General features: G+C 57.6%; 55 protein-coding genes and 1 pseudogene (2 of these 56 cut by a window edge). 21 read left to right on the top strand and 35 right to left on the bottom strand.

Going from position 1 to position 57,671, the window contains the following annotated elements; all coding sequences use genetic code 11:
* Positions 1-59 carry the start of a signal recognition particle protein gene (gene ffh, locus RGV06_RS09485; RefSeq protein WP_019822075.1) on the bottom strand. It extends 1,318 nt beyond the left edge of the window, so only the first 59 of its 1,377 coding nucleotides appear in the window; its start codon is at positions 57-59; its stop codon lies off the left edge, out of view.
* A 208-nt stretch (positions 60-267) separates the two neighbouring features.
* Between ffh and RGV06_RS09490 the strand changes: the two genes are divergently transcribed.
* The 3 genes and pseudogenes from RGV06_RS09490 (at position 268) to RGV06_RS09500 (ending at position 3,546) form a co-directional block, all read left to right on the top strand.
* A complete protein-coding gene (locus RGV06_RS09490; protein ID WP_019822073.1) occupies positions 268-1,080 on the top strand; it encodes a cytochrome C assembly family protein in 813 nt (270 codons plus the stop codon).
* 186 nt (positions 1,081-1,266) lie between these two features.
* Positions 1,267-1,971, top strand: a pseudogene (locus tag RGV06_RS09495) (transporter associated domain-containing protein); the annotation flags it as partial.
* A 258-nt stretch (positions 1,972-2,229) separates the two neighbouring features.
* Positions 2,230-3,546: an MFS transporter gene (locus RGV06_RS09500; RefSeq protein WP_019822069.1), complete on the top strand. Its 1,317-nt coding sequence runs from the start codon at positions 2,230-2,232 to the stop codon at positions 3,544-3,546.
* A gap of 109 nt (positions 3,547-3,655) precedes the next feature.
* Here RGV06_RS09500 and purT read toward each other — a convergent pair whose 3' ends face one another.
* From purT to RGV06_RS09525, 5 genes are all read right to left on the bottom strand, one after another.
* The gene (gene purT / locus RGV06_RS09505) at positions 3,656-4,837 is read right to left on the bottom strand and encodes a formate-dependent phosphoribosylglycinamide formyltransferase (protein ID WP_019822067.1); all 1,182 of its coding nucleotides are present in this window, start codon (positions 4,835-4,837) and stop codon (positions 3,656-3,658) included.
* Between the two features lie 83 nt (positions 4,838-4,920).
* Positions 4,921-5,382 carry a VUT family protein gene (locus RGV06_RS09510; RefSeq protein WP_019822065.1) on the bottom strand — a complete coding sequence of 154 codons (462 nt, stop codon included), beginning with the start codon at positions 5,380-5,382 and terminating at the stop codon, positions 4,921-4,923.
* A 115-nt stretch (positions 5,383-5,497) separates the two neighbouring features.
* Complete coding sequence (locus tag RGV06_RS09515) at positions 5,498-5,695, bottom strand: DUF1289 domain-containing protein (protein WP_322149876.1); 198 nt, start codon at positions 5,693-5,695, stop codon at positions 5,498-5,500.
* Positions 5,692-6,216, bottom strand: coding sequence for a gamma carbonic anhydrase family protein (locus tag RGV06_RS09520; protein WP_019822062.1), 525 nt, complete (start codon positions 6,214-6,216; stop codon positions 5,692-5,694). The genes RGV06_RS09515 and RGV06_RS09520 overlap by 4 nt, the downstream gene beginning before the upstream one ends.
* Positions 6,217-6,257: 41 nt before the next feature.
* Positions 6,258-6,860, bottom strand: a complete 603-nt coding sequence (locus tag RGV06_RS09525) for a CoA pyrophosphatase (RefSeq protein WP_019822060.1) — start codon at positions 6,858-6,860, stop codon at positions 6,258-6,260.
* 146 nt (positions 6,861-7,006) lie between these two features.
* On the opposite strand from RGV06_RS09525, the gene RGV06_RS09530 reads away from it, so the two are divergent.
* Positions 7,007-7,564, top strand: a complete 558-nt coding sequence (locus RGV06_RS09530) for an NUDIX hydrolase (RefSeq protein ID WP_046809613.1) — start codon at positions 7,007-7,009, stop codon at positions 7,562-7,564.
* 35 nt (positions 7,565-7,599) lie between these two features.
* Positions 7,600-8,166: a L,D-transpeptidase family protein gene (locus RGV06_RS09535; protein ID WP_019822056.1), complete on the top strand. Its 567-nt coding sequence runs from the start codon at positions 7,600-7,602 to the stop codon at positions 8,164-8,166.
* Positions 8,167-8,236: 70 nt separating this feature from the next.
* On the opposite strand, the gene RGV06_RS09540 is transcribed toward RGV06_RS09535, so the two are convergent.
* Both RGV06_RS09540 and purL read right to left on the bottom strand, forming a co-directional pair.
* On the bottom strand, positions 8,237-8,548 hold the full coding sequence (locus RGV06_RS09540; RefSeq protein WP_046809614.1) for a YqfO family protein: 312 nt from the start codon (positions 8,546-8,548) through the stop codon (positions 8,237-8,239).
* A 20-nt stretch (positions 8,549-8,568) separates the two neighbouring features.
* A complete protein-coding gene (gene purL, locus RGV06_RS09545; protein WP_322149880.1) occupies positions 8,569-12,465 on the bottom strand; it encodes a phosphoribosylformylglycinamidine synthase in 3,897 nt (1,298 codons plus the stop codon).
* Between the two features lie 285 nt (positions 12,466-12,750).
* On the opposite strand from purL, the gene mltF reads away from it, so the two are divergent.
* On the top strand, positions 12,751-14,208 hold the full coding sequence (gene mltF, locus RGV06_RS09550; RefSeq protein ID WP_198821875.1) for a membrane-bound lytic murein transglycosylase MltF: 1,458 nt from the start codon (positions 12,751-12,753) through the stop codon (positions 14,206-14,208).
* Positions 14,209-14,301: 93 nt separating this feature from the next.
* On the opposite strand, the gene pdxJ is transcribed toward mltF, so the two are convergent.
* The 8 genes from pdxJ to lptF form a co-directional block, all read right to left on the bottom strand.
* Positions 14,302-15,045 carry a pyridoxine 5'-phosphate synthase gene (gene pdxJ, locus RGV06_RS09555; protein ID WP_019822049.1) on the bottom strand — a complete coding sequence of 248 codons (744 nt, stop codon included), beginning with the start codon at positions 15,043-15,045 and terminating at the stop codon, positions 14,302-14,304.
* Positions 15,046-15,095: 50 nt separating this feature from the next.
* Entirely contained in the window at positions 15,096-15,785 is a 690-nt protein-coding gene (recO, locus tag RGV06_RS09560; RefSeq protein WP_046810056.1) for a DNA repair protein RecO, read from the bottom strand.
* 142 nt (positions 15,786-15,927) lie between these two features.
* Complete coding sequence (gene era, locus RGV06_RS09565) at positions 15,928-16,830, bottom strand: GTPase Era (RefSeq protein ID WP_019822047.1); 903 nt, start codon at positions 16,828-16,830, stop codon at positions 15,928-15,930.
* Entirely contained in the window at positions 16,823-17,512 is a 690-nt protein-coding gene (rnc, locus tag RGV06_RS09570) for a ribonuclease III (RefSeq protein ID WP_019822045.1), read from the bottom strand. Before rnc ends, era begins: the two co-directional genes overlap by 8 nt.
* Before the next feature lie 218 nt (positions 17,513-17,730).
* Positions 17,731-18,585 carry a signal peptidase I gene (gene lepB / locus RGV06_RS09575; protein ID WP_019822043.1) on the bottom strand — a complete coding sequence of 285 codons (855 nt, stop codon included), beginning with the start codon at positions 18,583-18,585 and terminating at the stop codon, positions 17,731-17,733.
* Between the two features lie 5 nt (positions 18,586-18,590).
* A complete protein-coding gene (lepA, locus tag RGV06_RS09580; RefSeq protein ID WP_019822041.1) occupies positions 18,591-20,390 on the bottom strand; it encodes a translation elongation factor 4 in 1,800 nt (599 codons plus the stop codon).
* Positions 20,391-20,551: 161 nt separating this feature from the next.
* Positions 20,552-21,613, bottom strand: a complete 1,062-nt coding sequence (gene lptG, locus RGV06_RS09585; RefSeq protein WP_019822039.1) for an LPS export ABC transporter permease LptG — start codon at positions 21,611-21,613, stop codon at positions 20,552-20,554.
* Positions 21,606-22,724: an LPS export ABC transporter permease LptF gene (lptF, locus tag RGV06_RS09590; protein WP_019822037.1), complete on the bottom strand. Its 1,119-nt coding sequence runs from the start codon at positions 22,722-22,724 to the stop codon at positions 21,606-21,608. Before lptF ends, lptG begins: the two co-directional genes overlap by 8 nt.
* A 309-nt stretch (positions 22,725-23,033) precedes the next feature.
* Between lptF and RGV06_RS09595 the strand changes: the two genes are divergently transcribed.
* The 5 genes from RGV06_RS09595 (at position 23,034) to rlmF (ending at position 29,639) form a co-directional block, all read left to right on the top strand.
* Positions 23,034-24,524: a leucyl aminopeptidase gene (locus RGV06_RS09595; protein ID WP_019822034.1), complete on the top strand. Its 1,491-nt coding sequence runs from the start codon at positions 23,034-23,036 to the stop codon at positions 24,522-24,524.
* Positions 24,525-24,607: 83 nt separating this feature from the next.
* Positions 24,608-25,036, top strand: a complete 429-nt coding sequence (locus RGV06_RS09600) for a DNA polymerase III subunit chi (RefSeq protein ID WP_019822033.1) — start codon at positions 24,608-24,610, stop codon at positions 25,034-25,036.
* Between the two features lie 7 nt (positions 25,037-25,043).
* Positions 25,044-25,433 (top strand): DNA polymerase III subunit chi, encoded by a 390-nt coding sequence (locus RGV06_RS09605; protein WP_322149883.1) that lies wholly within the window; start codon positions 25,044-25,046, stop codon positions 25,431-25,433.
* Positions 25,434-25,677: 244 nt separating this feature from the next.
* Positions 25,678-28,524, top strand: a complete 2,847-nt coding sequence (locus RGV06_RS09610) for a valine--tRNA ligase (protein WP_019822030.1) — start codon at positions 25,678-25,680, stop codon at positions 28,522-28,524.
* Between the two features lie 98 nt (positions 28,525-28,622).
* Positions 28,623-29,639 carry a 23S rRNA (adenine(1618)-N(6))-methyltransferase RlmF gene (gene rlmF / locus RGV06_RS09615; protein ID WP_019822028.1) on the top strand — a complete coding sequence of 339 codons (1,017 nt, stop codon included), beginning with the start codon at positions 28,623-28,625 and terminating at the stop codon, positions 29,637-29,639.
* Between the two features lie 123 nt (positions 29,640-29,762).
* Here rlmF and RGV06_RS09620 read toward each other — a convergent pair whose 3' ends face one another.
* A complete protein-coding gene (locus RGV06_RS09620) occupies positions 29,763-30,044 on the bottom strand; it encodes an HU family DNA-binding protein (protein WP_003440137.1) in 282 nt (93 codons plus the stop codon).
* Positions 30,045-30,430: 386 nt separating this feature from the next.
* Between RGV06_RS09620 and yejK the strand changes: the two genes are divergently transcribed.
* Positions 30,431-31,435, top strand: coding sequence for a nucleoid-associated protein YejK (gene yejK / locus RGV06_RS09625; RefSeq protein WP_019822022.1), 1,005 nt, complete (start codon positions 30,431-30,433; stop codon positions 31,433-31,435).
* Positions 31,435-31,785, top strand: coding sequence for a glutaredoxin family protein (locus RGV06_RS09630; protein ID WP_019822021.1), 351 nt, complete (start codon positions 31,435-31,437; stop codon positions 31,783-31,785). Before yejK ends, RGV06_RS09630 begins: the two co-directional genes overlap by 1 nt.
* Here the strand turns inward: RGV06_RS09630 and RGV06_RS09635 are convergent.
* The 4 genes from RGV06_RS09635 to RGV06_RS09650 form a co-directional block, all read right to left on the bottom strand.
* Entirely contained in the window at positions 31,751-32,047 is a 297-nt protein-coding gene (locus tag RGV06_RS09635) for a GIY-YIG nuclease family protein (protein ID WP_416194557.1), read from the bottom strand. The two genes, RGV06_RS09630 and RGV06_RS09635, sit on opposite strands and share 35 nt — an antisense overlap.
* Before the next feature lie 2 nt (positions 32,048-32,049).
* Positions 32,050-32,520 (bottom strand): nuclear transport factor 2 family protein, encoded by a 471-nt coding sequence (locus RGV06_RS09640; RefSeq protein ID WP_046810059.1) that lies wholly within the window; start codon positions 32,518-32,520, stop codon positions 32,050-32,052.
* A gap of 66 nt (positions 32,521-32,586) precedes the next feature.
* A complete protein-coding gene (locus RGV06_RS09645; RefSeq protein ID WP_019822015.1) occupies positions 32,587-33,906 on the bottom strand; it encodes a CynX/NimT family MFS transporter in 1,320 nt (439 codons plus the stop codon).
* A complete protein-coding gene (locus RGV06_RS09650; protein WP_019822014.1) occupies positions 33,896-34,555 on the bottom strand; it encodes a FadR/GntR family transcriptional regulator in 660 nt (219 codons plus the stop codon). The genes RGV06_RS09645 and RGV06_RS09650 overlap by 11 nt, the downstream gene beginning before the upstream one ends.
* A 165-nt stretch (positions 34,556-34,720) precedes the next feature.
* Between RGV06_RS09650 and RGV06_RS09655 the strand changes: the two genes are divergently transcribed.
* Together RGV06_RS09655 and RGV06_RS09660 are read left to right on the top strand one after the other, a co-directional pair.
* Positions 34,721-35,032 carry a type II toxin-antitoxin system MqsR family toxin gene (locus RGV06_RS09655; RefSeq protein WP_322149886.1) on the top strand — a complete coding sequence of 104 codons (312 nt, stop codon included), beginning with the start codon at positions 34,721-34,723 and terminating at the stop codon, positions 35,030-35,032.
* The gene (locus RGV06_RS09660; protein WP_019822010.1) at positions 35,029-35,499 is read left to right on the top strand and encodes a type II toxin-antitoxin system MqsA family antitoxin; all 471 of its coding nucleotides are present in this window, start codon (positions 35,029-35,031) and stop codon (positions 35,497-35,499) included. The genes RGV06_RS09655 and RGV06_RS09660 overlap by 4 nt, the downstream gene beginning before the upstream one ends.
* A gap of 40 nt (positions 35,500-35,539) precedes the next feature.
* On the opposite strand, the gene RGV06_RS09665 is transcribed toward RGV06_RS09660, so the two are convergent.
* From RGV06_RS09665 to RGV06_RS09680, 4 genes are all read right to left on the bottom strand, one after another.
* Complete coding sequence (locus tag RGV06_RS09665) at positions 35,540-36,304, bottom strand: amino acid ABC transporter ATP-binding protein (protein WP_019822008.1); 765 nt, start codon at positions 36,302-36,304, stop codon at positions 35,540-35,542.
* A gap of 13 nt (positions 36,305-36,317) precedes the next feature.
* A complete protein-coding gene (locus tag RGV06_RS09670) occupies positions 36,318-37,415 on the bottom strand; it encodes an amino acid ABC transporter permease (protein WP_046810060.1) in 1,098 nt (365 codons plus the stop codon).
* A gap of 10 nt (positions 37,416-37,425) precedes the next feature.
* Positions 37,426-38,607, bottom strand: coding sequence for an amino acid ABC transporter permease (locus RGV06_RS09675; protein WP_019822006.1), 1,182 nt, complete (start codon positions 38,605-38,607; stop codon positions 37,426-37,428).
* Positions 38,608-38,672: 65 nt separating this feature from the next.
* Positions 38,673-39,704 carry an amino acid ABC transporter substrate-binding protein gene (locus RGV06_RS09680; RefSeq protein ID WP_322149887.1) on the bottom strand — a complete coding sequence of 344 codons (1,032 nt, stop codon included), beginning with the start codon at positions 39,702-39,704 and terminating at the stop codon, positions 38,673-38,675.
* A 420-nt stretch (positions 39,705-40,124) separates the two neighbouring features.
* Between RGV06_RS09680 and RGV06_RS09685 the strand changes: the two genes are divergently transcribed.
* From RGV06_RS09685 to RGV06_RS09695, 3 genes are all read left to right on the top strand, one after another.
* Positions 40,125-40,781, top strand: a complete 657-nt coding sequence (locus RGV06_RS09685; protein WP_322149888.1) for an alpha/beta hydrolase — start codon at positions 40,125-40,127, stop codon at positions 40,779-40,781.
* An 84-nt stretch (positions 40,782-40,865) separates the two neighbouring features.
* Positions 40,866-42,368 (top strand): ATP-dependent RNA helicase RhlB, encoded by a 1,503-nt coding sequence (gene rhlB, locus RGV06_RS09690; protein ID WP_019822003.1) that lies wholly within the window; start codon positions 40,866-40,868, stop codon positions 42,366-42,368.
* A gap of 313 nt (positions 42,369-42,681) precedes the next feature.
* Positions 42,682-43,107, top strand: a complete 426-nt coding sequence (locus RGV06_RS09695) for a hypothetical protein (protein WP_322149890.1) — start codon at positions 42,682-42,684, stop codon at positions 43,105-43,107.
* Between the two features lie 363 nt (positions 43,108-43,470).
* Here the strand turns inward: RGV06_RS09695 and moaE are convergent, their stop codons facing one another.
* Genes moaE through moaC form a run of 3 tightly spaced genes read right to left on the bottom strand, consistent with a single transcriptional unit; the run spans position 43,471 to position 44,638 of the window.
* Positions 43,471-43,920 (bottom strand): molybdopterin synthase catalytic subunit MoaE, encoded by a 450-nt coding sequence (gene moaE / locus RGV06_RS09700; RefSeq protein ID WP_046810065.1) that lies wholly within the window; start codon positions 43,918-43,920, stop codon positions 43,471-43,473.
* Between the two features lie 2 nt (positions 43,921-43,922).
* Entirely contained in the window at positions 43,923-44,168 is a 246-nt protein-coding gene (gene moaD, locus RGV06_RS09705; RefSeq protein WP_322149891.1) for a molybdopterin converting factor subunit 1, read from the bottom strand.
* Positions 44,165-44,638, bottom strand: a complete 474-nt coding sequence (gene moaC / locus RGV06_RS09710) for a cyclic pyranopterin monophosphate synthase MoaC (RefSeq protein WP_019821998.1) — start codon at positions 44,636-44,638, stop codon at positions 44,165-44,167. The genes moaD and moaC overlap by 4 nt, the downstream gene beginning before the upstream one ends.
* 145 nt (positions 44,639-44,783) lie before the next feature.
* On the opposite strand from moaC, the gene RGV06_RS09715 reads away from it, so the two are divergent.
* A complete protein-coding gene (locus RGV06_RS09715) occupies positions 44,784-45,230 on the top strand; it encodes a DMT family transporter (protein ID WP_019821997.1) in 447 nt (148 codons plus the stop codon).
* On the opposite strand, the gene RGV06_RS09720 is transcribed toward RGV06_RS09715, so the two are convergent.
* Positions 45,219-46,130: a LysR family transcriptional regulator gene (locus tag RGV06_RS09720; protein ID WP_019821996.1), complete on the bottom strand. Its 912-nt coding sequence runs from the start codon at positions 46,128-46,130 to the stop codon at positions 45,219-45,221. The genes RGV06_RS09715 and RGV06_RS09720 overlap by 12 nt on opposite strands.
* 40 nt (positions 46,131-46,170) lie before the next feature.
* On the opposite strand from RGV06_RS09720, the gene RGV06_RS09725 reads away from it, so the two are divergent.
* Both RGV06_RS09725 and RGV06_RS09730 read left to right on the top strand, forming a co-directional pair.
* Positions 46,171-47,304, top strand: coding sequence for an efflux RND transporter periplasmic adaptor subunit (locus tag RGV06_RS09725; RefSeq protein ID WP_322149894.1), 1,134 nt, complete (start codon positions 46,171-46,173; stop codon positions 47,302-47,304).
* Positions 47,301-50,357: a MexW/MexI family multidrug efflux RND transporter permease subunit gene (locus RGV06_RS09730; protein ID WP_322149895.1), complete on the top strand. Its 3,057-nt coding sequence runs from the start codon at positions 47,301-47,303 to the stop codon at positions 50,355-50,357. Before RGV06_RS09725 ends, RGV06_RS09730 begins: the two co-directional genes overlap by 4 nt.
* 117 nt (positions 50,358-50,474) lie before the next feature.
* On the opposite strand, the gene RGV06_RS09735 is transcribed toward RGV06_RS09730, so the two are convergent.
* The 6 genes in view from RGV06_RS09735 to RGV06_RS09760 are tightly spaced (at most 11 nt apart) and all read right to left on the bottom strand, a layout consistent with a single transcriptional unit that may run on beyond the window.
* Positions 50,475-51,401 carry a hypothetical protein gene (locus RGV06_RS09735; protein ID WP_322149896.1) on the bottom strand — a complete coding sequence of 309 codons (927 nt, stop codon included), beginning with the start codon at positions 51,399-51,401 and terminating at the stop codon, positions 50,475-50,477.
* Positions 51,398-51,649, bottom strand: a complete 252-nt coding sequence (locus RGV06_RS09740) for a hypothetical protein (RefSeq protein ID WP_322149897.1) — start codon at positions 51,647-51,649, stop codon at positions 51,398-51,400. The genes RGV06_RS09735 and RGV06_RS09740 overlap by 4 nt, the downstream gene beginning before the upstream one ends.
* Entirely contained in the window at positions 51,646-52,593 is a 948-nt protein-coding gene (locus RGV06_RS09745) for a hypothetical protein (protein WP_322149898.1), read from the bottom strand. The genes RGV06_RS09740 and RGV06_RS09745 overlap by 4 nt, the downstream gene beginning before the upstream one ends.
* A complete protein-coding gene (locus tag RGV06_RS09750) occupies positions 52,590-55,862 on the bottom strand; it encodes a toxin VasX (protein ID WP_322149899.1) in 3,273 nt (1,090 codons plus the stop codon). Before RGV06_RS09750 ends, RGV06_RS09745 begins: the two co-directional genes overlap by 4 nt.
* A gap of 11 nt (positions 55,863-55,873) precedes the next feature.
* Complete coding sequence (locus tag RGV06_RS09755) at positions 55,874-56,692, bottom strand: DUF4123 domain-containing protein (protein ID WP_322149900.1); 819 nt, start codon at positions 56,690-56,692, stop codon at positions 55,874-55,876.
* Positions 56,689-57,671: the 3' end of a type VI secretion system tip protein VgrG gene (locus RGV06_RS09760; protein ID WP_322149901.1), read on the bottom strand. The gene runs 1,087 nt beyond the window's last position; the window shows 983 of its 2,070 coding nt (coding positions 1,088-2,070); its start codon lies beyond the right edge, outside the window; the stop codon is at positions 56,689-56,691. The genes RGV06_RS09755 and RGV06_RS09760 overlap by 4 nt, the downstream gene beginning before the upstream one ends.

Consider the following 57,671-nt stretch of genomic DNA (forward strand, 5'->3'; position numbering starts at 1 on the left):
GCCTTGCCGGTGACATGGCGCAGCGTCTGCGAGAGACGATCGGTTAAATTTTCAAACATGCGCGATCCTTTCAGGCCCAAAGTAGACCGGGGTTATTGCGGCCCAGCCCGTGTAAAACTGATGCTCGGCGAGCCTGTGGCGTGGGCAGGTCGCGGATTATAGCGAAGACTGGCCGTGTCCGACACCTTGCCGTCGGCTTATGTGGTCTTTCGTGTACAGGCGGTTGTATGCCAAACTCAGTCCTTTCGGGCTTGCCTAACAGGATTTATGCTCCCCTTGTCACCCAGCATGCTACCCAGCCTCGCCGCCGCCTGCTTATATGCCGCTGCGACCTTCTATCAAGGCTCTTGCCTGCGCCAAGGCGCAATGGCAAACAAACGCCTGTTGGTGACGCTCGGCATTCTTGCCGTCCTCGCCCACGCTGCCAGCCTGTACACCCACCTGATGACCCCGGCGGGCCTTGAACTGGACTTTTTCAGTGCTGCCAGCCTGATTGCCGCGGCCGTGATCACGGTGACCTTGGTTGCCTGCGCCCGGATACCGGTTGAAAACCTGCTGCTGCTTTTATATCCGCTGGGCATGCTGACGGTGCTGCTGTCCGAGTTCGCGCCGCCAGGTACGGTCCAGGTCATTAATGAAGAGCCCGGCATACTCGCGCATATTCTGCTGTCGATCCTTGCCTATGGGATGTTCACCATTGCGGTGTTCCAGGCATTGCTGCTGTCGCTGCAAAACTATCAGCTCAAGCACAAGCACCCCAAGGGCCTGATCAAGAACTTCCCGCCGCTGCAAACCATGGAAAGCCTCCTGTTCGGCTTCTTGTGGGCAGGCTGGTCACTGCTTTCGATGTCTCTGATTTCCGGCTGGTTGTTTTTGGGCAACCTGTTCGCCCAGCATCTGGTGCACAAAACCTTGCTGGCCTGCCTGGCCTGGATTGTATTCAGCGTGCTGCTGCTGGGCCGTTACCACCTAGGCTGGCGCGGCCATAAAGCCATCCGATGGACGTTTGCCGGTTTCTGCCTGCTGATGCTTGCCTACTTTGGCAGCAAGCTGGTTCGTGAATACATTCTGCATATCTGACGGGCGATAATTATGGATAGCTTGCCCCCCGGGTCGATTCTGACGGCCTCGGCACTGTTGATCGCAGGAGCCGGGATACTTGTCGGCTACTTTCTAGGCAAGACCGGCGCAGCGGCCAAGCGTGCAGAAGCCCTGCAACCGCGAGAAGAAACGCCCCAGCAACAGGACGAGCAGGCCAACAGCCGCCCGCACCTGCTTTCCGGCATCCATGCGCTGGACAACATCACGGTCAACGACATCCTGATCCCGCGCAGTGAAGTCGAAGGCCTCAACCTCGACGATCCGATCGAAGACCTGATTGAGCAACTGCGCCAGACCACACGCACGCGCCTGCCGGTGTTTCATAACGACATCAATCAGGTCGAAGCCATCCTCAACACCCGTCATATTCAACATATGCTGCCTGATGCCAGCCTGACCAAAGAGGCATTGCTGGCCGTTTGCCACGAGCCTTACTTCATCCCCGAAAGCACCCCACTGCAACTGCAGCTGCTGAACTTTCACAAGCAACAGCGCAGGCTGGGCGTGGTGGTCGATGAATACGGCGAAGTGCTCGGCATCGTCACACTTGAAGACATCCTCGAGGAAATCGTAGGTGAGTTCGAGGATGAGCAAAACGTCGACAACCCGCATATCGATCCCCTGCCTGACGGACGCTATGTGGTTGATGGTGCAGCCTCCATCCGCGAGCTGAACAAAGCCCTGGGCTGGCACCTGCCCTGCGACGGCCCCAAAACCCTCAACGGTCTTGTCACCGAAGCGCTGGAAACCATCCCGGAAACCACGGTATGCCTGAAAATCGGCGGCTATCGCCTGGAGATACTCCAGACCGAAGACAACCGCGTCAGCCGCGTCCTGATCTGGCACAACAGCGTCAAGCCCGCGGCTTAATCACCGTGCAAGGTCTTGTTACATTTGAACAGGCCTCCCTATAATCTTCCTCGCTTACCCAAGCCTCGCCGACACGCGTGCTACCCGCACTCAGCGCTGTCGGCGCGTTGCTTTACGCAGTACCTGCGTACGTTCCCATCCTGAACTGCGCTTGCACCCTGTTATCCCTCAGGGCAAACGACCATAAAAATTGCTCGCCCCATCACGCCGCAAAGGCTGATATCGGCCAATGAGCTCATAACTGTCAGGGATATACGTATGACCTCCAGCACCACTTACAGCGAAGCCTCGCCCGACAAGCCGGCCAACTCGGCAACCCGGGTTGCCACCGCCAGCTTCATTGGCACCGCCATCGAGTTCTACGACTTTTATGTGTATGCCACTGCGGCAGCGCTGGTCATCGGCCCGGTGTTTTTCCCGCAGACCTCTGGCACGGCGCAAATGCTGTCCGCGTTCCTGACGTTCGGCATCGCCTTTCTGGCCCGCCCGCTGGGCTCATTCCTGTTTGGCCACTTTGGTGACCGGGTTGGACGCAAATCCACGCTGGTCGCCTCCCTCCTCCTGATGGGCGTATGCACCACGCTGATCGGCGTGCTGCCGGGCTATGCAACGATCGGGGCCTGGGCGCCGATCCTGCTTTGCGTCCTGCGCTTCGGCCAAGGGCTCGGACTCGGTGGCGAATGGGGTGGCGCCGCACTGCTGGCCACTGAGAACGCCCCCAAAGGCAAGCGCGCGTGGTACGGCATGTTCCCGCAACTAGGCCCCTCAATCGGCTTTCTGGCAGCCAACGGCCTGTTCCTGATTCTGGCCATGAGCCTGAGCGATGAGCAGTTCCGCTCATGGGGCTGGCGTATTCCGTTCCTGCTTAGCGCAGCACTGGTAATGGTCGGCCTGTATGTGCGCCTCAAACTGGAAGAAACCCCGGTGTTTGCCAAAGCTGTCGCGCAACACGAGCGGGTGAAAATGCCCATCGTTGAACTCTTCAGCCAATACTGGGCACCGATGCTGCTGGGCGCCGCCTCGATGGTCGTGTGCTATGCACTGTTCTATATCTCGACCGTGTTTTCGCTGAGTTATGGCGTGTCCACGCTGGGCTACACCCGCGAAACCTTCCTCGGCCTGCTGTGTTTTGCCGTGTTGTTCATGGCCGCGGCAACGCCGCTTTCAGCCTGGGCCAGTGATAGATATGGGCGCAAGCCGGTGCTGATTGTCGGTGGAGTGCTGGCGATCTTGTCCGGATTCCTGATGGAGCCCCTGCTCACTCACGGTTCAACCTGGGGCGTGGCGCTGTTCCTGTGCATCGAACTTTTTTTGATGGGCGTGACCTTTGCCCCGATGGGCGCCCTGCTGCCCGAACTGTTCCCGACCCGCGTACGCTATACCGGCGCATCGGCTGCGTACAACCTGGGCGGGATTGTGGGCGCATCGGCCGCACCCTTCTTCGCCCAGAAACTGGTGAGCATGGGCGGTTTGAGCTGGGTGGGCGGGTATGTTTCGGGTGCAGCAGTGCTCAGCCTGATCGCTGTGCTGTGCTTGAAAGAAACGAAAGAGGCTGACCTGAACAAGGTGGCCTGAAGAAACACTCAACCTGTGGGAGCGGGCTTGCTCGCGACTCAGACAACTCGGAGCATCGGATGTACCGAGGCGCTGCAATCGCGAGCAAGCCCGCTCCTACAAGGTGTTATTACAGCTCGACCACTACGGCCTTGGCTGAACGGGTCGCCTTGGCGCGTGCAGCTTCAATCGACTCATCCCGCGCCAGGGCCACGCCCATGCGGCGCTGACCATTGACCTCTGGCTTGCCGAACAGGCGCAAGGCCGTATCCGGCTCGCTCAAGGCCGCACCCAGGTTGGAGAACGCGGTCTGGGTGGACTGCCCTTCCACCAAAATCACCGCAGAGGCCGAAGGCCCGAACTGACGGATGAGCGGAATCGGCAAACCGAGAATCGCCCGCGCGTGCAGCGCGAACTGCGACAAATCCTGAGAGATCAGCGTTACCAGACCAGTGTCATGGGGGCGCGGCGAGACTTCGCTGAACCACACCTGATCGCCTTTAATGAACAGCTCAACGCCAAACAGACCGCGGCCGCCCAGCGCCTCGGTCACGGCTTTGGCAACACGCTCGGACTCGGCCAGAGCAATCGGGCTCATGGCCTGCGGCTGCCAGGACTCCTGGTAGTCGCCCTTCTCCTGACGGTGACCAACCGGCGCGCAGAACGTGGTGCCACCGATGTGGCGTACGGTCAGCAGGGTGATTTCGTAGTCGAAGTCGATAAAGCCTTCGACAATGACCCGCCCCTTGCCCGCACGACCGCCTTCTTGTGCGTAGTCCCAGGCTGCCTTCACATCATCAGCGCTGCGCAGCAGGCTCTGGCCCTTGCCCGACGAGCTCATCACCGGCTTGACCACACACGGGAAGCCCAGATCCAGTACGGCGGCGCTGTAATCTTCGAAGGTATCGGCAAAGTGATACGGCGAGGTTGGCAGGTCCAGTTCTTCTGCCGCCAGACGTCGAATGCCTTCGCGGTTCATGGTCAGCGAAGTGGCGCGGGCGGTCGGAATGACGGTAAAGCCTTCGGCTTCCAGCTCAACCAGGGTCGCGGTGGCAATGGCTTCGATTTCAGGAACGATGAAGTGCGGCTTTTCTGCTTCGATCACTGCACGCAAGGCAGCGCCATCAAGCATGTTGATGACGTGGCTGCGATGGGCAACCTGCATGGCGGGTGCATTGGCATAGCGATCGACGGCAATCACTTCGACCCCCAGACGCTGCAATTCGATGACAACTTCTTTGCCCAGCTCGCCGCAGCCACACAGCAATACGCGGGTCGCGGTCGGCGACAGTGGGGTTCCGATACGGGTCATTTCAGGTCCTCAAGGAAACAAATCATCGAAGGCGCGCACAAAACCTGCGCCTGCAGGGGGAGAAAGGCCGGCATTTTACATGACTACACAGCGGCTTTGCGCAATCGCCAGGCCATTGCCAGCCATACACAGGTGACACCGGCGAATTTCGACGCCATGGCGATCAGGATCACGCCCGGAGTAAACGCATCGATCATGCCGAAAAAGATAAAGGTATCAATCGGGATACTCAGCGCAGAGCTGATCCACAAACGGTCATGCAAGGGCCGCTTGGTGATGCTGAACACCAGCCAGTCGATGCATTCGGAGACGGCGAACGCGGTGGCGCTGGCCAGGGCAATCGAGGGATCAGAAGTAATGTATGACAACACCAGTGCCGCGAGCATGGCCAACAACGCACCGTGGCCAAAACGGGTTTGCACCATATCGCGCAATACAAACACCAACCCGCCCCAGGCCGACCAGATAATGTCCAGGTGCGGCGCCGTTGAGAACGCGAAGTTGATCAGCACGACGCTGGCGATATAAGCGATAAGAAACAGCATGGGAGCGGGCGACACCTCTGAATAAGGCGCACAGGGTACTTGAGGCCGTGCGTTCGGCCAAGAGCCCCTCACCCCAGCCCTCTCGCGGAGGGAGAGGGTTAGGGTGAGGTCGCTTTTAAGACATCCACAACAGGCCACTGGACTTGGCCCGATCATGGCACAGCGCTAGCACCTCACGACGCTCAGGATTGGTCATGCGGCTCCAACGGGTGATTTCAGCCACGGTGCGCTGGCAACCACTGCACACATCGTCGTCATCCAATGCGCAAATGTTCACACAGGGAGAGGCGACCGGGCGCTCCACCTCACTCATTGCTCCTGCACCTTTAAATCACGGGCATAACGCTGACCGTTCTTCACGTAGTGCGCTGCACTGGCCTCCAGCAGCTTTTTCTGTTCGTCGGTCAGGTCACGCACCACCTTGCCCGGCGACCCCATGACCAGCGAACCGTCCGGGATTTCCTTGCCTTCGCCAATCAGCGAGTTGGCGCCAATGATGCAGTGCTTGCCGATTCTGGCCCCATTGAGGATGACCGCATTGATCCCGATCAGGCTGTAGTCGCCCACCGTGCAGCCATGGAGCATGGCGTTATGGCCAATGGTCACGCCCGTGCCCAGCGTCAGCGGATACCCCATGTCGGTATGCATCACCGCGCCGTCTTGCACGTTGCTGTGTTTGCCAATCAGGATCAGCTCGTTATCACCGCGCAACACCGCGTTAAACCACACACTGGCACCCTCCTCCAGCCGCACCTTGCCGATCAGGGTGGCATTGGGAGCCGTCCAGCTCTCTGGATGGGTTTCGACGAGCGAGTCGCCCAGGCTGTATTTCATGCTGATGTCCTCAAGGCAGGCGTGGCTGTCTGCTGACAGCTCTATATGGGGATGGAACGTTCAGGCGGGGTATGCAGGTTGATATTGAAGTCGTCGTACAGCAGGTTCATCAATTCAACGATCATGATTGCCGTGAGCCCCCAGATTTTATAAACCCCGAAACGATAGCTCGGCACATACCAACTGCGCCCCTGATAATCAATGCGATGGGTATGCTCACGCGGGTCCTGGCGAAAAAACTCCAGCGGCACGCTGAAGACTGCCGCAATTTCGGCGTCGTTGGCCAAATATTCAACATAGTCCGGGACCACGCCCACGTAGGGCGTTACACGGATGCCGTGCAACGAAATCAAGGGGCTGAGCGGCCCGATAACTTCAACCAGCCCGGGTGGCAGGCCGATCTCTTCTTCGGCCTCACGCAGGGCTGTAAACACAAGGTCCGGGTCTTCTGGATCGCGACGTCCCCCGGGGAAAGCCACTTCACCGCCGTGGGTCGACAGTCCGCTGGCACGCAGGGTCAGAATCAGTTCGGGCTCAGCACTGCGCGTCACAGGCAACAGCACGGCAGCCTCCGGGAAATTCCGTTCCGTTTCCAGCGTGCGGGGGGTGTAGCGGCTTACACGGCCAAGCAGCTCGTCCAGCATAGGTCATCTCGATCCGTCACTTATCGGGCATCATGCACCAAATCGTACGGAGCACCCAAGCCCCACAGTGTCGCAGCCCGCCATATCGCACTTGCCGCGAAGCCGTATCAGCCCCCAAGATAGGCGCCAGAGCCAGAGACCACAGCATGAAATTTTGCAGCCAGTGCGGCCACTCCGTCAGCCAACACATCCCCCAAGGTGATTCACGCTTGCGGTATGTGTGCGACCACTGCCAGACCATTCACTATCAAAACCCGAATATCGTTGCCGGCTGCCTGCCGACCTGGGGCACGCAAGTGCTGCTGTGCCGTCGCGCCATCGAGCCGCGTAAAGGCTACTGGACGCTGCCCGCAGGCTTTATGGAAAACGGCGAGACGGTCGAACACGCGGCCCGACGCGAAACCCTTGAAGAAGCCTGCGCCGCCGTTCAAAACCTGAATATCTACACCCTGATCGACGTACCGCACATTAATCAGGTGCACATTTTTTATCGCGCCGAGCTGCAAAGCCCCGATTTTTCAGCGGGGGAAGAGAGCCTTGAAGTCCGACTCTTTGACGAAGCTGACATCCCTTGGTCAGAGCTGGCTTTCCGCACGGTCAGCCGTACCCTAGAATGCTTTTTCGCTGACCGCCCGGGCAACACTTACCCCGTGCGCAGCGAGGCTGTAGAGCCTTTGGCCAGCCTGATCAAACCCCAACAATAATGCTGTTTGCCTTGCACCTCAGGAATATCCCTCTAATGCGTTGGTTGCTCGCTGCTCTTTGCCTTTCGTTTGCCGTTACCTGCCAAGCTTCTGTTGTCATAACCGTAAACGGCAAACCCGTCGATAAAAATCAGGTACTCCAGTCAACCCCATCGGCACAACCTCTGCGCGCCGGGCAAAGCATCGACAAGATCCTTGTGCTCAAGTCTGCCCGCAGGCTGCAACTGATCAGCGATGGCAAACCGATCAAGACTTACCGCATTTCATTGGGCAAACAACCCAAGGGGCCAAAAATGCGCGAGGGCGACAAACGCACCCCTGAAGGGCTGTACTGGGTCGACTGGCGCAAAAAAAGCGACAAGTTCAACCTCGCCATGCACATCAACTACCCCAATATCAGTGACGCGGCCACAGCCCGACGTGAAGGTGTAAACCCGGGGTCGATGATCATGATCCACGGCACCCCGGACAGCGAAGAGAACCCCGAAGAGCTGTTCCACACCCTGGACTGGACCGATGGCTGCATCGCAATGAAGAACTACGAAATGCGCGAAGTCTGGAACCTGGTCAAAGACGGCACGATGGTTGAAATCCGCCCTTGAGCGCACGCCACGCATAACAAAAAACCCGCTGACCGTTACCGGTTCAGCGGGTTTTTTATGTGGCCAGAGGTTAGAAATCTGCCAATTGCCACACTTCATAGGCGGGCGTTTCATACGGGTGGCTGTGCTTGAGCGCAGCCACCACGGCATGAATCAGATCATCGGCGACGACCAGTTCAACTTTCCACTCCCCGACATACTCGACCTGACCGGTCTGCCCGATAAACGGCTGACTGCCGTCCAGCGCGCGAAACTGGCCTTGGCCCAAGGTCTGCCAGGCGCAGTGGTCATAATTGCCGATTCGTCCGCCACCGGCGGCGAATACGGCATTTTTGACCACGTCCACGTGGCTTGGGGGAACGAAGAAGCTGAGCTTGTACATGCTTTTAATCGACCCAGCCTTTAATTGACCCAAGCACGAGCGTTACGGAACATGCGCAACCACGGCGCATCTTCGTTCCACTCTTCTGGTCGCCACGAGTTCTGCACAGCGCGGAACACACGCTCCGGGTGCGGCATCATGATCGTTACACGACCGTCAGCGCTGGTCAGACCCGTAATCCCGCGCGGCGAGCCGTTCGGGTTAGCCGGGTAGTTTTCAGTGACCTTGCCGTGGTTGTCGACGAAGCGCAGTGCCACTGAACCGGACAGATCCGCTTGCAACATGGCTTCTTCGCTGGCGAACTCGGCATGACCTTCGCCGTGAGCGATAGCGATTGGCATGCGCGAACCGGCCATGCCCTGCAGGAAGATCGAGTTCGACTCCTGCACTTGTACCATCGCCACGCGGGCTTCGAACTGCTCGGAGCGGTTGCGCACAAAATGCGGCCAAAGCTCGCTGCCCGGAATCAATTCGCTCAGGTTGGACATCATCTGGCAACCGTTGCACACGCCCAGAGAGAAGCTGTCGGTACGCTCAAAGAAGCTCTGGAACGCATCACGGGCACGGGCATTGAACAGAGCCGACTTGGCCCAGCCTTCACCGGCACCCAGCACGTCGCCGTAGGAGAAACCACCGCAGGCAACCAGACCCTTGAACTCGTTCAGGTCGACACGGCCGGCCAGAATGTCGCTCATGTGGACGTCGATTGCGTTGAAGCCAGCGCGATCAAACGCCGCCGCCATTTCAACCTGACCGTTTACACCCTGCTCACGCAGAACAGCCACTTGAGGGCGGATGCCTTTCTTGATGTACGGCGCGCTGATGTTCTCGTTGACATCAAAGCTCAGCTTGACGCTCAGGCCCGGATTGTCTTCTTCCATCAACACGGCGAACTCTTGCTCGGCGCACTCGGCGTTGTCACGCATACGCTGGATCTGGTAGCTGGTTTCAGCCCACTGACGTTGCAGCAGACGGCGCTGACCTTCAAACACGGTCTCGCCATTGAACTCGATGCTTACATCGTCACAGTTGCGCGGCTGGCCAATAACCGACACGCAGTCGCCCAAACCGGCAGCGCTGAACTGGGCAAGGATGTCTGGCATGGAATCCTGACGAACCTGGATTACCGCACCCAACTCTTCGTTGAACAGGATCGCAGGAATGTCAGCGGCAGTTTCAGCCAGGCCGTCGAGTACCAGGTTGACACCACAGTGACCGGCAAACGCCATTTCCATCACGCTGGTCAGCAAACCACCGTCGGAACGGTCGTGGTAAGCCAGCAGATGGCCGTCGGCATTCAAGCCCTGGATCACGGCGAAGAAAGCCTTGAGGTCTTCTGCGTCATCAACGTCGGGAGCCTGTTTACCCAGCTTGCCGTAGGTTTGAGCCAGGATCGAGGCACCCATACGGTTTTGGCCGCGACCCAGATCGATCAGGACCAGATCGGTCAGGCCCTTGTCCATACGCAGTACGGGGGTAAGGGTCTGGCGAACATCCAGCACCGGAGCAAAACCGGTCACCACCAGCGACAGCGGCGAGGTAACCGTCTTGTCTGTGCCGTCTTCGTTCCAGCGGGTTTGCATCGACATCGAGTCTTTGCCCACTGGAATGGTGATGCCCAGCTCAGGGCACAGCTCCATGCCGACTGCTTTCACGGTGTCGTACAGGCGGGCATCTTCACCCGGGTGACCAGCAGCGGACATCCAGTTGGCAGACAGCTTGATGTCACTGATCTTGCCAATACGCGAAGCCGCGATGTTGGTCAGGGTTTCACCGATGGCCATGCGGCCCGATGCCGGGGCATCCAGCAGTGCCAGCGGAGTACGTTCGCCCATGGCCATGGCTTCACCGGTGTAGACGTCGAAGCTGGTGGCGGTGACGGCAACGTCAGCCACAGGCACCTGCCACGGACCCACCATCTGGTCGCGAGCAACCAGGCCGGTGATGGTACGGTCGCCGATGGTGATCAGGAAGCTCTTGCTCGCAACAGCCGGGTGATGCAGAACGCGTTCAACACATTCGCCGATGTTCAGCGCTGCCGGGTCGAAATCATCGCCCAGCTCTGCTTCACGCACTGCTGAACGGTGCATGCGCGGCGCCTTGCCCAGCAACACTTCCAGTGGCATGTCCACCGGGTTGTTACCGAAGTGGCTGTCGGTGACGGTCAGTTGCGGCTCGGCAGTGGCTTCGCCGACGACGGCAAACGGGCAACGCTCGCGTTCGCAAATCGCCTGGAAGCGGTCGAAATCTTCGACGCCCACGGCCAGCACGTAACGTTCCTGGGATTCGTTGCTCCAGATTTCGTGCGGGGCCATGCCCGGCTCGTCGTTTGGAATATTGCGCAGTTCAAAACGACCGCCACGCTCACCGTCGTTCACCAACTCGGGGAAAGCGTTGGACAGACCGCCCGCACCCACGTCGTGGATGAAGCTGATCGGGTTTTTGTCACCCAGCTGCCAGCAACGGTCGATCACTTCCTGGCAACGACGTTCCATTTCCGGGTTTTCGCGCTGAACCGAAGCGAAGTCCAGGTCAGCCGAGCTTGCGCCGGTGGCCATCGAGGAAGCCGCGCCGCCGCCCAGGCCGATCAACATCGCCGGGCCACCGAGCACGATCAGCTTGGAGCCAACCGTGATTTCGGCTTTCTGTACGTGTTCGGCGCGGATGTTGCCCATGCCGCCAGCCAGCATGATGGGCTTGTGGTAACCACGGACTTCTTCGCCGCGGGGAGTCGTGATGGACTGCTCGAAGGTACGGAAGTAACCGGTCAGGGCCGGACGACCGAATTCGTTGTTGAACGCAGCACCGCCCAGAGGGCCTTCGATCATGATGTCCAGCGCGGTCACGATGCGCTCAGGCTTGCCGTACGGCACTTCCCACGGCTGTACAAAGCCTGGGATCTGCAGGTTGGATACGGTAAAGCCGGTCAGGCCAGCCTTGGGCTTGGCACCGCGACCGGTTGCGCCTTCGTCACGAATCTCGCCACCGGAACCGGTCGCAGCACCCGGGAACGGGGCGATTGCGGTTGGGTGGTTGTGCGTTTCGACCTTCATCAGGATGTGAACAGGCTCCTGCACCGCGCCGTACTGGCGGGTTTCAGGGTCCGGGAAGAAACGCCCGGCAACACTGCCCACGATGACCGAAGCGTTGTCCTTATAAGCAGACAGAACGCCTTCGCTGTGCATCACGTAGGTGTTCTTGATCATGCCAAACAGGCTTTTGTCCTGGCTCTGGCCGTCAATATCCCAACTGGCGTTGAAGATCTTGTGGCGGCAATGCTCGGAGTTGGCCTGGGCAAACATCATCAGTTCGATGTCGTGCGGATTGCGACCCAAACCGTTGAAGGCATTGACCAGATAGTCGATTTCGTCTTCAGCCAGTGCCAGACCCAACTCGACGTTGGCTTTTTCCAGTGCGGCGCGACCGCCACCCAGCACGTCAATCGCCGTCAGCGGCTTGGGCTCGGCGTGGCTGAACAGACCGCTGGCCTGTTCGAGGTTGCCCAGCACGATTTGCGTCATGCGGTCATGCAGTGCAGCACCAATCAGTTCGGCATCAGCGTCGCTGAACTGGCCAGCCACATAGAACGCAATGCCTCGTTCCAGGCGCTGAACTTTAGCCAGGCCACAGTTGCGGGCAATGTCGCTGGCCTTGCTGGACCAGGGGGAAATGGTGCCAAACCGCGGCAACACCAGGAACAGTCGGCCGCTCGGCTCTTGGACCGGCACACTTGGACCGTACTTCAGGAGACGAGCCAGTACCTGCTGTTCATCGCTGGTCAGCTCACCGGTGGTTTCGGCAAAGTGGGCGAATTCAGCATACAAACCAGTGACAGCCGGAACCTTAAGGCTCAGTTGTGCAAGGAGTTTGCTGTGGCGAAAGGCAGAAAGGGCAGGAGCGCCGCGCAGGATCAACATCTTCGGGACAGCCTCGGGAGGGGTATGCTTTGAGGCCCGGCATTCTAGCCTAAACCGTTCGCCTCGGCACCCGAAACGGTACACCTGACGCACACCAAACGTCGCTAATCGACCAAACCCTTATTCTTTATAGCTATCAGCCGCGTGAGAGAAGGTCTTTTCTGATCTTTGGACAGCGACTAAACCCCCATTCCACAAGGGTTTCAGGGTTTTTTGCGGCCAATATCAGAATGATCAAAAATTGTCGAGATATGGCACCTGCACAGCTTTGCGTATACTGCGCGGATGTTTTCTCTAACTGTATTCCGCCAGCGTTGCGCCAGATGGCTCTTCGCAACCGGACTCTTCCTGATGCTCGGTGCCTGCGTTGAAAAACCCAGCACCCTGGAGCGCGTAAAGGAGGACGGGGTACTGCGGGTGATTACCCGTAACAGCCCAGCGACCTATTTCGAGGATCGCAATGGCGAAACCGGCTTTGAATATGAGCTGGTGAAGCGCTTTGCCGACGATCTGGGGGTAGAGCTTAAAATCGAAACAGCTGACAACCTGGACGAAATGTTCAATCAGCTGAGCCAACCTGACGGCCCTGCTTTGGCTGCTGCCGGTCTGGTCAGCAGCGAGAAGCGCCTGCAACAAGCCAAGTTCTCTCACCCGTACCTCGAAGTCACTCCGCAGATCATCTATCGCAACGGGCAATCGCGTCCGACCTCTCCCGCAGATCTGGTTGGCAAACGCATCACCGTGCTTAAAGGCAGCTCCCACGCCGAGCAGCTTGCCGAACTCAAGAAGCAATACCCCGGGATTGAATATGACGAATCCGACGCAGTTGAAGTCGTTGATTTGCTGCGCATGGTCGATGAAGGGCAGATCGACCTCACACTCGTCGACTCCAACGAAGTGGCCATGAATCAGGTGTACTTCCCCAACGCCCGCGTGGCATTTGATCTGGGCGACGCACGCAGCCAGCGCTGGGCGGTCGCCGCCGGTGAAGACAACAGCCTGCTCAACGAGATCAACGCGTACCTGGACAAGGTCGAGAAAAACGGCACCCTGCAACGCCTCAAAGACCGTTATTACGGTCACGTGGATGTGCTTGGCTACGTCGGTGCCTACACCTTCGCCCAGCACCTGCAGCAGCGCCTGCCCAAGTATGAAAAGTTCTTCAAGGACGCGGCCAAAAAAGAACAGATCGACTGGCGGCTGCTCGCAGCCATGGGCTACCAGGAATCCCTGTGGCAGCCCACGGTAACGTCCAAGACAGGCGTTCGCGGCCTGATGATGCTGACCCAGAACACCGCTCAGGCGATGGGCGTCTCCAACCGCCTGGATGCCAAGCAGAGCATCATGGGCGGGGCAAAATACATCGCGCTGATCAAGAGCGAACTAGACAGTGATATCGAGGAGCCTGATCGCACCTGGTTTGCGCTGGCCGCTTATAACGTTGGCGGCGGACATCTGGAAGACGCACGCAAACTGGCCAAGAAAGAAGGCCTGAACCCGAACAAGTGGCTGGACGTCAAGAAAATGCTGCCTCGCCTTGCGCAGAAGCAGTGGTACAGCAAAACCCGCTATGGCTACGCCCGAGGCGGTGAGCCGGTGCACTTTGTGGCCAACATCCGTCGTTACTACGACATCCTGACATGGGCCACACAACCGCAACTTGAAGGCGATCAGGCGGCTGACAGCAAGCTGCACATCCCCGGCATCGACAAGACCAAGCCCAAGGAAGAGCCACAGCTGTAGAGCGCAGCCTGTAGACCTTCTGTGGGAGCGAGCCTGCTCGCGAGTGATTTTCGCGAGCAGGCTCTCTCCCACGAATGATCTCTGTAGCCGTTTTTAAACCTTCGCCGCTGCCACAATCAGTGCTTTCATCTCGGCCACAGCCGATTTGAAGCCCACGAACAACGCATGCGCCACCAGCGCATGGCCAATGTTCAACTCGTTGATCCCCTTGATTGCCGCTACCGCCTCCACGTTGTGGTAGTGCAAGCCATGGCCGGCATTGACGATCAGCCCCTGAGCCAGACCAAACGCCACACCCTCAGCCACACGCTGCAACTCCTCAGCTACTTCGGTAGGGGTTTGCGCGTCAGCATAGCGGCCGGTGTGCAGTTCGATAGCAGGTGCGCCTACGCGCCTTGAGGCTTCAATCTGACGCTCGTCGGCATCGATGAACAACGACACTTCACAACCGATTTTAGCCAGACGCTCGACAGCGGCCTTGATCCGCGCCTCTTGCCCGGCAACATCCAGACCGCCTTCAGTGGTCAATTCCTGACGGGTTTCAGGCACCAGGCAGATGTGAGCCGGGCGAATGCGCTCGGCAAACACCATCATTTCTTCAGTCACGCCCATTTCGAAGTTCATGCGCGTTTGCAGCACATCCTTGAGCAGCAATACATCACGCTCTTGAATGTGCCGACGGTCTTCACGCAGATGCACGGTGATACCGTCGGCGCCCGCCTCTTCGGCGTCCAGCGCAGCCTTGACCGGGTCAGGGTAACGCGTGCCGCGAGCCTGACGCAGCGTGGCTACGTGGTCGATGTTCACGCCGAGAAGAATGCGATTGCTTTGGGTCACTGGGGCTCTCCTGAAGAGTTGACGATTCGGCGCACAGCATACCGGTCTATTCAGGGCTTGCGAAACAACTCGCGACTGGCCAGGGGCTTGCCAGCCAAATGCACGGCCAGTGCCTGACGCATCAGGCGCTTGGCAGCAGACAAGGCGCCAGGAACGGTCCAGTCAGCCTCGGCCATCCCGTGCAGTTCTGCGCCATGAAACAGTCCGGGCTGCACCAGATAAATCCGCTCAAGCCCAGCATCTACCTGCAAGCGGTACATGCCATCGACGGCCACCGGCTCGCCGTGAATGTCATGAGTCAGCGAAAAGCCATAGCCCAAATCGTCCAGCAAGCGCCACTCGAACGCCCGCAGTAGAGGCTCCAGCGGGCGCCCTTCTGCCAACGCTAAAAGCGTTGCCGCATAGTGATCGAAGACCGCCGGGTGAGGGTCTTCGGCGGGCAGCAACCGAACCAGCAATTCGTTGAGATAGAGACCGCTGAACAAGGCTTCGCCATTGAGCCAGGTTGAAATACCGGCGCTCTCCATGCGCCCGACATTTTTCAACTCGCCCCGCCCTCGAAACTCGATTTCCAGCGGGACAAAGGGCCTGGCCAACGTGCCCGCCTTGCCCCGCGCACTGCGCAACACCGCCCGCAGACGACCCTGTGGCGTGATGAAATCCACCAGAGCACTGGTTTCGCGATAGGGGCGACTGTGCAGAACGTAAGCGAGTTGGGCTGTGGGGGCTTTGCTGGACATGGAGTGTTCGTATGCGCCTAAAATCACAGTGGGAGCGAGCCTGCTCGCGAAGACCTCAAAAGCGCAACGATTATCCAGTAATCATGCGCTATTGATAATGACCTTCGCGAGCACGCTCGCTCCCACGGGGATAGTGCTGTATTTACAGGTCGCCGTAGCCCAGGGAACGCAGGGCACGCTCGTCGTCGGACCAGCCGCCTTTCACTTTAACCCACAGGTTAAGCATGACCTTGGAGTCGAACAACAGCTCCATGTCCTTGCGCGCTTCGGTGCCGATGCGCTTGATACGCTCACCCTTGTCGCCAATGATGATCTTCTTCTGACCGTCACGTTCAACCAGAATCAAGGCATGGATATGCAGGGTTTTGCCCTGCTGCTTGAACTCTTCGATTTCGACGGTGATCTGGTACGGCAGCTCGGCGCCCATCTGGCGCATGATTTTTTCGCGCACCAGTTCGGCAGCCAGGAAGCGGCTGCTGCGATCAGTGATCTGATCTTCGGGGAAGAAGTGATCGTTTTCCGGCAAGTGATCAGCGATCACGCGCTCCAGAGCCTCGAGGTTGTGACCGTGCTGAGCGGAGATCGGAATGATCTGGGCGTTCGGCAGTTGCTCCTGAAGCCAGCTCAGGTGCGGCATCAACTCGGCCTTGTCTTCGATACGGTCGGTCTTGTTCAGCGCGACGATCAGTGGGCCGGTCACATACTGCACACGCTCCAAGACCATTTGATCTTCGTCGGTCCACTTGGTGCGGTCGACAACGAAGATCACAACGTCGACGTCTTTCAACGCCGCCGAAGCGGTTTTGTTCATGTAGCGGTTAAGGGCCTTTTCGCCGCCCTTGTGCATGCCCGGGGTATCAACGTAGACCGCTTGCACGTTGCCTTCGGTCTTGATGCCCAGCATGTTGTGGCGGGTGGTCTGCGGCTTGCGCGAGGTGATCGCCAGCTTTTGACCCAGAATGTGGTTCAGCAGTGTGGATTTACCCACGTTTGGTCGACCAACAATGGCAACGTAGCCACAGCGAGTTGCAGTTGTATCAGTCATGGCCATTCTCCACGCCAAGGGCTATCAGTGCTGCGGCGGCCGCTACCTGTTCGGCAATACGGCGACTCACACCCTGACCTCGGCTTTTTTCATTCAATAGGGCAATTTCGCACTCAACGAAGAACGTGCGGCAATGCGGTTCGCCTTGGATATCTACCACTTCGTAGCGTGGCAGATCGCAGGCACGCGACTGCAAGAACTCTTGCAGGCGGGTTTTTGGATCTTTATTGGTGTCAACGAGGGTCAACGTCTCGAATTCGCTGGCAAGCCATGCCAATACGCGGTCGCGGGCGGCATCCATGCCCGCATCCAGGTAGATGGCGCCAATCAGCGCTTCAAGGGCATCAGCCAGGATCGATTCGCGGCGAAAACCACCGCTTTTGAGCTCCCCCGAACCCAGGCGCAGGTACTCGCCCAGCTCAAAACCACGGGCCAGTACGGCCAGGGTTTCACCTTTTACCAAGCGTGCGCGCAGGCGCGACAACTGGCCTTCACGGGCCAACGGGAAGCGATCGAATAAGGCTTCACCGGCAACAAAATTGAGAATGGCATCACCCAGGAACTCAAGGCGCTCGTTATTGCGCCCCGCGAAACTGCGGTGTGTCAGGGCCAGAACCATCAGTTCCTGGTCTTTGAAGGTGTAGCCGAGCTGACGCTCTAAACGTTCTAAAGAAAAACTCACGATTTACCCACGCTGAGTTCGTGGCCGAATGTCACCACCGGACCGATATTAGGGATCAGTGATGTTCGTTTATCGCATAGCAAATGGACAGGGAACAGGCTGTTCGCCGCCGTCACACTTAACGCTTTGTTCAAATCCACATCCTGAATACTCAGGCATACGACTTATTCGTACGCCTGAAAAGCATTCGGCGCTGTTATTAACAGCGCCGTTTTTGACTACTTGATCAGACCAACCCGCGAGAAGTTCGGCAGGTTGCTCGCCTTGGGTTCCGGCCAGCTCATCCAAACAGCGAAGGCCTTGCCGACAATGTTCTTGTCGGGAACCATGCCCAGCTCGTCCTTGGGAATGTTCGGATCATCCCAGTAACGGCTGTCGTTCGAATTGTCGCGATTGTCGCCCATCATGAAGTAATGCCCGGCCGGAACCGTCCACTCCTTGTCAGGCGGCGCACGATAGCGGCTCATTTCCTTGCGGATCATGTGCTCGACTTCGCCCAGCTTCTCTTTGTACAACTCGGCACTGCCCAGGGTTCCAGCCTCGACGCCCACCAATTGCTCGGCAACCGGCTTGTCGTTGACATAGAGATGCTTGTCGCTGGTGTAGCGAATCTTGTCGCCCGGCAGGCCAACTACACGCTTGATGTAGTTGACTGTCGGATCGCTTGGATAGCGAAACACCATCACATCGCCCCGCTTCGGATCACCCACTTCGATGATTTTCGTGTCGAGTACCGGCAAGCGGATCCCGTACGAAAATTTATTCACCAAAATGAAGTCGCCCACATCCAGGGTCGGCTTCATCGAGCCGGACGGGATCTGGAACGGCTCAACCAGAAACGAACGCAGCACCAGCACGATGAACAACACCGGGAAGAACGACTTGCCGTATTCAACCAGCAACGGTTCCTTGTTGAGCTTTTCGACGACCTGCATATCAACCGGCGTAACGCTGGCTTGATAGTTGGCAATGGCCTTGCGCCGGCGAGGAGCCAGGAAGACCAAATCGAGCAGCGCCAGCAAACCGCACACGGCAACAGCAATGACCAGCAACAGCGGGAAATTTAGTGACATAGGACCTAGCTATCCAACCTGAGCACTGCAAGGAAGGCTTCTTGTGGAATTTCCACGTTACCCACTTGCTTCATGCGTTTTTTACCGGCTTTCTGCTTTTCCAACAGCTTGCGCTTACGGCTAACGTCACCACCGTAGCATTTGGCCAGTACGTTTTTTCGGAGCGCTTTAACAGACGAGCGCGCAATGATTTGGCCGCCAATAGCAGCCTGAATTGCCACATCGAACATCTGACGCGGAATCAGCTCTTTCATCTTCTCGGTCAACGCACGCCCTTTGTAGTGAGCGTTATCGCGGTGAACAATCAGTGCCAGGGCATCAACTTTTTCGCCGTTGATCAGTACATCGAGCTTGACCAGATTAGCTGACTGATAACGGTTGAAATGGTAATCAAGCGAAGCATAGCCGCGACTGGTGGACTTGAGACGGTCGAAGAAGTCCAGAACCACTTCGTTCATCGGCAAATCGTAGGTCACTTGCACCTGAGTACCCAGGAACAACATGTCGTGCTGAACGCCGCGCTTTTCAATGCACAGGGTAATGACGTTACCCAGGTGCTCTTGGGGCACAAGGATATTGGCGCGCACGATAGGCTCGCGAATGTCTTCAATCGAAGACACGTCAGGCAGCTTGGAAGGGTTATCGACGTAAATCGTTTCACCCGTCTTGAGCAGCAGCTCAAAAATTACGGTTGGAGCCGTGGTGATCAGGTCCAGGTCGTACTCGCGCTCAAGGCGCTCCTGAATGATCTCCATGTGCAGCATGCCCAGGAAGCCACAACGGAAGCCGAAGCCCAGTGCGTCGGAGCTTTCAGGGGTGTATTGCAGCGACGAGTCGTTCAGCGTGAGCTTTTGCAGGGCTTCGCGGAAGTCTTCGAAGTCGTCAGAGCTGACCGGGAACAAGCCCGCATAAACCTGAGGCTGAATACGCTTGAAACCTGGCAGCACGTCAACGTCAGGCGTCGTGCTCAAAGTCAGGGTATCGCCCACTGGCGCACCGTGAATGTCCTTGATGCCGGCAATGATGAAACCTACTTCACCCGCCTTCAGGTCGGTGGTAGCGGTGTGCTTGGGGTTGAACACACCCACGCTGTCTACCAGGTGCATCTTGCCGGTGGACTTGACCAGAATCTTGTCGCCCTTTTTCACGCGGCCGTGGCGCACGCGAACCAGGGACACAACGCCCAGGTAGTTATCGAACCAGGAATCGATGATCAACGCTTGCAGCGGATCTTCGTAATTACCGGTTGGCGCAGGAATGGTGTGTACCAGACGCTCAAGCACTTCGTCGACACCCAGGCCGGTTTTGGCGCTGCAGGTCACGGCATCAGTGGCATCAATACCAATGATTTTTTCGATTTCTTCCTTCACGCGATCAGGATCGGCCTGCGGCAAGTCGATCTTGTTCAACACCGGCATGACTTCAAGGCCCTGCTCGATGGCGGTGTAGCAGTTGGCTACGGACTGGGCTTCTACGCCCTGCCCCGCATCGACCACCAGCAAAGCACCTTCACAGGCTGCCAGGGAGCGGCTAACTTCGTAGGTGAAGTCGACGTGCCCCGGGGTATCAATGAAGTTCAATTGATAGGTAATGCCGTCTTTGGCCGTGTAATACAAGGTAACGCTGTGGGCCTTGATAGTGATCCCGCGCTCACGCTCGAGGTCCATGGAATCCAGTACTTGGGCTTCCATTTCGCGGGCACTCAGGCCACCGCACATCTGGATGAAGCGATCGGCCAGCGTCGACTTGCCATGGTCAATGTGGGCGATGATGGAGAAATTGCGGATATGACTCAAATCACTCACGGGTCAACACTCAAAAAAGTCGCAGGCAGACTGCCCGCCGAAAAATAGCCGGGAATTGTACCTGATCCTCTCGCCAAGCGTCACGTTCACAGGCCAATGGACACCTACAAAAAAGCCCCTATCGCGAGATAGAGGCTCTTGATTAACTCAATGCCCGCTCATCAACCCGCCCGGCGCAACAACCAGAAACCGGCCAGAGCACAGATGGAGGCCGGTACCAGCACCGCAAACAGCGGCGAGAAACCGAACACCAGGCTCAAAGGCCCCAGCAGGTCTTGGGCGATCTTGAACACGAAACCTACCAGCACCCCGGTAAACACCCGTTGACCCAGGGTAACAGAGCGCAACGGACCGAAGATGAAGGATATGGCCATTAACACCAGCGCAGCCGTTACCAGCGGCTGCAACACTTTGACCCAAAAAGCCAGCCAGTAACGACCATTATTCAGGCCCTGATCCTTGAGGTAATGGATGTAGCTCCACAAACCTGCAATCGACAGCGACTCAGGAGCCATGACCACGGTATTGAGCAGTTGCGGGCTCAATGACACATCCCAACGCTCTTCAGGCGTTTTAACGACCTCAGTGCTGTTGCCGTGAAAAAGAGTAGTGCTCACGTCACTCAACTGCCATTGACCCTGATCGTACTGGGCCTTGATGGCAAAGCTCGCAGACTGCATCTGGTGGTCTTTGTCAAAACGATACCGGGTCACGCCGTAAAGCAGCCCATTGGGCTGAACAGCGTTGATATGGATGAACTCGTCACCCTGGCGATGCCACAGACCATGCTTGGAGCTTTGCGAATCACCGCCACCTTGCGCCAGTGCACGATTGGCCTGAGCGATGTTCTCGGTGGCCGGGACCACATACTCGCCGATCAGCACGCCCGCCAGCATCAGCACCAGCATCGGCTTCATGACGGCCCAGACAATGCGCCCAAGGGACACGCCCGCAGCACGCATGATGGTGAGTTCGCTGTTGCTGGCAAGGCCGCCCAAACCAATCAGGCAGCCAATCAACGCTGCCATCGGCAACATTTCATATAAGCGACGCGGTGCGGTCAGCATGACAAAACTGAACACATCCAGAATGGTGTAGCTGCTGCTGATACTGCGCATCTCATCGATCAACGCAAACAGCAGCGCCAGACCCAGGATGATGCCCAGCACGGCCAAAATCGCCAATAACACACTGCTACCAATGTAGCGGTCGAGCTTAACCACGGGCCATCTCCTCGGCACTACGGCGACTTGCCAGCTTCAAGCGCAGCGGCTCCCAATACATCAGTCCCAGGCCAATGACCAAGAACAGGCCATGCACCCACCACAAGCCCAGCGCCAGCGGGATCTTGCCACCTTCAAGCAGGCCTCGACCCCAGGTCAGCATGCTCAGGTAGCCCATATAAAGAAGAATGGCCGGCAACAGCTTGAGGAAGCGCCCCTGGCGCGGGTTGACCCGCGACAACGGCACCGCGATCAGAGTCACGATAAATACCAGCAGCGGGAAGGCAATACGCCATTGCAACTCGGCGACCGCACGCGGGGCCGGATTGCCTATCAGGTCAGGAGTAGGGATCGCGTCACGATCGGTCACGTCATTGCTGACTTCCGGTTTTGGCAGCAATACACCGTAAGTGTCGTACTTGATCGCACGGTAATCGGCCTGCCCCGGGTTGCCGTCGTAGCGATAGCCGTTGTCCAAAATCAACCAGCGGCTGCCATCGGGGCGAATCTCCTGACGACCCTTTTGCGCCAGCAGTACAGAAATACTACGGTCCTTGGCATCCTCGCCGAGCTTTTTCTGAGTAATGAAGACGTTGGACAAAAGGCTGCGGTCATTGCTCAGTTCTTCGGTGTAAGTCACCCGCGTACCATCACTCAACGACTGAAAGCGACCGGCTTCCAGGGTATCGAACTCGGTCAGGGCGTCCTGCTTGTTGAGCAACAGCTGAAATTCATTGGCGCCCTGGGGAGCCAGGCTCAGGCTGAGCCAGGCCACGATCAGTGCGACCAGCGTAGCGGGCGCCATGGTTATGGCCAGCAAGCGCTGACGACTCATGCCGGTGGCCGACAGCACGGTCATTTCGCTTTCAAGATACAAGCGGCCATAAGACAGAAGAATGCCCAGAAACAGCCCCAGCGGCAGGATCAACTGCATGAAGCCTGGCAGTCGGAACCCCATGATCAGGAACAATGACCCCGGATCCAGGGCACCTGAGGCGGCCTGAGCGAGATATTTGATGAAACGACCGCTCATGATGATGACCAGCAGCACAGCGCTGACAGCGCTCAATGTAAGCAGGACTTCGCGGGATAGATAACGGAAGACGATCAAACCAGACACTCCAGGGTCGTCAGGCTAAGGCGGCCAAACAAGCAGCATAACGAGTCGGCCCATACCCCATCATAGATGAGACGGGCCGTCTAAAAAGATGGCGCATTATCCTGTGAATGACCGCCCCTGTCACTGCGCAGTCTTGAAAGTACTCAGTTGGCCGAACCCCGGGGTTGTCAGGCTCCTGCGGCGGGGTTCAAACTGCCCGCTTTGACGCCAGCCTTAATCACAGGTGAAGCGCTTCATCTATCAAGCAAGCAAACAACATCGTTTGTGCGCATGTTGACCATTTGATTCAGGGACCCCGACATGGAACTGGTTGTAAAAAGCGTTAGTCCAGAAACGTTGAAAACCGCCACTCTGGTGGTCGCCATCGGCGAAGGCCGCAAGCTGGGCCCTACCGCCAAAGTCATTGACGAACTCACCGGCGGCGCTATCAGCGCAGTCCTCAAACGTGGGGATCTGGCTGGCAAAACCGGTCAAAGCCTGCTGCTGCAAAGCCTGCCCAACCTCAAGGCCGAACGCGTGTTGCTGCTGGGCACCGGCAAGGATGAAGAGCTGGGCGACCGCCCGTTCCGTAAAGTCATCAGCGGCGCACTTGGCGTATTAAAAGGCCTGGGTGGCAGCGATGCGGTGTTCGCACTCGACGAACTGGTGGTCAAGGGTCGCGACAGCTACAGCAAGAACCGCCTGCTGGCAGAAACCCTGATCGACGGTGGCTACACCTTCGACCGCTTCAAAAGTCAGAAAGCCGAACCTCGCGCCCTGAAAAAAATCACCTTACTGACCATCAAGGCTGCACAGGCTGAAGTTCAGCGCGCCGTGACCCACGCCCAGGCGATTGCTTCGGGCATGTCGTTCACCCGCGACCTGGGCAACCTGCCACCTAATATCTGCCACCCGGTTTTCCTGGCCGAACAGGCCAAGGATCTGGGCAAGGAATTCAAAGGCCTGAAAGTCGAGATTCTTGACGAAAAGAAAATCAAGGACCTGGGCATGGGCGCGTTCTACGCCGTAGGCCAGGGCAGTGACCAGCCTCCTCGTCTGATCGTAATGAACTATGCCGGCGGCAAGAAATCCGAAAAACCGTTTGTACTGGTCGGCAAAGGCATTACGTTCGACACCGGCGGCATCAGCCTCAAGCCGGGCGCCGGCATGGATGAAATGAAGTACGACATGGGCGGTGCTGCCAGCGTATTCGGCACCCTGCGCGCCGTACTGGAGCTAAAACTGCCGATCAACCTGGTATGCATCCTGGCGTGTGCCGAAAACATGCCAAGCGGCGGCGCTGCACGCCCCGGCGATATCGTGACCACCATGAGCGGCCAAACTGTCGAAATCCTCAACACCGACGCCGAAGGCCGTCTGGTGCTGTGCGACGCACTGACCTACGCCGAGCGCTTCAAACCCCAGGCCGTAATCGACATCGCCACCCTGACCGGCGCCTGCATGGTTGCACTGGGCGCTCACACTTCCGGCCTGATGGGCAACAACGACGAACTGATCGACCAACTGCTGGAAGCGGGCAAACTGGCCGACGACCGCGCATGGCAGCTGCCATTGTTCGACGAATACCAGGAGCAACTGGACAGCCCGTTCGCTGACATGGCCAACATTGGCGGCCCCAAAGGCGGCGCCATTACCGCAGGCTGCTTCCTTTCGCGCTTCGCCAAAGCCTATAACTGGGCCCACCTGGACATCGCCGGCACGGCATGGGTCAGCGGCGGCAAGGACAAGGGCGCCAGTGGCCGTCCTGTACCCCTGCTGACCCAGTACCTGCTCGATCGCGCCAACGCTTGAAGCTGACAATCGAAGGCTGCGCCGCTTGACGGCGGCGCAGTCCCGATTCAGGAATCGCAATGACCCCAGAACCACACACAGAGTTGACCAAGGTTGACTTTTATATCCTGCCCAGCGCCGAACCTTCAGCGCGGCTGGATTTTGCCTGCAAACTCACCGAAAAGGCTTGGCGCCTTGGCCACAGGGTGTATGTGCACTGCACTGACAACGCTCAACGCCAAGATCTGGATGAACGCCTGTGGCGCTTCAAGGGCGAAAGCTTCGTGCCCCACAGCAACACCGAAGACGAACCCGACGGCGTAGTCGTCATGGGCTGCGCAGACGCGCCCCCAAGCCATCAGGACTTGTTGATCAACCTGGACCTCAAAGTCCCCGAATTCTTCAAACGCTTCGCCCGCGTGGCCGAAGTAGTGGTCGAAGACCCCGCCGTCCGACTGGCCGCACGGGAGAGTTTCCGCTTCTACCGTGAACAGGGCTATCCTCTGCAAGACCACAAGTTACAACGACTCTGAGCACACGATGGACACCTCTAATTCGCCGCAAAAAGCTGCACACCTGCTCGATGATCTTGAGTCCATTCGCAAGTTGCTCGGCGATGAGGGCCTGCAACCGCCCCTCTTGACGGAGATGGTCGACCAGGACGATGCACAGATTCCGCTGCTGTCTGACGTGATCAGCGAGGAAGTCGAGCCCATACCGACGCAAATACCGCTGGTCGGTATTACCCCGGCGCCCGTCGTTGAAAAAGCGCCGGATGCACTGCTGGTGCACCTGGACAAGGAACTGCGCACGGCAGCCCAGGCCATCATGCAAGACGTGATCAACGACTTCGCCCCGCACATCGAAACCGAGATCAAACGCCGCCTCGATGCGCACATGGAGCGCTTGCTCGCCCAGCATCAGAGCTAAAGCGCTCTGCGTAGCAGCTGCCGAAGGTTGCGTCCGATTGCGCAGCGATCGTAAAGCCTGAGATTGCGGTCTACCTGAAAGACCGCCCCTTCTGATATGACGACGGCTGCGCCGCCGGACGTAGCCTCGTGCCTCGGCCGCTGCTACGAAATACGCACCGGCCACACCACAACTCGCCCTACGTCTCCCACCCCGCTATACTTGCCGGCTTTCCTGAATTAATGCCAATAGGGTCCCGCCGCGCATGGATAAGACCTACCAGCCGCACGCCATTGAAACTTCCTGGTACAAAACCTGGGAAGAAGAGAATTATTTTGCCCCGCAAGGCGCGGGCGACCCGTACACCATCATGATCCCGCCGCCGAACGTCACCGGCAGCCTTCACATGGGTCACGGTTTCAACAACGCGATCATGGACGCCCTGATCCGTTTCCGCCGCATGCAGGGTCGCAACACCCTGTGGCAGCCGGGCACCGACCACGCCGGTATCGCCACCCAGATGCTGGTTGAGCGTCAGATCGAAGCACAAGGTCTGAACCGCCACGACCTGGGTCGCGAAAAATTCCTCGATAAAATCTGGGAATGGAAAGATCAGTCCGGCGGTAATATCAGCCGTCAGATCCGTCGCCTTGGCTCGTCCGTAGACTGGAGCCGCGAACGTTTCACCATGGATGACGGCCTGTCCGAAGCCGTGAAAGAAGCCTTTGTACGCCTGCACGAAGACGGCCTGATCTATCGCGGCAAGCGTTTGGTCAACTGGGACACCAAGCTGCACACCGCCATCTCCGACCTTGAGGTTGAAAACCACGACGAGAAAGGCTTCCTGTGGAACCTTCGCTACCCGCTGGCTGACGGCGCCAAGACGGCTGAAGGTCTGGATTACCTGGTGGTTGCCACCACCCGTCCGGAAACCATGCTCGGCGATGCTGCCGTTGCGGTAAACCCGGAAGACGAACGCTACAAGGCTCTGATCGGCAAATTCGTAGAGCTGCCACTGGTTGGCCGCCGCATCCCGATCATAGCTGACGACTACTGCGATCCTGAATTCGGCACCGGCTGCGTGAAAATCACCCCGGCCCACGATTTCAATGACTACGAAGTCGGCAAGCGCCACAACCTGCCGCTGCTGAACATCTTCGACAAAAACGCCAAAGTGCTGGCTGCTGCTCAGGTGTTCAACCTCGACGGCAAGCTCAACGAAACCATCGACGGTACCCTGCCAGCCAAATACGCTGGCCTGGATCGCTTTGAAGCGCGCAAACAAATCGTTGCTGATTTCGACGAAGCCGGCCTGCTGGTCAGCGTCGACGATCACGCACTGAAAGTACCGAAGGGTGACCGCTCCGGCACCATCATCGAGCCGTGGTTGACTGACCAGTGGTACGTATCGACCAAGCCGCTGGCAGAACCTGCCATTGCCGCCGTTGAAGACGGCCGCATCGCGTTCGTACCTAAACAGTACGAAAACATGTACTTCTCGTGGATGCGCGACATCCAGGACTGGTGCATCAGCCGTCAGCTGTGGTGGGGCCATCGCATCCCGGCCTGGTACGACGAATCGGGCAAGGTCTATGTAGGGCGCGACGAAGCTGAAGTCCGCGCTAAAAACAACCTGGGTCCGGACGTTGCACTGCAACAGGACAACGACGTGCTCGACACCTGGTTCAGTTCGGGTCTGTGGACGTTCTCCACCCTGGGCTGGCCGGAAAAAACCGACGCGCTGAAAACCTTCCACTCCACTGACGTGCTGGTTACCGGCTTCGACATCATTTTCTTCTGGGTTGCCCGGATGATCATGCTCACCATGCACTTGGTGAAAAACGAAGACGGCACGCCGCAGGTTCCGTTCAAGACTGTGTATGTACACGGTTTGGTACGAGACGGTCAGGGCCAGAAGATGTCCAAGTCCAAAGGCAACGTCCTGGACCCGCTGGACATCATCGACGGCATCGAGCTCGAAGACCTGGTAGCCAAACGCACCACGGGTCTGATGCAGCCAAAACTGCTGAAGAAGATCGAGAAGCAGACCCGCGACGAATTCGCAGACGGCATCGCCAGCTACGGCACCGACGCCCTGCGCTTCACCTTCTGCTCGCTGGCGTCTACCGGTCGTGACATCAAGTTCGACATGGGCCGCGTTGAAGGCTATCGCAACTTCTGCAACAAGATCTGGAACGCCGCACGTTACGTGCTGGACAAGGGCGAAGACTGCGGCCAGAACGGCGAAGCCTACGAACTGTCACTGGCCGACCGCTGGATCATCTCGCAGTTGCAACGCACTGAAGCCGAAGTGACCCGTCACCTCGACCAGTTCCGTTTCGACCTGGCCGCACAAGCGCTGTATGAATTCATCTGGAACCAGTACTGCGACTGGTACCTGGAGCTGTCCAAGCCTGTACTGTGGGACGAAAATGCTCCGGTAGAACGTCAGCGCGGCACCCGTCGTACGCTGGTCCGTGTACTGGAAGTTGCTTTGCGTCTGGCGCACCCGTTCATGCCGTTCATCACCGAAGAAATCTGGCAGCGCATCGCGCCGTTGGCCGGTGTTGAAGGCAAGACCATCATGCTGCAACCGTGGCCAGTGGCCAACGAAGCACGCATCGACCAGGCGGCCGAAGACGATATTGAATGGCTCAAGGGCTTGATGCTCGGCACGCGTAATATCCGTGGCGAAATGAACATCGGCCCGGGCAAACCATTGCAGTTGTACCTGAAAAACGTCAGCAGCGAAGACCAGCGCCGTCTGACCGAGAACGATGCCTTGCTCAAAAAGCTGGCTAAACTCGAATCGATCACCGTGCTGCAAGACGGTGCCGAAGCCCCTCTGTCTGCTACCGCTCTGGTTGGTGAGATGGAAGTGCTGGTGCCCATGGCCGGCCTGATCGACAAAGATGCAGAGTTGGCGCGCCTGGACAAGGAAATCCAGCGCTTGCACGGCGAAGTTGCGCGAGTGGGCGGCAAATTGTCGAATGCCGCGTTCGTTGACAAGGCCCCGGCCGAAGTCATCGAAAAAGAACGTGCCAAATTGGCCGAAGCCGAACAGGCCTTGAGCAAATTGGCAGACCAGCACGCGCGGATTTCCAGCCTGTAATCACGCTGCGCACCTGATCGCGGGCAAGGCCGCTCCCGCAGGGTTTAACTCTGCAGGAGCGGCCTTGCCCGCGATTGCTTTTGTGGAATGAATTGAACATGACTACCCCACGTACTTCCAAAGCCACACGCCACAAGCCCAAGCCTGCAGGTGAAGCCAAGCCGGTCGAGCCGCGCGTCAAGCCGAGCCTGCACCCGCGTAACCGTCACCAGGGCCGCTATGACTTCCCGCAGCTGATTTCGGTCTGCCCTGAGCTGGCGGAGTTTGTGATCATCAACCCGTACGGCAAAGAAAGCATCGATTTCGCCAACCCGAGCGCCGTGCGCGTCTTCAACCGCGCCCTGCTCAAGGCGTTCTACGGGATTGCCCACTGGGATATCCCGGCTGACTACCTGTGCCCGCCGGTACCGGGGCGCGCCGACTACGTGCACTTCCTGGCCGACCTTCTGGCCAGCATCAACGACGGTGAAATCCCGCGAGGCCAAAACGTTCGTGTACTGGACATCGGCATGGGCGCCAACTGCGTCTACCCGCTGATCGGCCATAGCGAATACCGCTGGCAGTTCCTGGGCACCGAAGTCGACCCGACAGCAGTAAAAGCGGCCAAGGCGATTGTGCAGTCCAACGGCCTGAACAAAGCCATCAGCCTGCGCCTGCAACCCAACCCGCAGAAGATCCTGCTGGACCTGCTGGAAAGCAGCGAGCGCTTTGACCTGACCATGTGCAACCCTCCGTTCCACGCCTCGCTGGACGAAGCCACGCGCGGCAGTGAGCGTAAATGGCGCGCATTGGGCAAGGCAGATCCCAAGCGCAAGCTACCGGTTCTGAACTTCGGTGGCCAAGCGGCCGAATTGTGGTGCGAAGGTGGCGAACAGCGCTTTGTCACTCAGCTGATTCGCGAAAGCATTCAGGTGGGTCGCCAAATACTGTGGTTCAGCGTTTTGGTGTCCAAGGCTTCGAACTTGCCAGCCATCCAGACTGCGCTGAAAAAAGCGGGTGCCCGCGAAAGCCAGGTGGTGGACATGTCGCAGGGCAACAAGCAAAGCCGCTTTGTCGCCTGGACATTCCATGACAAAGAGCAGCAACAGCTGTGGCGCGAGAAGAACTGGAAGTAAGCGTGTAAATACGCCAAACCTCGTAGCAGCTGCCGAGCTGCGCGAGGCGGCTGCTACGGGAACAGCGCCCATAAAAAAACCGCACTTCGGAGTGATCCGAAGCGCGGTTTTTTTACAACAGTCTTACTTGTTAACAGCGTCAGTCAGGCCTTTGGCCACAACGAGCTTGATAACTTTTTTGGCAGCGATTTCGATGGCAGCGCCAGTCGAAGGGTTACGGCCAGTACGGGCAGGACGCTCGGTCACTTTCAGTTTGCCAATACCTGGCAGAGTGATTTCGCCGCCATTTTCCAATTGATCAGCAACGATCTGAGCCAGTTGGTCCAGAGCGTTACGCGCGGTAGTTTTCGGCGCGTCGATGGCTTCAGCGATATCGGCGATCAGTTGGTCTTTAGTAATAGCCATTGAGATGTTCCTTCCCTATCAAATTCATTTGGTTTGCAGAGTGCAATGTCAGCCATCGAGCCAGATCTCAAGGGTCTGGCACACCCGCCAGCTTTCACGACGAATCGCGGATGTAGATAGCAAAAACGGGGTTTGGTTCGACCTGACACATGCTGAATGCACGCTTTACGCCGTTTCCGAGCGCAAGACCGGGCAAAACTAGCACAGAGACAGTTAAATATCCGCCTCTACCTAGCCATTTGGTCAGCTTTATCGCCTTAAAACCGTAAAAAAACCGTACCGGGTGGTCTCAAGCCCCCCAAACACCGACCTGAGGCTCAGGTGCGGTACACTTGGCGCCTTTGCGGGGTGCGCCCCCTGTCCTCTCATTACTCGCCGAGAAGCCCATGCCGATCCGTCATTGCATCGTTCATTTAATTGACAAAAAACCCGACGGTACGCCCGCTGTTCTTCATGCTCGCGACTCTGAACTGGCCGAGTCTCAAGCCATTGAGAACATGCTTGCGGACCTCAACGAAAGCTACAACGCCAAACAAGGCAAGGCATGGGGCCTTTTCCATGCAGAATCCGGTGCTCATCCGTTCAGCGGCTGGCTCAAGGAATACCTCGATGGCGGTAAAGACTTCACCGCGTTCAGCCGCGTTGCAGTCGAGCACCTGCAAAAGCTGATGGAGGAGTCCAACCTCTCCGTCGGCGGCCACGTCCTGTTTGCTCATTACCAGCAAGGCATGACCGACTACCTGGCGATCGCCCTGCTGCATCACAGCGACGGCGTGGCAGTGACCTCGGATCTGGACGTGACCCCTTCGCGTCACCTGGACCTTGGCCAGTTGCACCTGGCTGCACGGATCAACATTTCGGAGTGGCAAAACAACAAGCAGTCCAAGCAGTACATTTCGTTTATCAAAGGTAAAAACGGCAAGAAAGTCTCGGAATACTTCCGCGACTTTATCGGCTGCCAGGAAGGCGTCGACGGGCCGGGCGAAACCCGCACCCTGCTCAAGGCCTTCAGCGACTTCGTTGAAAGCGAAGATTTGCCCGAAGAGTCCGCCCGCGAAAAAACCAAGACGCTGGTCGATTACGCCAGCAGCCAGGCCAAAATCGGCGAACCCATGGGTCTGGCAGAGTTGTCCGAGCTGATCGACGAAGAGCGTCCGAAAGCCTTCTACGACCATATCCGCAACAAGGATTACGGCCTGTCGCCTGAAATCCCGGCAGACAAACGCACCCTGAACCAGTTCCGCCGCTTCACGGGGCGCGCTGAGGGCCTGTCTATCAGCTTTGAAGCCCACCTGCTGGGCTCCAAGGTAGAGTTCGACGAAGAAGCCGGCACGCTGGTCATCAAGGGCTTGCCGACCCAACTGCTAGATCAGCTCAAGCGCAGCAAGTAATGCTTAACGGTATTTTGAAGAAAGTTCTGTTTGTTCTGGTGGTGGTGGTTATTTTCCAGAACTGGGGCAAGATCGAACGCATGCTCAACCCCTCAGGGGCCGTCTCCGAGCAAACCCGGGCCAGCGCCCGGGTGGTGCTGTATTCCACCGAATGGTGTGGCTACTGCAAGGCGACGCGCCGGTTTCTGGATGAGAAAGGCATCCCGTTCAAGGAGTTCGATATCGAGAAAGACGCCGTCGCCCGTCAGGCTTACGAAGCGCTGGGCGGGCGCGGTATTCCGATACTGGACGTGAACGGCACGCTGATCAGGGACTTCAAGCCGGATGCGATACTGGCGGCATTGAAATAACCCCTTGCGCCTGGCTTTGCACCAGGCATTCCTTGGCGCTCTTCCTGAGCTTTTTGATCAGTCGCTCCTGGCGCAAGGCTTCGCCCCTATCAGACCAGGACTCGACATACACCAGGGCTACGGCCGGGCTTGAAGCAAAAAAGCGCGCGCCCTTGCCGCTTTGATGCTTGGCAAAGCGGCGCACCGGGTCATCGCTGATACCGCAATACAGAGAACCATTGGCGGCCCGCACCAGATAAACAAACCAGGGTTTCTCGCTCACCGTCAACGACTGCCCTGAAAAGCTCTGAGCCCTTTTTGCGCCTGAGCCCGGATGGCGTTCTGCACCAGTGGCGTCCACCCCAGCAACAAGCCCTTGGTGCCCAGTGCCTGGCGCGCCCAGCGCCATACGTCGAAGTGATCGTGGTGCTCGCAAATCTTGCCGTCACGAAACACAAACTGCGCCTGAATATCATTGACCACCGTAGCCCCGGTCTGGCTAAACACGTAGGTTGCCACCCAGTGTGCGCTGCCGTGCTGTCCTTGGGCCTGAACCTGATCGAAGGTCAGGCTGAAATCCTTGGCACGGGAGGTCAGCATGCGCCACATGTCTGCGGCATCCTGGCCACGCAGCTCGCCAAAAACCGGGTCGCTGAACAACACGTCGTCGGTGTAGCAGGCCGCCATCGCTTGTGCATCCAGCTGCTGGAAGGCCTGGTAGAAACGAGTGATCAATGCGTGATGGTCTTGGCTCATGGCAGGGTCCGTGCGGGTCAGTAAGTCGAGCACGATAATCTGCCATGAACAGAAACACTATGGGCCTCAGATTTTCTCGCTCTGCACATTCACATACAGGGAACGGCCAGCGCCGAGCCCGGCAACGATAGCCCCCAGGCCAAGCACCGCAAAAATCCAGCCCACGGCATTCCAGCCCCCCGTCACCTCATGCACGACCCCGACCGCCAGCGGCCCCATGGATGCCACGGTGTAACCGATGCCCTGGGCCATGCCAGACAGGTTGGCCGCGACATGAGCGTCCCGCGAGCGCAGCACGATCAGAGTCAAAGCCAGGCTGAACGTGCCGCCCTGCCCAAGTCCCAACACAATCGCCCAGCCCCACAAACCCTCGATGGGGGCATACAGGCAACCAAACAATCCGGCCAGGGTCATGATCATTACCAGCACGATCGCCAGTCGTTGATCTTTACCCCGCGTAGCCAACCAGGGAGCCGTCAGTGCTGTCAGCAATTGCACGATGACCGAGCCCGACATCACCAGACCAGCCTGGGTCGGGGTCAAACCGCGACCGATCAGGATTGAAGGCAACCAGCCAAACACGATGTAGGACAACGAGGACTGCAGCCCCATGTAGAGCGTTACTTGCCAGGCAAGTGGATCACGCAGCAGGCCACTCACACGATAAGCAACGTTGTGTGAGCCTTGACGCTTGCCAACCTGGGGCAACCAGAAAATGGCCGCGATCAGTGCCGGCAACGCCCAAAACCCGAGTCCCATAGCCCAGCTCTGGCCCAAAGACTCGCTCAGTGGCACCGTTGCGCCCGCCGCCAGTGCCGCGCCCAGGCACAAGGCCATGGTGTAGACACCGGTCATGGTCCCGGCATGTCCCGCGAAATCGCGTTTGATGATGCCCGGCAACAGCACACCGATGACGCCAATACTGGCGCCCGCCAGAATGCTCCCGGCAAACAGCCCGACCTCCCCCAGACAACTGCGCAGAACGATGCCGCCGCCCAGTGTCACAAGAATCCCCAGCACCACCCGCTCGGTACCAAAGCGCCGAGCCAGAATCGGCGCCAAAGGCGCAAATAACCCCAGACAAAGCACCGGCAACGTAGTCAACAAACCGGCCTGCGCCGCCGACAGCCCCAGGCTGTCCGACACCTCGCCCAGCAACGGCGCCATGCTCGACAATGCCGGACGCAGGTTCAGCGCCACCAGTACCAGTCCCAACAACAGCAACCACGGCCGCAGCACGACCGGGGGCGTTTGCTGCACCTGTTCGTCGTCAATTTCAGCATCGATCAGCAACTCCTCCAGCTCGTCCAGATGGCGAGAGGGTTCGACGCTGGCATTGGCAACTGACGAAGGGTGAGTCATGGCTTGCTCCGGCTCAAGGTTCATTGATCAACGTCCGGCACAGCGCCATGGCCCGTTGCGGGTTTTGTTGTTCTACGGCTTCAAGTAACTCGACGTGCAGGTCGAACACCAATTGGCGCCTTGGATGAACGTCCATCGTCTTGCGCAAATGATTGGTCACAACGCTTGAGGTGTAGCGGTACAGCTCGCTCAAGGCCGGATTGTGCGCGGCATCTATCAGCCGCTGGTGAAACAGTAAGTCGCAGCAAATGTAGGTATCGAGTTCGCCGTGGTAATGCTCGCCACTTGCGTTCAGCGCAAGGTGCAACAGCCTCAGATCCTCATCCGTACGACGCAAGGCCGCCAGGCCAACGGCCTCAACCTCAATAATTTGCCGCATTTCCCGGCCCTGCTCGATTGAGCAGGATGACAACGCACGCAGCGTGTCCATCGGGTCGACACGCCCTCGCAGGTAACTGCCATCGCCCTGACGGATTTCGATCAGCCCGGTGAACGCCAGCACGCGCATGGCTTCACGCACGGTGTTACGGCTGATGTTGAGTTGCGCCGCAAGCTCCGGCTCAGTCGGCAAACGCTGCCCCACTGCCCAGGTGCCGTTGTTTATTCGCGTACGCAGTTGCTCAAGCGCCTGATCAACCAGCGAACGTTTTATGAGTGGAGAAGCGTCTGTCATTGAATTCACCCTTTCATCCAATCATAGGATGAATTTTCCGACATGTTAGCCAGACGTCTTCACATCGGCAATCAACTACAGATCAAGAGCCCCAAAAAAATGATAATTAATCATTGAATAAAAAACCCTTTAAGGGTAATTTCAAGCGCATCGAGGCTGCCTCTTATGGAAAAGAAAACACCTCACTACACCCTCCAGTGCATACAAGCCGATGTACTACGGCTTGGCGCAGTAGCGTTTACCAAAAGCGCCCTGGATGGCGGGCGAACCATGGGCCTGACCCTCGCCCAAATGCAGCGGGTCATTGCTTCTTTAGAACGCAGGGCGCTGTACAAGTCGATGTCGACCCACGCAGATCACAGGGTCTGGCAAGACGTTTATCACGCACAGGCCTACGGCTTGGCCATTTATATCAAGGTGACTTATCGCCCGAGTGGAGGGCCGCCAGTCATCGCTTTCAAGGAAAAAGACCTATGAGCAAACATGACTGTTACTCCTGCGCAGCACCAAACGCGATGCACCCCTTCAAAGGGCGTAGCTTCAATGTGAATTTCAAGCAAATGAACCGCATGGTGCATAGCCTGAATGGCCATGAATGCGCAGAGTGCGCAGAGATCGAGTTCGATGCCCCCAGTGCTGAGCGTTATGCCCGGGCTGGAGACGAACTGATAGAAGATGCTAAACAGGTGATGGCTGATGAGATGAAGCGCATCCGGCGCAAACTTCACTTCACGCAAAAAAGTGCTGTGCAGCTGTTGTCGGGGGGTGGCCACAATGCGTTCAGCCGCTATGAACGTGCCGAGGTCGAACCACCAAAACCTTTGTTTGTGCTGATGCGATTGCTGGATCGCCATCCCGAACTGGTTCGGGAATTACAGGCCATCAACGAGTGCACCGATATCAATGCGCTGCTGGTGCAAAAACAACAGCAGCGACACGAATAGCCTGTAGCCGCAGCCTAAGGCTGCGTCTACAACGGTTCAATCAATGCAAAATCTGATTCAGGAACAATTTGGTCCGGTCATTTTGCGGGTTGTCGAAGAAGTCATTCGGCGCGGCCTCTTCAACGATTTCGCCCTTGTCCATGAAAATCACCCGGTTGGCCACGGTGCGGGCAAAGCCCATTTCGTGGGTCACGCAGAGCATGGTCATGCCGTCTTCGGCCAAGCCGATCATGGTGTCCAACACCTCTTTCACCATCTCCGGATCGAGCGCTGAAGTCGGCTCATCGAACAGCATGATTTTGGGTTTCATGCACAGCGCCCGGGCAATCGCCACACGCTGTTGCTGACCGCCCGACAACTGCCCCGGAAACTTGTGCGCCTGCTCCGGTATACGAACCCGCTCCAGATAATGCATGGCGATTTCTTCGGCCTGGCGTCGGGGCATCTTGCGCACCCACATCGGCGCCAGCGTGCAGTTCTGCAAAATGGTCAGGTGCGGAAACAGGTTGAAGTGCTGAAACACCATGCCCACTTCACGACGTACCGATTCGATCTGCTTGATGTCGTTGGTCAGTTCCACACCGTCAACCACGATGCGCCCTTGCTGGTGCTCTTCAAGGCGATTGAGGCAGCGAATGGTCGTCGACTTGCCCGAGCCCGAGGGCCCGCACAGCACAATTCGCTCTCCCGGTTGCACGTTGAGGTTGATGTCCTTGAGCACGTGAAACTGGCCGTACCACTTGTTAACACCCTGCATCTGAATAATGCCTTCAGCGCTTGCAGTCTTTTTGATTGCTTCACTCATGTCGCACTCCTACCTAACGCTTGTGGCCAGTATCCAGCTTGTGCTCCAGATGCATGGAGTAGCGGGACATACCAAAACAGAAAATCCAGAACACCAACGCTGCAAATACATAGCCCTCGGTCGCCATGCCCAACCATTTCGGGTCGGCAGCGGCTTGCTTGACGCTATTGAGCAGGTCGAACAGCCCGATGATGATTACAAGGCTGGTGTCCTTGAACAGGGCAATAAAGGTGTTCACGATGCCGGGAATAACCAGCTTCAAGGCTTGAGGCAAAATCACCAGGCCCATGCTGCGCCAGTATCCCAGGCCCATGGCCGCAGCGGCTTCGTACTGCCCCTTGGGAATGGCTTGCAGACCGCCGCGCACCACTTCAGCCACATACGCCGACTGGAACAGAATCACCCCGATCAAGGCCCGCAGCAGCTTGTCGAAGTTCATGCCCTCAGGCAGAAACAGCGGCAGCATCACCGAGGACATGAACAGCACGGTAATCAGTGGTACGCCGCGCCAGAACTCGATGAAAGTCACGCACACCACACGAATGGCCGGCATGTCCGAGCGTCGTCCCAGCGCCAGCAAAATCCCCAATGGCAAGGCACCGGCAATACCCACCGTGGCGATGACCAGCGTCAGCATCAGGCCGCCCCATTGGCTGGTGGCCACGTTGGTCAGGCCCCAGTAACCGCCATGCAACAAGGTGAAGGCCAGAATCGGGTAGACCACCAAAAAGCCCAGCCCCCAGATTGCCTTGTGCTTGAAGCGTGAGATAAACAACGGTGCTGCGCCAACCACGGCCAGCCACACGGTCAGGTCTACCCGCCAGCGCAGTCCAGTCGGGTAATAGCCATACATGAATTGACCAAAACGCTGCTGGATAAACACCCAACAGGCACCTTCCTTGGTGCAGTCCGCCTGAGTGCTACCCACCCAGTTGGCGTCAAAGATCGTCCAGCTCAGCAACGGCGGCACGATCAGCCAGATCAGGTAAAAGGCAAACAGGGTGAGCAGTGTGTTGAGCCAGCTTGAAAACAGATTGGCCCGCGCCCACGCAACGATGCCGATGCGATTGCCCGGCGGTGGCATGTCGGGTTTAAAAACATGAGTTGTCATAGTCCCGTCCTCATCGCTCGATCAGCGCAATACGCGTGTTGTACCAATTCATCAGCAGAGAAATGCTGATGCTGATGGCCAGGTACACGCTCATGGTGATGGCAATGACTTCAATCGCTTGCCCGGTCTGGTTAAGTACAGTGCCTGCAAACAGTGAAACCATTTCCGGATAGCCGATACCTGCCGCCAGTGAAGAGTTTTTCACCAGGTTCAGGTATTGGCTGGTCAGTGGCGGAATAATCACCCGCAGCGCTTGCGGGATAATCACCTTGCGCAGCGTCGGCCCCGGACGCAGGCCCAGCGAGCGAGCCGCCTCGGTTTGGCCATGGCTGACTGACTTGATCCCCGAACGCACGATTTCGGCAATAAATGCCGCGGTGTAAACCGTCAACGCAATGGTCAGCGCCAGCAGTTCCGGAATCAGCACCCAGCCTCCGACAAAGTTGAACCCCTTGAGCTCTGGCATTTCCCAATGCACCGGAGTGCCAAACAACACGATGCTCAAGCCAGGAATCACCAGCATCAGAGCCAGCCCGACCCAAAACTTGTGGAACGGCACGCCGGTCTCTTCGAAACGCTTGTTGGCTCGACGAACCATCAGCACGACGGCAACAAGAGCCAGTACCACACTGCCCACAAATGGCCAGAAGGCTTCGGTGCCAACAGCTGCGGGCATGTTCAGACCGCGGCTGCTCATATAAAAGGTGTCGGCAAAGTTGTGGCTGTTGCGTGGCCCCGGCATGGTCAGGAAGACCGCGAAGTACCAGAAGAGAATTTGCAGCAGAGGCGGGATATTGCGGAAGATCTCGACATACACCGTCGCCAGCTTGCTGATCATCCAGTTCGACGACAAGCGAGCAACACCGATGATAAAGCCCAGAACCGTCGCCAGGACGATACCGATGACGGACACCAGCAACGTGTTAAGCAAACCGATCAGAAACACTCGGGCGTAACTATCGGATTCGGTGTAATCGATCAAATGCTGCGCAATACCAAAACCGGCACTGCGTTCAAGAAAGTCAAAACCCGAAGTAATGCCACGATGCTGCAGGTTGGTCTGGGTGTTGTTGAACAGATACCAGCCCATGAAAACCACCAGCGCCACGGTGATGAGCTGAAATAACCACGCACGCACACGTGGATCGCCAAGGCTGAACCTTGGCTTGGGTGCGCCGACTTTAATTTGCATGAAGTGCCCCTAAAAATGGATCAGACAACATCACCCGGCAGTTGGCCTGCCGGGTGAAAGGGCTATCAGCGCACTGGTGGTGCGTATTGAATGCCGCCGTTATTCCACAGAGCGTTCAGCCCGCGGTCGATGGCCAAAGGAGTATTTTTGCCGAGGTTTTTCTCGAAGACTTCGCCGTAGTTACCGACCTGGCTGACAATCTGTACCACCCAGTCTTTTGGCAGTTTCAGGTCTTTGCCGTATTCGCCGTCAGCACCCAGCAAACGGGCCACATCAGGGTTTTTGGTCGCCTTGGCTTCAGCCAGAACGTTTTTGGAGGTGATGCCCGCCTCTTCAGCATTGAGCATGGCGAACAGGGTCCACTTCACAATGCTGAACCAGTCTTCGTCACCCTTGCGTACGACAGGGCCGAGCGGCTCCTTGGAGATGGTTTCAGGCAATACGACGTAGTCGTTCGGGTTGGCCAGCTTGCTGCGCTGTGCGTACAACTGCGACTTGTCGGAGGTCAACACGTCGCAACGGCCGCTTTCCAGCGACTTGGCGCTTTCATCGGAGGTGTCAAAAGTGATTGGGGTGTACTTGAGGTTGTTACCACGGAAGTAGTCCGACACGTTCAACTCTGTGGTGGTACCGGCCTGGATACAGATGGTTGCACCGTCCAGTTCCTTGGCACTTTTAACCCCCAGTTTGTTGTTGACCAAAAAGCCAATGCCATCGTAATAAGTCACGCCCGCAAACACCATGCCCATGCCCGCGTCACGAGAGCTGGTCCAGGTCGTGTTACGCGACAGCACGTCCACTTCGCCCGACTGCAGGGCAGTGAAACGCTCCTTGGCATTCAACTGGCTGAACTTGACCTTGTTTGCATCGCCAAATACAGCGGCGGCCACTGCGCGGCAAATGTCTGCATCAATACCCTGAATCTTGCCAGTGGCATCCGGCACCGAGAAACCCGGCAATCCGTCACTGACGCCACATTGCACAAACCCTTTCTTTTTAACGCTGTCCAGGGTTGCGCCTGCGTGGACAAAACCACTGGCACTGAGTAGCACGATGGCTGCGGTGGCCAAAGCCAGGGTGGATTTCAACTGCTTCATTCAAACCTCCAGTGATGCTTTTGTTGTGTTTGAACAAGACCCGCCGCCCCCTTGTGAGGCACTGTTGACCCGTGTTGGCTTTTTATTGGGTCAAGCGGCATAAGTCTTGAGCGATGGGTGCATCGCACGAACCGTCAAACTGAAGCGCTCACTTGAGCTGTTGAATTCCTTGTCTAACTTCAACCTCGGGATTTTTGCTGTCCCCCCATCGGCGGTAGCCTGTTAGTGTTACCGCCGAAGGGAAACGCATTCACGTCCCTGTCCACAAAGCAAAGCGCGTACCACTCCTGTTGCTTAAGTAAGTTCAGTAGGTAATGCAGGAAAAAACGTTCAAGCAGGCGACATTTTCTGTAATTTTTAACCGATCAAGCACATTTGTAGCGCACCCGGTTTGCGCACATGCACAACGATGGAGCACTCATGACCCAACCTCTTGTCATCCAACCCCAAAAGACCGCAGACGCCTGTGTTATCTGGCTCCACGGCTTGGGTGCCGACCGCTATGACTTCTTGCCGGTGGCCGAAATCCTGCAACAGTCGCTCCTGACCACTCGCTTCGTTTTGCCACAGGCACCGACCCGCGCGGTGACCATTAATGGCGGTTATGCCATGCCGAGCTGGTACGACATCAAGGCCATGAGCCCTGCCCGTTCCATCAGCGAAGAAGAGCTGGAAGAGTCAGCTGACATGGTCATTCAATTGATCGAAGCCCAGCGCCAGAGCGGTATCGACTCCAACAGGATTTTTCTGGCCGGGTTTTCCCAAGGTGGCGCCGTGGTATTTCACACCGCCTACCTGAAATGGCAGGGTCCATTGGGTGGCGTACTTGCCCTCTCCACCTATGCCCCCACCTTCAGCGAAGTGCTGCCATTGTCAGCCAGCCAACAACGCATCCCGGCCCTCTGCTTGCATGGCCAGTACGACGAAGTGGTTCAAAACGCCATGGGCCGTACAGCTTATGAGCGATTGAAAGCTGCAGGCGTAGCGGTTACATGGCAGGAATACCCAATGGGCCATGAAGTGTTACCCGAAGAAATTCGCGACATCGGTGCCTGGCTGGCGAAACGCCTGGGCTAAAACCGAAACATCCTGTCGTTCACTACGCCGAGCACCCGACTTGCATTACACTGCCCGGCGTACACTCCTTAACCAACTGATGAGATGACCGTGCTCAAAGCACTCAAAAAAATATTCGGTAAAAGCGAGGCTGAGCCGCTCGCGCCAGCATCCATCGCACCTGCGAGCAACCCCAGCCCGCGAACCGACGCGCAACAGCCTGGCCGCTCTGCTCCTGCATCTGCTCCAGCCCCTGCGCCGGTGACCATCCCTGACGCACAACCCGCTGCTGAACAACCACGCGTCGAAAAACCAAAAGCGGCAAAACCACGGCGCGACGTGGCACCCAAGCCACCGGTCATTCCCTGGAAACTCGAAGACTTTGCAGTCGAGCCACAAGAAGGCAAGGTCCGGTTTCACGATTTCAAGCTCACCCCTGAGCTGATGCACGCCATTCAAGACCTCGGTTTCCCCTACTGCACTCCGATCCAGGCTGAAGTATTGGGCTATACCCTGAGCGGTCGCGACGCCATTGGCCGCGCCCAGACCGGTACCGGTAAAACCGCTGCATTCCTGATCTCCATCATCAGCCAGTTGACCCAGACCCCGCCGCCCAAAGAGCGTTACATGGGCGAGCCGCGCGCACTGATCATCGCGCCGACCCGTGAGCTGGTAGTGCAAATCGCCAAAGACGCGGCCGACCTGACCAAGTACACCGACCTCAACGTCATGACATTCGTTGGCGGCATGGACTTCGACAAGCAGCTAAAGCAGCTTGAAGCGCGTCATTGCGACATCCTGGTAGCGACTCCGGGCCGACTGCTGGACTTCAACCAGCGCGGCGAAGTGCATTTGGACATGGTCGAAGTGATGGTGCTCGACGAAGCCGACCGCATGCTGGACATGGGCTTCATCCCACAAGTACGCCAGATCATTCGCCAGACGCCACCGAAAGCCGAGCGTCAGACGCTACTGTTCTCTGCGACCTTTACCGAGGACGTGATGAACCTGGCCAAGCAATGGACCACCGACCCTGCCATCGTCGAAATCGAGGCGATCAACGTCGCCAGCGACATGGTTGAGCAGCACGTGTATGCCGTTGCCGGTGCCGACAAGTACAAATTGCTGTTCAACCTGGTGAACGACAACGGTTGGGAGCGGGTCATCGTCTTCGCCAACCGCAAGGACGAAGTGCGCCGTATTGAAGAGCGTCTGGTGCGTGATGGCATTAACGCAGCCCAACTGTCGGGTGATGTGCCGCAGCACAAACGCATCAAGACCCTCGAAGGTTTTCGCGAAGGCAAGATTCGCGTGCTGGTGGCCACCGACGTGGCAGGCCGAGGGATTCACATCGACGGCATCAGTCACGTGATCAACTTCACCCTGCCCGAAATGCCCGACGACTACGTACACCGCATTGGCCGTACCGGCCGCGCTGGCGCCAGCGGCGTTTCAATCAGCTTTGCCGGTGAAGACGACTCGTATCAACTGCCGTCGATCGAAGCCTTGCTGGGACGCAAAATCAGCTGCGAAACACCCCCGACCGAACTGCTGCGCCCCGTTGTACGGGCCGTACGCAAGCCCCACGATCCGGATGCAACTGCTTGACTGAATGTGTGATGGGCTGCGCAGTTTTCGCAAAGGCTGACAGCACGGTTTAACTGAAAACTCGTGCTCCTGGATTTTGCGACACTGCGTCAAGCCCAAATTAACCTGCCTGATACAAATGCAAAAAAACTTTCAATTCAAAACCTGGATGGTTAATCACCCAATACTTCTATCGACGAAAAAATCTTTATCAACGAAATACCGAGAAAATTCTCACAAAGAATCTATCCACTTCTAGTATTTATTTCCTGCGCCTCGGTCTAATCTCCCCCCGCCTCTAAAATCAAAAACGATTACATTATGGTGCTGACATTTGAAAACTATAAAAGACAATAAAGAACCGATAGCATTCAAACACGCCTTATTTAAATGCAACTCCTGCCAGCAGGATGTACTTCTTTCACTGGATCAAGTCCAGGAATTGATCATCAACAAACATGCTAACTGCCCAAATTGCTCCCTGGCCGTCAAGATATGCAAGTACGATCAAGATGTATTGACATATATTGTCGACAGCTTGATAAATGGAGACACTTTCACACATGCAGTGGCTGCAATAGGCATTATATTTGGAGCATTAGCGCTAATGTATTTACCAGCTAATGCAAGCTTCATCGTAGTCATCTTGATTCTGGGCGCAATATATAGAAAAGGCTATTCAGCACCCACTGCTCAAAACATAGTAATCCTCGAGCCTATTGATGACGCACAATGCATAACTTTAGAGAAAAAGGAGTAACTTAACTAACAAGCCCTTGCCGTTAAGAAAAATTCATAAACTATTAAAGTGCTTATAAATGGCGTAAAACAGGGTGGTATCTTAGGTTTTTCTTCTCAGACCACGGCAGCCGATTCACAGCTTTAATTACTTTGACCTTGAGCCCCGTTGTACGGGCCGTACGCAAGTCGCACGATCCGGATGCAACTGCTTGATGCCATCGCAAGCAAGCCCACGCCCACAGTGGGCCCTGGCGTAGCCTGATGATGTGAACACCATCAAACCTGTGGGAGCGGGCTTGCTCGCGAAAGGATCAACGCGGTTTAAACGATAAACCGCGCCGCTTGCATCGCGAGCAAGCCCGCTCCCACACAGTATCCTCCCCTACTTCCAGCGATCCGCCGCCGCTTCATCGCTGGCCCGGCCTTCAACCCAGCGCGGGCCTTCGGCGGTCTGTTCTTTTTTCCAGAACGGGGCACGGGTCTTCAGGTAGTCCATCACAAATGCACAGGCATCAAATGCCGCCTGGCGATGGGCACTCGCCACACCTACAAACACTATTGGTTCACCTGGCTCCAGCGCCCCAATACGGTGCAGCACCTCAAGCGAGAGTAACGGCCAACGCTGCTCAGCCTCAACCATGATCTTGGCCAGCGCTTTTTCGGTCATCCCCGGATAGTGCTCCAGAAACATCCCCGCCACTTCACGCCCGTCATTGAAGTCGCGCACATAACCAACAAAACTCACCACCGCCCCCACGCCCATGTTGGCCGCATGCAACGCGTTGACTTCGGCGCCCGGGTCAAAGGCCGCCACTTGCACCCGAATCGCCATGTTCAGCCTCCGGTCACAGGCGGAAAGAACGCCACTTCATCGCCATCTGCCAACCCTTCATCCAGCTTGCACAACTCCTCGTTGCGCGCACACATCAGGTTGGATTCGGCCAATACCTGCCAGGCCCCTCCACGTTGCGCCAAGTGCGCACGCAACTGGTCGATGGACGCAAACTCACCGTCCACCGACTCGCTGTCCAGCCCGAGGGCTTCGCGGTAGCGGGCAAAAAAAACCACGTTGAGCCTCATGACGGATCAGCCTGAAAGTGCCCGCTTTTGCCACCGAGCTTTTCCAGCACACGCACGCTTTCGATAGTCATGCCGCGATCCACGGCCTTGCACATGTCATAGATCGTCAGTGCCGCGACGCTGGCGGCAGTCAGGGCCTCCATCTCCACGCCGGTCTGCCCGGACAACTTGCAACGCGCCACGATCAACACCGCATCACTGCCCTGAGCGCTGAGTTCAACCTTGACGCTCGTGAGCATCAGGGGATGGCACAGCGGGATCAAATCCGAGGTTTTTTTCGCCGCCTGAATCCCGGCGATACGCGCCACGGCGAACACATCACCTTTGGGGTGACCGCCACTGACGATCATTTCCAGGGTTTCAGGGCGCATGCGCACCACTGCTTGTGCCACAGCTTCACGGGAGGTCACCGCTTTATCGGTGACATCGACCATGTTGGCGCGGCCTTGGGAATCTAAGTGTGTCAGCACAGGGGGTACTCCAGACAGGAGCCTCGATTGTAAACCCGAGTTTCAGTGGAAGGCCATCGACCCCACGAATACCGCGCATCAGAACATCGAATTGGCCGCCCACGATCATTCGCCGTACAACGGTTGAAACTCGGGAGACATCCTTATGCCACTTTTCATAGCCATTGCCCTGAGCCTTCTGGCCGGCGCTGCGGTGCCCCTCCAGGCCGGCAGCAACGCACGATTGGGTCTGGCGCTGGGCCATCCGTTTTGGGCAACGGTTATCTCATTGCTGGTGAGTGGTGTGGCGATTGCGCTGGTGATGCTGATCGTCAAAGTGCCCCGCCCCAACCTCGCGACCTTGATCACGGGCCCCTGGTGGATTTGGCTGGGTGGGCTGGCCGGGGTGTTTTACATCACGGTGGCTCTGATCATCGTACCGCGACTGGGTGCGCTGAATTTCATCATGGCGGTGGTCGTGGGCCAGCTGATTATTTCATTGCTGATCGATTATTTCGGGCTGTTGGGTTTGCCTAAAAACACCCCCAGCCTGCAAAAACTGCTCGGCGTAAGCGTGGTGCTGGCCGGTTTTATCATTGCATCACGGGGCTGATGGCGCGCTCACCTGCCTGACCAGATCTCGCAGCCAGCGATGGGCCGGGTCTTCGTTGAAACGTTGATGCCAGACCTGCACATAGTTAAACGGCGCCACTGTCATGGGCGGCGCCAGCGCTATCAGGGTGTCGCCATATGACAGGTTGTCCAGCGTTCGGGTGGCCACAGTGAGGATCAGGTCGGTGTCGGCAATCATCCCTGGCGCCGTGCCCCAATGGGGAACGTTGACCGCAACCCGTCGCTGCAGCCCCTGGGCACGCAATACGTTATCGACTTCGCCCTGGGTGTTGCCATCCATCGACACCAACAGGTGCGGGCGGGCCAGATAACTGTCCAGGTCAAGCACGCCAGTGTCCGCAAGCGAACGACGATTGAGCAGGCAGGTAAAGGTTTCTTCAAACAATACATCGCTGGAAACATCCGCCGGCAACGTCGCAAATACCCCCAGGGCCAGGTCGATTTTGCCCTGTTCGATCTGTTCCAGCATGCCCAGACGGCTGTCCTGGATCACCACAAGCGAGGTGTCCGGCGCTTGGGCCCGCAGTTGCACCAGCAATTTTGGCAGCACGATAGCAGCGCCGTAATCAGACATCGCGAGGCGAAAAGTGCGCTGTGAGTCGGCCGGCACAAAATCGATGGACTGGCCGAGCAGCGTTTCGATCTGCCCAAGAATCACTTTCAGCGGTGCCTGAAGATTTTGCGCCAGGGCGCTCAGCACCACTTCGTTGCCCTGACGAATCAACAGCGGGTCATCCAGCAACACCCTGAGTTTGCTCAGCGAATGGCTGATGGCCGGCTGACTCAAGTGCAAACGAACACCGGTCCGGGTCACGTGTTTTTCCGTGAGCAGCGCATCGAGCACCACCAACAGATTCAAATCGATATTGCGCAGTAACACCCCGACTCTCCTGTCATCTCCAACTCCAAGGGAGCGCTGCATGCTTGACCCAAAACGACTCACTGACTCAGCGCGTAACAGCGGCAAGCTTACCTCACGCCGAACCAAGTACGCGCTTTTAGCCCTTTTACTGGCTCTGATCGCCTGGGGACTTTGGCTCTGGCAACAACCGGCGCCCGCCCCCCCTGTCGCCGCGCCGGTCAAAGTGGCCGTGGCTAGCGTCAGCAATCAGCCCTTTGTGCGCTTTCTCGACGCCATTGGTGAGCTGGAAGCGGTGGAGGAAGTCGGCGTGCCCGCCGAGATTGGCGGTCGTATCGTCGAACTGCCGATTGAGTCCGGGCAACGGGTTGAGCACGGACAGGTACTGCTGCGGCTTAATGATGCACCAGAGCGCGGCCAACTGGTGCGCTTGCAGGGTCAGCTGGACAACACCCGGGTACGCCTTGACCGGATGAAAAAACTGATTGGTTCCAATGCCATTTCACGCGAGGCACTGGACAATGCCCAAGCCGAATTCACCACCGCCCGCGGAGCAGTTCAGGGGCTGATCGCACAGATCGAACAACGCACCATCCGCGCACCGTTCGCGGGTACCCTGGGGATTCGCAAAGTCCATTTGGGCCAGTACGTAAACCCGGGCGACACCCTGATCAATCTCATCGGCACCAAGGGCTTGTACGTCAATTTCAGTGTCCCCGAGCAATCCCTTTCCCACTTCGCTATCGGCAACACGCTACAGATCGAACTCGACGCCCTGCCCCATCAGCCATTGACGGCAGTGGTCAGTAGCATCGACCCGTTCATTGAACGCACACGCACCGTGAATATTCAGGCCCGCCTGCAAAACCCACCTATTGCCGCCCTGCCCCGTATGTTCGCCCGGGTACGTTTACCCCTGCCCCTGCCCGAAAACACCTTGAGCGTGCCGGAAACGGCAGTGACCTATAGCGCCTATGGCGAAGATCTCTATGTCGTGCAACCTACCGAACCCCCCACTGTCCGTCGGATCTCGGTCAAAACCGGCGAGCGGCGCGATGGCTGGGTGGTGATCACCCAGGGCCTGGCACGGGAGGATAACGTGGTGATTTCAGGCCAGATCAAACTCAGCGATGGCGCACGTATCGAGCCCATGCCCCATAGCGTAGTGACCGTTGACGCAGGAGTCCTGGAGTGAAATTTACCGATATTTTTGTGCGCCGCCCGGTGCTGGCCCTTGTGGTCAGCTTGATGATCCTGCTGGCCGGGCTCAAAGCCTATATGGGATTACCCGTGCGTCAGTACCCGCTGCTGGAAAGCTCGGTGATTACCGTCAGCACCGATTACCCCGGGGCCCCTTCCGAATTGATGCAGGGCTTTATCACCCAACCCATCAACCAGTCCCTGGCTTCGGTGGAGGGTGTCGACTACATCAGTTCGTCTTCGGTGCAGGGCCACAGCCTGGTGACCTTGCGCATGGCGCTCAACCAGGACTCGGCCAAAGCCCTTAGCGAGGTGATCGCCAAGGTCAATCAAGTCAAATATCGCCTGCCGGAGCAGGCCTACGACCCGGTGATCGAACGTTCGGCCGGCGAGTCCACTGCCGTGGCCTATGTCGGTTTTACCAGCGAGAGCCTGTCAGCACCGGCCTTGAGCGACTACCTGAACCGGGTGGTGCAGCCCTTGTTCGCCACGATCGAAGGCGTGGCCAAGGTCGAAACCTTTGGTGGCCAGCGCCTGGCGATGCGCCTGTGGCTCGACCCGCAGCGCATGGCCGGCCACGGTATCAGCGCCGCACAGGTTGAGCAGGCGATCCGCGCCAACAACTTCCAGGCCGCACCGGGGCAAATCAAGGGCCAGTACGTAGTCTCCGCGATTCAGGTCAACAGTGACCTCAATTCCCTCAACGAATTTCGTGACCTGGTAATCAGCAATCGCGGCGATCACTTACTGCGCCTGAGTGATATCGCCGACATCGAACTGGGTGCTGCCGCCTACGAAACCAGCGCCCTGATGGACGGTAAACCTGCCGTGCATCTAGGGCTGTATGCCACACCCAAGGGCAATCCGCTGTTGATCGTTGACGGTATCAAGCGTCTGCTGCCCGACATCCAAAAGACCCTGCCGCCGGGGGTTGAAGTGGCGTTGGCCTTCGAGACCGCGCACTTTATCGAGGCCTCGATTCTGGAGGTAATCCAGACCCTGCTTGAAGCGATACTGATCGTCGTGGCAATCATTTTTTTGTGCCTGGGTTCGTGGCGCACCGTACTGATCCCGATCCTCAGCATCCCGTTGTCGATACTCGGTGCCCTGGCATTGATGGCGCTGTTCGGATTTAGCATCAACCTGCTCACCCTGCTGGCGATGGTGCTTGCCATCGGACTGGTGGTGGACGACGCGATTGTGGTCACCGAAAACATCCACCGCCATATCAAGGAGGGCCTCGCCCCACTGCAGGCGGCACTCATTGGCGCCCGGGAAATCGCTGCGCCGGTGATTGCCATGACCATCACCCTGGCGGCGGTTTACATGCCCATAGGCCTGATGAATGGTCTGACCGGCGCACTGTTCAAGGAATTCGCCTTGACCCTGGCCGGGGCGGTATTGGTCTCGGGGGTTATCGCCCTGACTCTGACCCCGGTGATGTGCGCCAAACTGCTGCCAGCGGAACAAAACGAAGGGCGTATGGGGTTGATGGCCGAGAGCTTCTTCCACCGTTTGTCACGACGCTATCAACGTGGCTTGTTGAAGTCATTGCGTGGACGCAGCGTGGTACTGGTGTTTGCATTCCTGATCCTGATCAGCCTGCCGCTGCTCTACGGCCAGGCAGCAAAAGAACTGGCGCCCAACGAAGACCAGGGCAACTTGCTGTTGGCAATCAAGTCCCCACAACATGCCAACCTCGATTTTGTAGAGCGCTACGCCGCGCAATTGAGCCAGGTGCTCGGCGCCATCCCGGAAGCGACCGGGACATGGATCATCAACGGCACCGATGGTGTGGCCGCCAGCTACGCCGGGATCAATCTCAAGGAATGGAAGCAGCGCGAGCGTAGCGCCGCACAGATCCAGAGCGAACTGCAACAACAGGTAGACGGGGTTGAAGGCAACTCCATATTCGTATTCCAGATGCCACCTCTGCCCGCCTCCACGGGAGGCTTGCCGATACAGCTGGTAATCCGCAGCACCGAGGATTACCGCTCCCTGTATCTGGCCATGGAGCAGATAAAAAAACAGGCACGGGCCAGCGGTTTATTTGCTGTGGTCGACAGCGACCTCGACTTCAACAACCCGGTGACCGAAGTCCGGATCGACCGCAGCAAGGCCAACAGCCTGGGCATCCGCCTGCAAGACATCGCCAGCACCCTGGCCATACTCGTTGGTGAGAACTACACCAACCGGTTCGCGATGCAAGGCCGCTCCTATGATGTGATCGCACAATCCCAGGCCAGCCAGCGTCTGACTCCAGAGGCCTTGAACGGCTTCTACCTCACGACCGATAGTGGGGTGCAAGTGCCGCTATCCACCGTGGTCAGCCTGCACAGCGATATCCAGCCCAACCGCCTCAGGCAGTTCAACCAGCAAAATTCAGCGACCTTGCAGGGCATTGCCGCGCCGGGAGTAAGCCTGGGCGAAGCGGTCGTCTTTTTGGCCGCCCAAAGCGATCAACTACCCGCCAGCTTCAGCCACGACTGGCAGTCCGATTCGCGCCAGTTTATTCACGAAGGCAACGCGCTGATGCTGACGTTCCTGTTCGCCCTGATCGTGATTTACATGGTGCTGGCGGCGCAGTACGAAAGCCTGCGAGACCCGCTGATCATCCTGATCACCGTACCGCTGTCCATCTGCGGCGCCTTGATTCCATTGGCGCTGGGCTGGGCCACGCTCAACATCTACACGCAGATAGGGCTGGTAACGCTGATTGGCCTGATCAGCAAACACGGTATTTTGATGGTTGAATTTGCCAACGAACTGCAAATGACCACGGGGTGCTCCCCCACTCACGCGATTATCCGCTCTGCGCGTATTCGCCTGCGGCCGATCCTGATGACTACCGCCGCGATGGTCGTGGGCTTGGTGCCGCTACTGTTTGCCAGCGGCGCGGGCGCCAGCAGCCGCTTCGGGCTGGGCATTGTAATCGTGGTGGGAATGGTGGTCGGGACGCTGTTTACGTTGTTTGTGTTGCCGTCGATTTACACGCTGATCTCGAAAAGGCATTTGGCTGCTCCAGTCAATGACGAGCCCATGCCTTGACCTTGGGTAGCAGGTAAATAACGCATGTCCCAGCTTGTAGCAGTTGACGGGTTTTGCGAGGCTGCGTCCGGTTGCGATGTAGCAGTCGTAAATCCATGCAGTGCGGTGCTTGCTGGTTCATGCTGTTTCTTGCACCGCCAGCGCGGCGAGTTCGGCTTCGCGTTTGGCGATGGCGTGTTCAAGCTCCGGGGAGCGTTTGGCCCATTGTTCTGGCGGGAGGGGTTTTGACCATTCGATGATGTCGGGATGGGTCAACTGCGGTGGTGGGTACAGTTTCTTTCTTTGGAGATAGGTAGCCAAAGGGGCATTGAACACCAATATTCCGACCAGACCATCCCATAAAAACGTTATAAGCCAGCCATATTTATTGGCTCTGCCGTTAAGGTAGTCGATGTAATAGCGCCAGCTTCCTCCTGAGTTAAGTGCGGCTGCTTCTGGTGCCGCATCAGGCCCGACTTCCATGTAACTGCGCATGCATTCCCACAGCGCCATCGCCGTGGTGCCGCCGCCGCAATTGAAGGCGAAATAAAAGTGTTTTTTATCTTCCTTGGCCAAGGGGTCCGGGTTTTCGAAACCCACGATCAATAAACCCATCGTGTTTTTGCCCGCCTGGCTTGTCGATGAGTGCTGAGTGGCGGCAGCGGTGACACTTTCCCAAGGCACAATCCAATAGTCGCCGTCTTCCATCGGTACGCAGACTTCTCGGCGTTGACGATTGAAGCGTACTGGGAGGGGGACTTTGCGGAAGAGGCCTTGGATTACAAAAATTGTAGGAATACCTATGATGATGAGTGCTGCAATCCATATCATTGCAGGGTTAGGGCTGATATACGCCATCAGTACAAACACAACGAACATTGGCCAGATCGTCATCACTACCGATCCAATGCTGTAGTTCCCTATATCAATGAATACATCGTTCTTACGCCAAATAATATTCAGGACATCTGAAGGTTTTCTACCTGTTGGAATAGGCAATGGCGCCAAGTAGTCATCACGCGAAAAAATCCGTTTTTTGGTGGTTCCGGCTGGTGGCGTGCTCATGGTTTGCCCTTTGGTTGCAGGTAAATGGCGCCGGGATGCCCCTTGCCGAGGGAGTAGATTGGCACTCGATCCAGTTCGGGTGTCGGGTCGTTACGCAGTGCTATCACCCCGTCGTTGTTGGTGAGGGTAAAAGCAACGCCCCGTTCGCCACCGACAAAGTTGTGAGCGCCCAGCATGGCAATCAAGGGTGTGCGATAGCGCAAACGAAGCGAAACAGTGGCCAAGAACGTGTTGGTTTGCTGGTTCATGCTGCTTCTTGCACCGCCAGCGCGGCGAGTTCGGCTTCACGTTTGGCGATGGCCTGTTCAAGCTCCGGGGAGCGGTTGGCCCATTGTTCCGGCGGGAGGGGTTTTGACCATTCGATGATGTCGGGGTGGGTGATGTCGGGGGGCGGGTTTAGTTTCCAGCGTTCAAGCACGTCAATCAGTAGTGTGTTGAAGATGAAAATCCCGCAAAAGCCTTCCCACAAGATTGTTACTGGCCAGCCTCTCAACTTCGCACCCTTTAGGAGATCGTCCCAATAGGTCGCCCATATACCTTTGGATCTATCGAAGCGTGCTGTTTGATCTTCAACAGCATCAGCCCCAATTTCCATATAACTGCGCATGCACTCCCAAAGCGCCATCGCCGTGGTACCGCCGCCGCAATTGAAGGCGAAATAAAAGTGTTTGTTATCTTCCTTGGCCAAGGAGTCCGGATTTTCGAAACCCACGATCAATAAACCCATCGTGTTTTTACCCGCCTGGCTTGTCGATGAGTGTTGAGTGGCGGCAGCGGTGACACTTTCCCACGGCACAATCCAATAGTCGCCGTCTTCCATCGGTACGCAGACTTCTCGGCGTTGACGATTGAAGCGTACTGGGAGGGGGACTTTGCGGAAGAGGCCTTGGATAAGGAAAAGTATTGGCAGAGCCATGATAACTGCGCCCACTACTAGAATGTCCTGGCTGAAATCAGGTGCGATGTTTCTAGTAAAAAAGGCCATGAATAAGAACACCATGATTCCTACCCACAGAACCATAACAGCAGATCCAATGCTGTAATTCCCGATATCAATAAACACATCGTTCTTGCGCCAAATCGTGTTAAGCACATCTGAAGGTTTTCTGCCTGTTGGAACAGGCAATGGCGCCAAATAATCATCACGCGAGAAAATCCGTTTTTTGGTGGTTCCAGCCGGTGGCGTACTCATGGCTTGTCCTTGGGTTGCAGGTAAATGGCGCCGGGATGGCCCTTGCCGAGGGAGTAGATTGGCACTCGATCCAGCTCGGGTGTCGGGTCGTTACGCAGTTCTATGACGCCGTCGTTGTCGGTTAAGGTGAAAGCAACGCCTCGTTCGCCTCCGACAAAATTGCGAGCGCCCAGCATGGCAATCAAGGGTGTGCGATAGCGCAAACGAAGCGAAACAGTGGCCGGCGACGTGCTAATTACGTTCGACAGGGTTTTAAAGGGGCCGCTCAAACGCAAGCCTTGATCTTCCTGAAACGGTATCCACTGGCACGCGCTACTGGACAGCCAATGAGGTGCCATGTCACGCCATGGACGAGGGGGTTTGTAGTTATTGTGAGGGCTGTTTTTGATCAGGTAACGGTAGGCTTGGGAGTCCACGGGGTCGCCCATCATGCTCAATTCAAGGTAGGCCGTACCCGGTTCTGCTCCCGGCAAGTCGATGGTCAGGGCATTGATGGAGCTGACGAAGGACAGTCCAGATGGACCATTGGAACCGCCTGTCTCGGAACTGCTTTGCATGCTGACGCGGGGGCTGTACAAGATGCCGTATAGCCAGTTCAGTTCTTCTTGCTGGGCTTTGGCGGGGATAGGCTCTAAATTCGTGGCCCGTGCTTTGGACCAGCAGCAGGCGTTGAGGAAGCTTTGTACCGGGGTTTGCTGAAAGAACCAACTGATCAGGTACAGCACGCCCAGTGCGGCAATAAGCCAGTTCAACGGCCCCATGTACAGCGTGTAACGCATGATGGCGACTTCGACTTCTATTAAGCCTGCCAGTGCTTTACTGGTTTGAAACACCCCTATAAGAGCCTGTGCCCCATAAGCGACTACTTGCCCTCCCACCACTGTTTGGCGCATCTCAAGCCATGGATCGATGTGTGTGTGCGAGTTCTCTATCTGTATTTTTAAAGAGCTAAATTCGTGCATTGCAGCGCCTAAGGAGAGCAGGCCAATCACCCCCCCAAACAAAGTAAGCGTTGGCCCTGCTGAACCATAGAAATGGAACCGATCCCTACCCAACCCCTTCCTCACCTGACTATCAACCACCGCCACCAACGCCGCCGAGGCATATAGCGAAGCCGACACTGTGTCGTTGACCCGCCGATCATCCATCCCTTCCAGCGCTGCGGCCTGGCTCAAGTAGTTGTTCGCATTGAGCGTGTTAAGCAGCAACGCCGCCAATGGCACCACGCCGCCGCTGTTGCTGATCAGCGGGGAGTTGGTCACGCGTTCCATGCGCCCGGCGCCGATGGCTTGTCCCGTGGCCTTGACCCAGTGGTTGAGGCCCTCGGCTTTTTCCCCCAGCAGGGTCCACATCTGCCTGCCCGCGTGGGTCACGGCCTGCAAGCGCGCATCGCTGCCCAGGCGTGCAGCGACGAAGATACCCACCCAGGCGCTGCTCAAGGTGGTGTCGCCCTTGAGGATCAGCAGCGACGCTGCCAACCGGTTGACCAGTACGCTCCAGGGCTCCTGGGCGTGGCGGGCCATGGCTGCGATGTCGTTGGCAATCACGGCGCTCAGGGGGGCAAACAGCTGACGGGTTGCCTCGCGGTTTTCTGAGCCCAGGGCAGCCAGTATTTCCCCCAGGCGACCGGTGCCGACAATGCCCGCATCGATCGAGGGGGTCCAGGCGTGGAACAGGTGTTTGAGCGCGCCTTCGTCGGGGGCGCGCACGTAGTCGGCATATTGCTCTGCACCCTTGGCCCGGGTGCATTGGGCGCTCAGGCAGCCGGTGGCCAGTTCGGTGAGCCACTGGCGGCTTTCAACGTCGTAGTAATCGACGAACCAGGTGCCGCTGTGGGAGCGTGTGAGGTATTGGCCACGGTCGGCAAACAAGGCGTTGTGGCGCTGTTCGACGTGTTGGTAATGGGCCGGGGCGGTAGTGTCGAGCCAGGTGTTCATGGCTGGCAAGTCAATGTACTCGCTGACCTTGGCGCTGAAGTGGTCGTTGTCGAGGTTGGACTGTTTTTCAGCGTGGTATTCACGCACCAACGCTTCCACTTCGGTGTACAGGTCGGGCGCAATAAAGGCTCGTACAGGGGCAACGATTTGCTGGATTCGAGCATCACGGGCGCTGGCTTCTCCAAGGCTCGGACGGCCGCCATAGAGGCCGTTGTGGAGTTTAGCCTCGGACTCTTGGTCCAGCTGGCGCTGGGCATCGAGCATGATGTTGCCCTGTTCGGGCGTGAGGTTGATGCCTCGGCCCTTGTAGTGGTGGTTCAAAATCGCGGCCACCTCAGCGCCATCTTCGATGATCAGGCTGCGAATAAAGCCGCCGATGTTCAAGCGCAGGTTGTTGTCGCCCACCCACTGTTCGTGGCTCGATTCAACCCGTTCCTGCTCATGGTTGATGTCGCGCAGCACCCCCAGGTCGTCGTCCAGGCACACGAATACCGGGTACAGCGCCCTGGCCTCAGCCGTGGCGGCCTCCAGCCAGGTCTGGGTGCACTGGCCGGCCCACGGCTCGGCACTCCACTCGCCGGGTGCCTGGTCAGGGGCGTCGGGGTGTTGGGCGATGATTTTTTCGCGCTCCCGGGCGCGGTACAGGGCATCGGTGTAAGCCTTGATGTTGGCCTTGGAGGGGGCTTTCATCACCGTTTCACCCAACGCCCGGGTGTCATCGCCTCCGGCTTTTTGATCGGCCTTCATCGATTGGGCGTAGGTGTAGGAGATGAGTTCAGCCATCACCTCGGTGGCGTTTTCCAGGGGCGGGCAATGGTCGGCTTGCAGCTCGTTGGCCACGGTGCGCAAGGCTACATGGCGCATGTGCGCACTGCGTTTGGCGGGGTTGTCGCTGAGCAAGGCGCAGTGTTGCGGGTCGAGTGGGAATTCGGTGTAAAGCATCCAGGCGTCGTGGTGCTTGTGCAACGCCAGCCCCGTCAACATACCGTCGGGTACGTGGGTAGCCTCGGCCTCCAGCGCTTGTGGCTGGAGCCTGCCAGTGGGCGACACGGCATAACGCTGGAGCGGGCCTTTTTCCTGCCACAGGTACAAAAAGCCGACCCGCAGACGCCGCGCGGCCATGGGGTGGCTTTGGGTGGTCACGCCGGGGGAACAGCAGGGGTGAGTGGCTTGTTCCTGCGCCAGGGCGTAGCGCACGGGCACCACGAACACTTCAGGCTGGTGAGCCGGGCATGGCGTCAGGGGGCTTTTGACGTCGACGTGAGGCTGCGCCTTGGCGGCGCGTTCGGCCTGCGCGGCGTTATCGATCATGGCCAGTTTTTGAGCGCTCATGCACAGGGTTCCTAGTTGGTGAGCAACTGGTATGTCAGCTCGGTGTTCAGGTTGTCCAAACGTTGTTCGGGGGTTACACCGGGCTCAGCCAGTATCAGACGATAAGCGCCATGGGCCGGGCCTTGATGAAAGTCAGTCCCGAGCACAGCCTGAAAGCGCGCCCACAAAAAAATCTCATCGGCGGCGCTGTAACCGTATCGCTCGGCAGTGTTCTGGCAGTGAGCGACCCATTGTTCTGCGGTCATGTCCTGACCTTGCAGATAGTCGGGAAAGTACGTTTCGCAATGGTCGATTAAGCGCTGGGCAAAGCTCTGTTGCTTGGCACTGTTCAAGTGAGCCAGTTGTTCGGCGCGCAGAACCAGCCAGGGCGTGTCTGCATACCGCGCAGCGGGCTGATCAGGTTGGGTCTGATGAATCACTGAATGCGGCAACCGTATTAACTCTATTGGTCCCATCAAGGGGGCGCGCTCATGGGCAGGCAATTCTGCTAGCCACAAGGCGGTAATCCGAGGGTCGTAGAAACGGAATAACACCGTGACCTCGCCCTCGACGCGGGCATGGATGAGGCTGCGCACATGTTCGACAACGATTTTTTCATCAGCCAGCGACTCCAGCCAGATCCCCGCCGTGGCACTCCACTGCTCGGTAAAGGTCTGAGCCAAAGGGCTGTTGAGGGTCATCGGAACCAGCACTGGGCTGACTTCATCCAGTGCGCTGTAGGCGGTGCGTTGATACAGGGAATGAAAGTGCACGCTGGGCGCGACCTCAAACAACCGATGCGCCAGGTTGTCTATTTGGGTGCTATCAAGTAACAGGTACGCCTGACTCATACGCTCAATGCCTCCATCTTCTGGCACACCGCACAAATAGAGGTGGCCTGTTGAGCGGCTTGTCTTGCTGCTGTGGTTTGCGCGGGCAATGAGGGTGCAACTAACGTCGCCGTCACTACTGGAAGCATCGAAGCCGCTGGCGTGGCCCCTACTCCCACAGCCGGTGCGCCGCCCACGACGAGGGGTACGCTGCTGAAGATGCCGGCGGCACTGATGACGATGTGTTGGCCACCCGCTGCCAACGTGAGGTTCATGCTTGCATTAACCACTACATTGGGAGCGGTGAGGTGCGCTTGGCTACCGGCCTGAATCACCCACGTACCGTCTGCCGTAGTGCTGCTGTTACCGGTGATGCTGATCAGTTCGTTACCACCGATCACCGTGTTACGCAGACCTTGGGTGGTGTGCAGTTCGTCACCCTTGATCAGGCTGGAGCTGTTGTTGTCGACTTGTTCAAAACGGTCGTTGCTGATCAGGCTGTGGCTGTCTCGGGTGACCTGTTCGCGGCGGTCATTACCGACTTTAGTGTCGATGTCGTTGAGGATCACCTGCTCCATGTCGCGCTGCGCACGCAGGTAGATCAGTTCCTGCCCGGCCCGGTCTTCAATCGACAGCTCGTTGTAGCCGCCACTCGCGGGCGAGCTGTGGCTACGCAGCACGGTTTTGGTTTTGTTCGCCGGTAGCAGATAAGGCACCGGTTTAGCCTGATTCGGCACGCAACCGGTAATTAGCGGTTTGTCCGGGTCGCCTTCTTCGTAGCTGATGACCACTTCCATGCCGATGCGCGGGATCGTCACGGCGCCGAAGTTTTCCCCGGCCCAGCTGGATGAAACCCTGACCCAGCAGCTGCTTTTTTCGCTGTTGAGTTCAGCTCGGTCCCAGGGCAGTTCAATCTTTACCCGTCCTAGCTCGTCGCAATAAATCTCTTGACCTTGGGGGCCGGTCACGCGGGCGGTTTGCGCGACCAGTGGCGCGCGGA

This window comes from Pseudomonas sp. CCI3.1 (assembly GCF_034313985.1).
Taxonomy (GTDB): Bacteria; Pseudomonadota; Gammaproteobacteria; order Pseudomonadales; family Pseudomonadaceae; genus Aquipseudomonas; species Aquipseudomonas psychrophila.

Bases quoted from the DNA above. Each gene is read 5' to 3' on its own strand.
- RGV06_RS09490 (WP_019822073.1), top strand. From the start codon at position 268: ATGCTCCCCTTGTCACCCAGCATGCTACCCAGCCTCGCCGCCGCCTGC.
- RGV06_RS09500 (WP_019822069.1), top strand. From the start codon at position 2,230: ATGACCTCCAGCACCACTTACAGCGAAGCCTCGCCCGACAAGCCGGCC.
- purT (WP_019822067.1), bottom strand. From the start codon at position 4,837: ATGACCCGTATCGGAACCCCACTGTCGCCGACCGCGACCCGCGTATTG.
- RGV06_RS09510 (WP_019822065.1), bottom strand. From the start codon at position 5,382: ATGCTGTTTCTTATCGCTTATATCGCCAGCGTCGTGCTGATCAACTTC.
- RGV06_RS09515 (WP_322149876.1), bottom strand. From the start codon at position 5,695: ATGAGTGAGGTGGAGCGCCCGGTCGCCTCTCCCTGTGTGAACATTTGC.
- RGV06_RS09520 (WP_019822062.1), bottom strand. From the start codon at position 6,216: ATGAAATACAGCCTGGGCGACTCGCTCGTCGAAACCCATCCAGAGAGC.
- RGV06_RS09525 (WP_019822060.1), bottom strand. From the start codon at position 6,860: ATGCTGGACGAGCTGCTTGGCCGTGTAAGCCGCTACACCCCCCGCACG.
- RGV06_RS09530 (WP_046809613.1), top strand. From the start codon at position 7,007: ATGAAATTTTGCAGCCAGTGCGGCCACTCCGTCAGCCAACACATCCCC.
- RGV06_RS09535 (WP_019822056.1), top strand. From the start codon at position 7,600: ATGCGTTGGTTGCTCGCTGCTCTTTGCCTTTCGTTTGCCGTTACCTGC.
- RGV06_RS09540 (WP_046809614.1), bottom strand. From the start codon at position 8,548: ATGTACAAGCTCAGCTTCTTCGTTCCCCCAAGCCACGTGGACGTGGTC.
- purL (WP_322149880.1), bottom strand. From the start codon at position 12,465: ATGTTGATCCTGCGCGGCGCTCCTGCCCTTTCTGCCTTTCGCCACAGC.
- mltF (WP_198821875.1), top strand. From the start codon at position 12,751: ATGTTTTCTCTAACTGTATTCCGCCAGCGTTGCGCCAGATGGCTCTTC.
- recO (WP_046810056.1), bottom strand. From the start codon at position 15,785: ATGTCCAGCAAAGCCCCCACAGCCCAACTCGCTTACGTTCTGCACAGT.
- era (WP_019822047.1), bottom strand. From the start codon at position 16,830: ATGACTGATACAACTGCAACTCGCTGTGGCTACGTTGCCATTGTTGGT.
- lepB (WP_019822043.1), bottom strand. From the start codon at position 18,585: ATGTCACTAAATTTCCCGCTGTTGCTGGTCATTGCTGTTGCCGTGTGC.
- RGV06_RS09595 (WP_019822034.1), top strand. From the start codon at position 23,034: ATGGAACTGGTTGTAAAAAGCGTTAGTCCAGAAACGTTGAAAACCGCC.
- RGV06_RS09605 (WP_322149883.1), top strand. From the start codon at position 25,044: ATGGACACCTCTAATTCGCCGCAAAAAGCTGCACACCTGCTCGATGAT.
- RGV06_RS09610 (WP_019822030.1), top strand. From the start codon at position 25,678: ATGGATAAGACCTACCAGCCGCACGCCATTGAAACTTCCTGGTACAAA.
- rlmF (WP_019822028.1), top strand. From the start codon at position 28,623: ATGACTACCCCACGTACTTCCAAAGCCACACGCCACAAGCCCAAGCCT.
- RGV06_RS09620 (WP_003440137.1), bottom strand. From the start codon at position 30,044: ATGGCTATTACTAAAGACCAACTGATCGCCGATATCGCTGAAGCCATC.
- yejK (WP_019822022.1), top strand. From the start codon at position 30,431: ATGCCGATCCGTCATTGCATCGTTCATTTAATTGACAAAAAACCCGAC.
- RGV06_RS09630 (WP_019822021.1), top strand. From the start codon at position 31,435: ATGCTTAACGGTATTTTGAAGAAAGTTCTGTTTGTTCTGGTGGTGGTG.
- RGV06_RS09640 (WP_046810059.1), bottom strand. From the start codon at position 32,520: ATGAGCCAAGACCATCACGCATTGATCACTCGTTTCTACCAGGCCTTC.
- RGV06_RS09645 (WP_019822015.1), bottom strand. From the start codon at position 33,906: ATGAACCTTGAGCCGGAGCAAGCCATGACTCACCCTTCGTCAGTTGCC.
- RGV06_RS09650 (WP_019822014.1), bottom strand. From the start codon at position 34,555: ATGACAGACGCTTCTCCACTCATAAAACGTTCGCTGGTTGATCAGGCG.
- RGV06_RS09655 (WP_322149886.1), top strand. From the start codon at position 34,721: ATGGAAAAGAAAACACCTCACTACACCCTCCAGTGCATACAAGCCGAT.
- RGV06_RS09660 (WP_019822010.1), top strand. From the start codon at position 35,029: ATGAGCAAACATGACTGTTACTCCTGCGCAGCACCAAACGCGATGCAC.
- RGV06_RS09665 (WP_019822008.1), bottom strand. From the start codon at position 36,304: ATGAGTGAAGCAATCAAAAAGACTGCAAGCGCTGAAGGCATTATTCAG.
- RGV06_RS09670 (WP_046810060.1), bottom strand. From the start codon at position 37,415: ATGACAACTCATGTTTTTAAACCCGACATGCCACCGCCGGGCAATCGC.
- RGV06_RS09675 (WP_019822006.1), bottom strand. From the start codon at position 38,607: ATGCAAATTAAAGTCGGCGCACCCAAGCCAAGGTTCAGCCTTGGCGAT.
- RGV06_RS09680 (WP_322149887.1), bottom strand. From the start codon at position 39,704: ATGAAGCAGTTGAAATCCACCCTGGCTTTGGCCACCGCAGCCATCGTG.
- RGV06_RS09685 (WP_322149888.1), top strand. From the start codon at position 40,125: ATGACCCAACCTCTTGTCATCCAACCCCAAAAGACCGCAGACGCCTGT.
- rhlB (WP_019822003.1), top strand. From the start codon at position 40,866: ATGACCGTGCTCAAAGCACTCAAAAAAATATTCGGTAAAAGCGAGGCT.
- moaE (WP_046810065.1), bottom strand. From the start codon at position 43,920: ATGGCGATTCGGGTGCAAGTGGCGGCCTTTGACCCGGGCGCCGAAGTC.
- moaD (WP_322149891.1), bottom strand. From the start codon at position 44,168: ATGAGGCTCAACGTGGTTTTTTTTGCCCGCTACCGCGAAGCCCTCGGG.
- RGV06_RS09715 (WP_019821997.1), top strand. From the start codon at position 44,784: ATGCCACTTTTCATAGCCATTGCCCTGAGCCTTCTGGCCGGCGCTGCG.
- RGV06_RS09725 (WP_322149894.1), top strand. From the start codon at position 46,171: ATGCTTGACCCAAAACGACTCACTGACTCAGCGCGTAACAGCGGCAAG.
- RGV06_RS09735 (WP_322149896.1), bottom strand. From the start codon at position 51,401: ATGAGCACGCCACCAGCCGGAACCACCAAAAAACGGATTTTTTCGCGT.
- RGV06_RS09740 (WP_322149897.1), bottom strand. From the start codon at position 51,649: ATGAACCAGCAAACCAACACGTTCTTGGCCACTGTTTCGCTTCGTTTG.
- RGV06_RS09745 (WP_322149898.1), bottom strand. From the start codon at position 52,593: ATGAGTACGCCACCGGCTGGAACCACCAAAAAACGGATTTTCTCGCGT.
- RGV06_RS09750 (WP_322149899.1), bottom strand. From the start codon at position 55,862: ATGAGCGCTCAAAAACTGGCCATGATCGATAACGCCGCGCAGGCCGAA.
- RGV06_RS09755 (WP_322149900.1), bottom strand. From the start codon at position 56,692: ATGAGTCAGGCGTACCTGTTACTTGATAGCACCCAAATAGACAACCTG.